The organism is Reyranella sp., assembly GCF_004297265.1.
In the GTDB taxonomy this organism is placed as follows: Bacteria; Pseudomonadota; Alphaproteobacteria; order Reyranellales; family Reyranellaceae; genus Reyranella.
In genome coordinates this window covers 55,990-111,718 of the sequence record NZ_SCUT01000063.1, presented here as the reverse complement: position 1 = coordinate 111,718, position 55,729 = coordinate 55,990, and the positions used below count along the sequence as shown (strand labels likewise).

At 67.0% G+C, this 55,729-nt stretch carries 55 protein-coding genes (1 of these 55 cut by a window edge); 25 read left to right on the top strand and 30 right to left on the bottom strand.

Annotated elements, in window-relative coordinates:
• Positions 1-107: 107 nt before the first annotated feature.
• The 4 genes from EPO41_RS28780 to EPO41_RS28765 all read left to right on the top strand — a co-directional run bounded on the left by EPO41_RS28780 (position 108) and on the right by EPO41_RS28765 (position 4,941).
• Positions 108-1,640 carry a hypothetical protein gene (locus tag EPO41_RS28780; RefSeq protein WP_296332846.1) on the top strand — a complete coding sequence of 511 codons (1,533 nt, stop codon included), beginning with the start codon at positions 108-110 and terminating at the stop codon, positions 1,638-1,640.
• A gap of 3 nt (positions 1,641-1,643) precedes the next feature.
• Entirely contained in the window at positions 1,644-2,039 is a 396-nt protein-coding gene (locus EPO41_RS28775) for a VOC family protein (RefSeq protein ID WP_296332844.1), read from the top strand.
• 191 nt (positions 2,040-2,230) lie between these two features.
• Positions 2,231-3,187, top strand: a complete 957-nt coding sequence (locus tag EPO41_RS28770; RefSeq protein ID WP_296332936.1) for an ABC transporter substrate-binding protein — start codon at positions 2,231-2,233, stop codon at positions 3,185-3,187.
• Entirely contained in the window at positions 3,184-4,941 is a 1,758-nt protein-coding gene (locus EPO41_RS28765; protein WP_296332841.1) for an adenylate/guanylate cyclase domain-containing protein, read from the top strand. The genes EPO41_RS28770 and EPO41_RS28765 overlap by 4 nt, the downstream gene beginning before the upstream one ends.
• 28 nt (positions 4,942-4,969) lie before the next feature.
• Here the strand turns inward: EPO41_RS28765 and EPO41_RS28760 are convergent, their stop codons facing one another.
• The gene (locus tag EPO41_RS28760; protein ID WP_296332839.1) at positions 4,970-5,695 is read right to left on the bottom strand and encodes a hypothetical protein; all 726 of its coding nucleotides are present in this window, start codon (positions 5,693-5,695) and stop codon (positions 4,970-4,972) included.
• A gap of 57 nt (positions 5,696-5,752) precedes the next feature.
• Here EPO41_RS28760 and EPO41_RS28755 point away from each other — a divergent pair, with 57 nt between their 5' ends.
• Entirely contained in the window at positions 5,753-7,027 is a 1,275-nt protein-coding gene (locus tag EPO41_RS28755; RefSeq protein ID WP_296332836.1) for an MFS transporter, read from the top strand.
• A gap of 139 nt (positions 7,028-7,166) precedes the next feature.
• Positions 7,167-7,730, top strand: coding sequence for an HNH endonuclease (locus tag EPO41_RS28750; protein ID WP_296332832.1), 564 nt, complete (start codon positions 7,167-7,169; stop codon positions 7,728-7,730).
• 40 nt (positions 7,731-7,770) lie between these two features.
• Here EPO41_RS28750 and EPO41_RS28745 read toward each other — a convergent pair whose 3' ends face one another.
• The 6 genes from EPO41_RS28745 to arsB all read right to left on the bottom strand — a co-directional run bounded on the left by EPO41_RS28745 (position 7,771) and on the right by arsB (position 13,304).
• Positions 7,771-8,334, bottom strand: coding sequence for a demethoxyubiquinone hydroxylase family protein (locus tag EPO41_RS28745; protein WP_296332829.1), 564 nt, complete (start codon positions 8,332-8,334; stop codon positions 7,771-7,773).
• The gene (locus EPO41_RS28740; protein ID WP_296332826.1) at positions 8,331-8,834 is read right to left on the bottom strand and encodes a disulfide bond formation protein B; all 504 of its coding nucleotides are present in this window, start codon (positions 8,832-8,834) and stop codon (positions 8,331-8,333) included. The genes EPO41_RS28745 and EPO41_RS28740 overlap by 4 nt, the downstream gene beginning before the upstream one ends.
• A gap of 9 nt (positions 8,835-8,843) precedes the next feature.
• Positions 8,844-9,425, bottom strand: a complete 582-nt coding sequence (locus EPO41_RS28735; protein ID WP_296332824.1) for a YqaA family protein — start codon at positions 9,423-9,425, stop codon at positions 8,844-8,846.
• Positions 9,426-10,119: 694 nt separating this feature from the next.
• Positions 10,120-10,362, bottom strand: coding sequence for a hypothetical protein (locus EPO41_RS28730; RefSeq protein ID WP_296332822.1), 243 nt, complete (start codon positions 10,360-10,362; stop codon positions 10,120-10,122).
• A 297-nt stretch (positions 10,363-10,659) separates the two neighbouring features.
• On the bottom strand, positions 10,660-12,186 hold the full coding sequence (locus EPO41_RS28725; RefSeq protein ID WP_296332932.1) for a serine protease: 1,527 nt from the start codon (positions 12,184-12,186) through the stop codon (positions 10,660-10,662).
• Positions 12,187-12,248: 62 nt separating this feature from the next.
• Positions 12,249-13,304, bottom strand: coding sequence for an ACR3 family arsenite efflux transporter (gene arsB / locus EPO41_RS28720; RefSeq protein ID WP_296332820.1), 1,056 nt, complete (start codon positions 13,302-13,304; stop codon positions 12,249-12,251).
• On the opposite strand from arsB, the gene EPO41_RS28715 reads away from it, so the two are divergent.
• The 7 genes from EPO41_RS28715 to EPO41_RS28685 all read left to right on the top strand — a co-directional run bounded on the left by EPO41_RS28715 (position 13,303) and on the right by EPO41_RS28685 (position 20,736).
• Entirely contained in the window at positions 13,303-14,250 is a 948-nt protein-coding gene (locus tag EPO41_RS28715) for a metalloregulator ArsR/SmtB family transcription factor (RefSeq protein ID WP_296332818.1), read from the top strand. The two genes, arsB and EPO41_RS28715, sit on opposite strands and share 2 nt — an antisense overlap.
• A gap of 16 nt (positions 14,251-14,266) precedes the next feature.
• Positions 14,267-15,310, top strand: a complete 1,044-nt coding sequence (locus EPO41_RS28710) for an ArsJ-associated glyceraldehyde-3-phosphate dehydrogenase (protein ID WP_296332815.1) — start codon at positions 14,267-14,269, stop codon at positions 15,308-15,310.
• Positions 15,310-16,542: an organoarsenical effux MFS transporter ArsJ gene (arsJ, locus tag EPO41_RS28705; RefSeq protein WP_296332812.1), complete on the top strand. Its 1,233-nt coding sequence runs from the start codon at positions 15,310-15,312 to the stop codon at positions 16,540-16,542. The genes EPO41_RS28710 and arsJ overlap by 1 nt, the downstream gene beginning before the upstream one ends.
• A gap of 63 nt (positions 16,543-16,605) precedes the next feature.
• Positions 16,606-16,926 carry a metalloregulator ArsR/SmtB family transcription factor gene (locus EPO41_RS28700; protein WP_296332809.1) on the top strand — a complete coding sequence of 107 codons (321 nt, stop codon included), beginning with the start codon at positions 16,606-16,608 and terminating at the stop codon, positions 16,924-16,926.
• A 57-nt stretch (positions 16,927-16,983) separates the two neighbouring features.
• The gene (locus EPO41_RS28695) at positions 16,984-18,342 is read left to right on the top strand and encodes an FAD-dependent oxidoreductase (protein WP_296332805.1); all 1,359 of its coding nucleotides are present in this window, start codon (positions 16,984-16,986) and stop codon (positions 18,340-18,342) included.
• A complete protein-coding gene (locus EPO41_RS28690; protein WP_296332803.1) occupies positions 18,342-19,511 on the top strand; it encodes an MFS transporter in 1,170 nt (389 codons plus the stop codon). The genes EPO41_RS28695 and EPO41_RS28690 overlap by 1 nt, the downstream gene beginning before the upstream one ends.
• Positions 19,501-20,736 (top strand): MFS transporter, encoded by a 1,236-nt coding sequence (locus EPO41_RS28685; protein ID WP_296332800.1) that lies wholly within the window; start codon positions 19,501-19,503, stop codon positions 20,734-20,736. The genes EPO41_RS28690 and EPO41_RS28685 overlap by 11 nt, the downstream gene beginning before the upstream one ends.
• 23 nt (positions 20,737-20,759) lie before the next feature.
• Here the strand turns inward: EPO41_RS28685 and EPO41_RS28680 are convergent, their stop codons facing one another.
• The 4 genes from EPO41_RS28680 to EPO41_RS28665 all read right to left on the bottom strand — a co-directional run bounded on the left by EPO41_RS28680 (position 20,760) and on the right by EPO41_RS28665 (position 24,198).
• A complete protein-coding gene (locus EPO41_RS28680) occupies positions 20,760-21,011 on the bottom strand; it encodes a hypothetical protein (RefSeq protein WP_296332796.1) in 252 nt (83 codons plus the stop codon).
• Positions 21,012-21,025: 14 nt separating this feature from the next.
• A complete protein-coding gene (locus EPO41_RS28675; RefSeq protein WP_296332794.1) occupies positions 21,026-22,027 on the bottom strand; it encodes a nitronate monooxygenase family protein in 1,002 nt (333 codons plus the stop codon).
• 69 nt (positions 22,028-22,096) lie between these two features.
• On the bottom strand, positions 22,097-22,762 hold the full coding sequence (locus tag EPO41_RS28670) for a glutathione S-transferase (RefSeq protein WP_296332792.1): 666 nt from the start codon (positions 22,760-22,762) through the stop codon (positions 22,097-22,099).
• A gap of 2 nt (positions 22,763-22,764) precedes the next feature.
• A complete protein-coding gene (locus EPO41_RS28665) occupies positions 22,765-24,198 on the bottom strand; it encodes a carotenoid oxygenase family protein (protein ID WP_296332789.1) in 1,434 nt (477 codons plus the stop codon).
• Between the two features lie 241 nt (positions 24,199-24,439).
• On the opposite strand from EPO41_RS28665, the gene EPO41_RS28660 reads away from it, so the two are divergent.
• Positions 24,440-25,051 (top strand): GNAT family N-acetyltransferase, encoded by a 612-nt coding sequence (locus EPO41_RS28660; RefSeq protein ID WP_296332786.1) that lies wholly within the window; start codon positions 24,440-24,442, stop codon positions 25,049-25,051.
• On the opposite strand, the gene EPO41_RS28655 is transcribed toward EPO41_RS28660, so the two are convergent.
• The 4 genes from EPO41_RS28655 to EPO41_RS28640 all read right to left on the bottom strand — a co-directional run bounded on the left by EPO41_RS28655 (position 25,025) and on the right by EPO41_RS28640 (position 29,049).
• Positions 25,025-26,329, bottom strand: coding sequence for an MFS transporter (locus EPO41_RS28655; RefSeq protein ID WP_296332783.1), 1,305 nt, complete (start codon positions 26,327-26,329; stop codon positions 25,025-25,027). The genes EPO41_RS28660 and EPO41_RS28655 overlap by 27 nt on opposite strands.
• 145 nt (positions 26,330-26,474) lie before the next feature.
• Complete coding sequence (locus EPO41_RS28650) at positions 26,475-27,695, bottom strand: serine hydrolase domain-containing protein (RefSeq protein WP_296332781.1); 1,221 nt, start codon at positions 27,693-27,695, stop codon at positions 26,475-26,477.
• Positions 27,696-27,703: 8 nt separating this feature from the next.
• Positions 27,704-28,375 carry a dienelactone hydrolase family protein gene (locus EPO41_RS28645; RefSeq protein WP_296332779.1) on the bottom strand — a complete coding sequence of 224 codons (672 nt, stop codon included), beginning with the start codon at positions 28,373-28,375 and terminating at the stop codon, positions 27,704-27,706.
• Complete coding sequence (locus tag EPO41_RS28640) at positions 28,372-29,049, bottom strand: DNA-3-methyladenine glycosylase 2 family protein (RefSeq protein WP_296332778.1); 678 nt, start codon at positions 29,047-29,049, stop codon at positions 28,372-28,374. The genes EPO41_RS28645 and EPO41_RS28640 overlap by 4 nt, the downstream gene beginning before the upstream one ends.
• Before the next feature lie 93 nt (positions 29,050-29,142).
• Here EPO41_RS28640 and EPO41_RS28635 point away from each other — a divergent pair, with 93 nt between their 5' ends.
• The 4 genes from EPO41_RS28635 to EPO41_RS28620 all read left to right on the top strand — a co-directional run bounded on the left by EPO41_RS28635 (position 29,143) and on the right by EPO41_RS28620 (position 32,449).
• On the top strand, positions 29,143-29,895 hold the full coding sequence (locus tag EPO41_RS28635; RefSeq protein WP_296332776.1) for a hypothetical protein: 753 nt from the start codon (positions 29,143-29,145) through the stop codon (positions 29,893-29,895).
• Positions 29,892-30,755: a tRNA glutamyl-Q(34) synthetase GluQRS gene (gene gluQRS / locus EPO41_RS28630; protein WP_296332773.1), complete on the top strand. Its 864-nt coding sequence runs from the start codon at positions 29,892-29,894 to the stop codon at positions 30,753-30,755. The genes EPO41_RS28635 and gluQRS overlap by 4 nt, the downstream gene beginning before the upstream one ends.
• 10 nt (positions 30,756-30,765) lie before the next feature.
• Complete coding sequence (locus EPO41_RS28625; RefSeq protein ID WP_296332770.1) at positions 30,766-31,923, top strand: SRPBCC family protein; 1,158 nt, start codon at positions 30,766-30,768, stop codon at positions 31,921-31,923.
• Positions 31,924-32,041: 118 nt separating this feature from the next.
• The gene (locus EPO41_RS28620; RefSeq protein WP_296332769.1) at positions 32,042-32,449 is read left to right on the top strand and encodes a hypothetical protein; all 408 of its coding nucleotides are present in this window, start codon (positions 32,042-32,044) and stop codon (positions 32,447-32,449) included.
• A 145-nt stretch (positions 32,450-32,594) separates the two neighbouring features.
• On the opposite strand, the gene EPO41_RS28615 is transcribed toward EPO41_RS28620, so the two are convergent.
• From EPO41_RS28615 to EPO41_RS28600, 4 genes are read right to left on the bottom strand one after another with little or no spacing between them, the layout of a single operon-like run.
• Positions 32,595-33,158, bottom strand: a complete 564-nt coding sequence (locus tag EPO41_RS28615) for a hypothetical protein (RefSeq protein ID WP_296332766.1) — start codon at positions 33,156-33,158, stop codon at positions 32,595-32,597.
• A 21-nt stretch (positions 33,159-33,179) separates the two neighbouring features.
• Positions 33,180-34,601 carry an amidase gene (locus tag EPO41_RS28610; RefSeq protein ID WP_296332764.1) on the bottom strand — a complete coding sequence of 474 codons (1,422 nt, stop codon included), beginning with the start codon at positions 34,599-34,601 and terminating at the stop codon, positions 33,180-33,182.
• A complete protein-coding gene (locus EPO41_RS28605) occupies positions 34,602-36,011 on the bottom strand; it encodes an amidase (protein WP_296332762.1) in 1,410 nt (469 codons plus the stop codon). It lies immediately after the preceding gene.
• Entirely contained in the window at positions 36,008-37,414 is a 1,407-nt protein-coding gene (locus EPO41_RS28600) for a tetratricopeptide repeat protein (RefSeq protein ID WP_296332759.1), read from the bottom strand. Before EPO41_RS28600 ends, EPO41_RS28605 begins: the two co-directional genes overlap by 4 nt.
• Before the next feature lie 130 nt (positions 37,415-37,544).
• Between EPO41_RS28600 and EPO41_RS28595 the strand changes: the two genes are divergently transcribed.
• Positions 37,545-38,528 (top strand): tripartite tricarboxylate transporter substrate binding protein, encoded by a 984-nt coding sequence (locus EPO41_RS28595; RefSeq protein ID WP_296332758.1) that lies wholly within the window; start codon positions 37,545-37,547, stop codon positions 38,526-38,528.
• Positions 38,529-38,540: 12 nt separating this feature from the next.
• Here the strand turns inward: EPO41_RS28595 and EPO41_RS28590 are convergent, their stop codons facing one another.
• Positions 38,541-38,918 (bottom strand): hypothetical protein, encoded by a 378-nt coding sequence (locus EPO41_RS28590; RefSeq protein ID WP_296332756.1) that lies wholly within the window; start codon positions 38,916-38,918, stop codon positions 38,541-38,543.
• Between the two features lie 64 nt (positions 38,919-38,982).
• Positions 38,983-39,858 (bottom strand): DUF4743 domain-containing protein, encoded by an 876-nt coding sequence (locus tag EPO41_RS28585; protein ID WP_296332753.1) that lies wholly within the window; start codon positions 39,856-39,858, stop codon positions 38,983-38,985.
• Between the two features lie 30 nt (positions 39,859-39,888).
• On the opposite strand from EPO41_RS28585, the gene EPO41_RS28580 reads away from it, so the two are divergent.
• Positions 39,889-40,260 carry a hypothetical protein gene (locus EPO41_RS28580; protein WP_296332751.1) on the top strand — a complete coding sequence of 124 codons (372 nt, stop codon included), beginning with the start codon at positions 39,889-39,891 and terminating at the stop codon, positions 40,258-40,260.
• Here the strand turns inward: EPO41_RS28580 and EPO41_RS28575 are convergent.
• Positions 40,257-42,236, bottom strand: coding sequence for a protein meaA (locus EPO41_RS28575; RefSeq protein ID WP_296332748.1), 1,980 nt, complete (start codon positions 42,234-42,236; stop codon positions 40,257-40,259). The genes EPO41_RS28580 and EPO41_RS28575 overlap by 4 nt on opposite strands.
• A gap of 104 nt (positions 42,237-42,340) precedes the next feature.
• On the opposite strand from EPO41_RS28575, the gene EPO41_RS28570 reads away from it, so the two are divergent.
• A complete protein-coding gene (locus EPO41_RS28570; protein WP_296332745.1) occupies positions 42,341-43,555 on the top strand; it encodes a DUF898 family protein in 1,215 nt (404 codons plus the stop codon).
• 2 nt (positions 43,556-43,557) lie between these two features.
• A complete protein-coding gene (locus EPO41_RS28565) occupies positions 43,558-44,619 on the top strand; it encodes a M48 family metallopeptidase (protein WP_296332741.1) in 1,062 nt (353 codons plus the stop codon).
• Between the two features lie 13 nt (positions 44,620-44,632).
• On the opposite strand, the gene EPO41_RS28560 is transcribed toward EPO41_RS28565, so the two are convergent.
• Complete coding sequence (locus EPO41_RS28560; RefSeq protein WP_296332739.1) at positions 44,633-45,172, bottom strand: chlorite dismutase family protein; 540 nt, start codon at positions 45,170-45,172, stop codon at positions 44,633-44,635.
• A 48-nt stretch (positions 45,173-45,220) separates the two neighbouring features.
• Between EPO41_RS28560 and EPO41_RS28555 the strand changes: the two genes are divergently transcribed.
• A complete protein-coding gene (locus tag EPO41_RS28555) occupies positions 45,221-46,078 on the top strand; it encodes a hypothetical protein (RefSeq protein WP_296332737.1) in 858 nt (285 codons plus the stop codon).
• Here the strand turns inward: EPO41_RS28555 and EPO41_RS28550 are convergent.
• Together EPO41_RS28550 and EPO41_RS28545 are read right to left on the bottom strand one after the other, a co-directional pair.
• A complete protein-coding gene (locus EPO41_RS28550) occupies positions 46,075-46,761 on the bottom strand; it encodes a hypothetical protein (RefSeq protein ID WP_296332735.1) in 687 nt (228 codons plus the stop codon). The two genes, EPO41_RS28555 and EPO41_RS28550, sit on opposite strands and share 4 nt — an antisense overlap.
• Positions 46,758-47,897, bottom strand: coding sequence for a hypothetical protein (locus EPO41_RS28545; RefSeq protein ID WP_296332732.1), 1,140 nt, complete (start codon positions 47,895-47,897; stop codon positions 46,758-46,760). The genes EPO41_RS28550 and EPO41_RS28545 overlap by 4 nt, the downstream gene beginning before the upstream one ends.
• Before the next feature lie 372 nt (positions 47,898-48,269).
• Between EPO41_RS28545 and EPO41_RS28540 the strand changes: the two genes are divergently transcribed.
• Together EPO41_RS28540 and EPO41_RS28535 are read left to right on the top strand one after the other, a co-directional pair.
• Positions 48,270-49,565, top strand: coding sequence for a peptidoglycan DD-metalloendopeptidase family protein (locus EPO41_RS28540; protein WP_296332731.1), 1,296 nt, complete (start codon positions 48,270-48,272; stop codon positions 49,563-49,565).
• A gap of 9 nt (positions 49,566-49,574) precedes the next feature.
• Positions 49,575-50,069, top strand: coding sequence for a hypothetical protein (locus EPO41_RS28535; RefSeq protein WP_296332729.1), 495 nt, complete (start codon positions 49,575-49,577; stop codon positions 50,067-50,069).
• A gap of 15 nt (positions 50,070-50,084) precedes the next feature.
• On the opposite strand, the gene EPO41_RS28530 is transcribed toward EPO41_RS28535, so the two are convergent.
• The 5 genes from EPO41_RS28530 to EPO41_RS28510 all read right to left on the bottom strand — a co-directional run.
• A complete protein-coding gene (locus EPO41_RS28530; protein WP_296332727.1) occupies positions 50,085-51,392 on the bottom strand; it encodes a TRAP transporter large permease subunit in 1,308 nt (435 codons plus the stop codon).
• On the bottom strand, positions 51,389-51,964 hold the full coding sequence (locus EPO41_RS28525) for a TRAP transporter small permease (protein WP_296332725.1): 576 nt from the start codon (positions 51,962-51,964) through the stop codon (positions 51,389-51,391). Before EPO41_RS28525 ends, EPO41_RS28530 begins: the two co-directional genes overlap by 4 nt.
• A gap of 60 nt (positions 51,965-52,024) precedes the next feature.
• Positions 52,025-53,032, bottom strand: coding sequence for a TRAP transporter substrate-binding protein (locus EPO41_RS28520; protein WP_296332723.1), 1,008 nt, complete (start codon positions 53,030-53,032; stop codon positions 52,025-52,027).
• 76 nt (positions 53,033-53,108) lie between these two features.
• The gene (locus EPO41_RS28515) at positions 53,109-54,701 is read right to left on the bottom strand and encodes an ABC-F family ATP-binding cassette domain-containing protein (RefSeq protein ID WP_296332721.1); all 1,593 of its coding nucleotides are present in this window, start codon (positions 54,699-54,701) and stop codon (positions 53,109-53,111) included.
• Between the two features lie 134 nt (positions 54,702-54,835).
• A protein-coding gene (locus tag EPO41_RS28510) for a mandelate racemase/muconate lactonizing enzyme family protein (RefSeq protein WP_296332718.1) crosses the window boundary here: on the bottom strand, positions 54,836-55,729 show its 3' portion. It continues 225 nt past the right edge of the window; the window shows 894 of its 1,119 coding nt (coding positions 226-1,119); the start codon falls outside the window, past its right edge; the stop codon is at positions 54,836-54,838.

Here is a 55,729-nt window from a genome sequence, read left to right as displayed (position 1 = left end):
GGCCCCGGCGCCCGCGCTCCGTGATCTATTAGTGGTATTTGGGGAAACTGTAATGTATATCAATTGATTAGGGGTGCTTGTTCCCCTGATTTCGGAGCCACCCCCGCATGGCCGTCACTTCCGGCCTCACGGTTTCCCCTGATTTTCCCGAGGACGAGTCGAGAGTCGCGGCTGAGCCGCGTTCGGCCTGGTCGCTGTCCTGGCCCCTGGTGCTGGGTCTGCTCCTCTTCATCTGCCTCGCCAACGGCAGCGGACTGCCGCTGCTGGCCGATCCCGACACACACTGGCACATCGCCGTCGGCAACTGGATGCTGGCCAAGGGCACCGTGCCGACGGTCGATCCGTTCTCCTTCTCCTTCGCGGGCCAGCCCTGGATCGCCAAGGAATGGCTGTCGCAGCTCCTGATGGCGGTCGCGTTCAGGCTCGGCGGCTGGGGCGGCGTCACCGTGCTGGCCGCGGGCGCGCTCACCGCCTCCTTCGCGCTGATGCTGCGGCTCCTGCTGCGCGATCTGCGGCCCTTGCCGGCCGCGGTTTTCGTGCTGGCCGCCATCGCGATGATCCTGCCGCACTTCCTCGCGCGGCCGGCCGTGCTCGCCTTTCCGTTCATGCTGCTCTGGATGGCTGGCCTGGTGCGCGCCGTCGAGGAGAGACGCGCGCCCGCGCCGCTGCTGCTGCTCGTCATGCTGCTGTGGGCCAACCTGCATGGCAGCTTCATCATGGGCTTGCTGCTGGGCGTCGCCTTTGCGGTCGAGGCGGTGGTCGGCGCGCGCGGTGCCGCGGAGCGCAAGGCCTTGTTGTCCGGCTGGGCGAAGTTCGGCGTGGCCTCGTTCCTCGCGGCCTGCATCACGCCCTACGGACCCGAATCGATCTGGGTGACGCTGCGCATCTTCGCCCTCGACGACACGCTGGCCTTCATCGCGGAATGGAAGTCGCCAGACTTCCAGAAGGCGCCGCTGCAGGAGCTGGTGCTCCTGATCGCGCTCTATGCCGCGCTGTCGCGCGGGCTGAAGCTGCCGTTGCTGCGGCTCCTGATCGTGCTCGGCCTGCTGCACCTCTATCTGCGCTATGCCTTCAATGCCGAGCTGCTGGCCATGCTCGCGCCGCTGGCGCTGGCGCCGCTGCTGGCACGTCAGTGGCCGGCGCTGCGGCCCGACTCCGCTGTCGGCCGCGACGGTTCGCTCGCCGGGCAGGCGGCCGCGCTGGCGCTGCCTGCCGGGCGCGCCGCCGTCGTCGTGGGCGTCGCCTGCTGCGCGCTGATCGCGCTGGGCCTCGTGCGCTACGCCGGCATCGTGCCGCCGCTCTCGACCATGCCCTCGACCGCGATGGCCTATGTGAAGCAGGCGGGGATCGGCGGCCGCGTGCTCAACCACTATGTCTTCGGCGGCTATCTCATCCATGCCGGCGTGCCGACCTTCATCGACGGCAGGGGCGAGCTCTACGGCCGCGCCTTCATCCGGCGCTATGCCGACACGATTGGCCTGCGCGGCGGCGAATCGCTGGAGCAGCTGCTCGAGCGCAACCGCATCGACTGGACCTTCATGCCGCCCGACCAGCCGGCCAATCGTTTGCTCGCCCGCCTTCCGGGCTGGCGCCAGGCCTATGCCGATGAGGCGGCCGTGATCTTCGTGCGGGAGCGCTGATCCGTGAAGTTCCCGGCGATGTGTCCCGACGTTCCTGTCGCGGATCTCGCTACCGCGCTCGCCTATTATCGCGATCGCCTGGGCTTCAACATCGACTGGTCGGCGGACGGGATCGGCCTCGCTTGCGTCTCGCGGGGCGCCACGCGCATGTTCTTGTCGAACGAACAGTTTCGGGCGCCGCTCGGCGTGCGTGGTCCGATCTTGCTGTGGCTGAACCTCGATGGCCGGGAGGAGATCGACGAGCTTCATCGCGAATGGCAAGTCGTCGGCGCGAGGCTATCCGGTCCACCGGCGGCGCATCCCGATGCCAAGCTCTACGAATTCTTCGCCGAGGACCTCGACGGCAACTTCATCCGCGTTTTCTACGACTACGCTTGGGAGGAGCGCGAGGGCGCCTGACGTCTACGGGCAGCGTCGGCCGGTAGAACACCGCTTGATTTCTGCGCCTCTTTACGCGATTGGGCTGCTTTCCGAAGTCCGGTCGCGGCGCTATCGTTTCCGGGTGACGGCGCGACGTTGACGGGGAGACGACCGTGCGGGTCAGGCACCTTGGTGGTGAAGGCGGAACGGGATTGAACCGGCGCATCGCGATGGCGCTGCTCGGCGGCGTCGCGGGCTGGACCGTCTCCGCGCGGGCCCAGTCCATGCCCGTCATCGGCTATCTCGGTTCCGAGACGCAGGAACGTTACCGCAGCCGTCTCGAAGCCTTCCGGCAGGGGCTGGCGGAAGCGGGCTACATCGAGGGACGCAACGTCGCCATCGAGTACAAGTGGGCAGAAGGCCAATACAGCCGCCTGCCGGCGCTAGCGAGGGAACTGGCGGCGAGGAACATCAACGTGATCGTGGCGGCCGGCGGCGCCGAGGTCGCGCTGGCGGCCAAGGCCGCGACCTCGACCATTCCCATCGTCTTCGAAATGGGCGGCGATCCTATTGCACTGGGCGTCGTTACGAGTCTGTCGCGACCGGGCGGCAACCTCACCGGCGTGTCGAGCCTCAGCGTCGAGGTCTCGCGCAAGCGGCTGGAGTTCATGCGGGAGCTGCGGCCCGCAACCGGGAAGTTCGCCGTTGCAATGAACCCGACGAGTCCAACCTCGGGTGCGCAGCTCAAGAACCTGCAGGCGGCGGCCGATGCGCTCGGCGTCGAGCTGGTCGTGCTGTACGGCAGCCAGGAGCAGGAGTTTCCCGGCATGTTCACCGCGGTGCGCGACAGCGGGGCGGGCGGGCTGGTCTTCAGTTCCGATCCTTATTTCGCCTATCGCAGCCCGCAGCTAGCCGCGCTCTCGGTGCGTCATGCCGTGCCGTCGATGACCCAGTCGCGCGACTTCCCGCTGGCCGGCGGCCTGATGAGCTACGGCGGCGATTTCAGCCAGTCGCATCGCCAAACCGGCATTTACGCCGGCCGTATCCTCAAGGGCGAGAAGCCCGCCGAGCTGCCGGTGCAGCGGGTCACGCGGGTCGAGTTGTTCATCAATCTGAAGGCCGCCGACAATCTCGGCATCTCCTTCCCGCCCTCGATCCTCGGCAGCGCCGATCGGGTGATCGAATGACCTTCCAGCCGGCCGGGGCGCCTACGAAGCACCGGTCGCTCTTCTGGAAATATTTCCGCGCGCTGTTCGCGGCCGTCGTGGCGCCGCTGATGATCGCGGGTGCCGGCGAGGCCTGGTTCGGCTATCACGACCAGCGCGCCCGGCTGAACGAGCTTCTCGACGCCGAAGCCCGCCTGGCCGCTGTGAAGATCCACGACTTCATCGAGGGCATACAGGATCAGCTGAGTTGGACCGTGCAGCTGCCGTGGACCGACAATGCCGGCGACAGGCGGATGCTCGACGCGATGCGCCTTCTGCGCCAGGCGCCAGCCGTCGAAAGCCTGGCCCTGGTCGACGGCACCGGCCGCGAGCGCCTGTTCGTGTCGCGCATCGGCCTCAACCGGGTCGAGGCCGGCGAGGACCGCTCCGCGACCGCCCCGGTGACGGGTGCGCGCGCCGATCGCGTCTGGTTCGGTCCCGTGACGTTCCAGAACGACTCCGAGCCGTTCATGACCATCGCGGTGGCGGGCAACCGTGCCGCCGTCGGCGTGGCCGTGGCCGAGGTCAACCTCAAGTTCATCTGGGAGGTCGTCTCCGGCATTCGCGTTGGGCGCACGGGTGAGGCGTTCGTCCTCGACGAGCCCGGGCGCCTGGTGGCCCATCCCGACATCAGCCTGGTGCTGCGCGCCGACCAGGCTGCGCAAGCACCGCTCCAGGCTCTGCGCGCTGCGATCCAGGCCCGCGCGCCCGGACAGGCGGCGGCCGGCCGGGACATCACCGGCAAGACGGTCATCGCGGCCATGGCCCAGGTCCCCGGCGTGGACTGGCAGGTGGTCGTCAAGCAGCCGATCGCCGAGGCCTATGCACCGATCTACGCTGCGCTCTGGCGTCTCGGCTTCCTCCTGGTCGCCGGCGGGCTGATCGCGGCCGCGCTCGCCTCGTGGCTGTCGCAGCGCATGGTCGAGCCGATCCGCGTGCTGGAGGACGGCGTCGCCCGTATCGGCGCCGGCCAGTTCGATCACCGGATCAGCCTCCCGACCAGCGACGAGTTCGAGCGGCTGGCGACGCGGTTCAACGAGATGGCGGGAGAGCTGGCAGTCTCGCGCGAGCGCTCCGAGCGCATCGCTAGGCTGAAGCGCTTCCTCGCGCCGCAGATCGCCGAATTGATCGATCGCACCGGCGACGAGCGCGTCCTCGACGGGCGGCGGGTCGAGGTGGCGGTGCTGTTCTGCGATATCCGCGGCTTCACCTCGTTCTCGGCCAACGCCGAGCCCGAGGAAATCATCGACATGCTGCGCGAATACTATGACGCGCTCGAGCGGGTGGTCAGCGCGCACGGGGCGACACTGGTAAACTTCTTCGGCGACGGCGTGATGGTGCTGCTCAACGCGCCGGTGCCGTGCACGGACCCAGAGCTTCGCGCCACCGAGATGGCGATCGACATGCAGGCGAACGTGCAGAAGCTCTTGGTGGAATGGCGGAAACTCCACCCCGAACTGGGCTTCGGCATCGGCCTGGCGATGGGGCCCGCGACGGTCGGGCGGATCGGCTCGGGCGGCCGCCTCAACTACACCGCCATCGGCAACGTCGTGAACCTTGCCTCCCGCCTCTGCTCCAGTGCGGCGGACTCGGAGATCCTCGTCGACCTGGTGGCCGCGGCTGCAATCGGCACTCGGGTCCCTCTGGCCCAGAAGGATTCACGGATGATGAAGGGCTTCGACCGGCCCGTGCCGGTGTTCGTCGTCGACGTGGCGCGCGGTGCGGCGCTGAATTGAGACGCGGCGGCGAGTGAGCCCCGGAGGACTACTCCTTCAACACGATCCAGGTGCAATGTCCGATGGCGCAGAGGCGGCCTGATTCGGTATAGAGCGCCGTACCCGAATAGAGCTTTCGCCCTTCGGCGCCGATGCGCCAGCCGACGACCGCACAGCGTTCGCCTACTCGCGGAGCGTCGAGCACCTTCGCGGTCATGCGGCCGGTCAGGGCGGGGCGCATGTCCCCGGGATCCTGAACGGCCCAGGCGCCCGGGCAGTCGAGCGTGCCCCAGATGAACTCCGGCCGGATGCGGCCGTCACTGTCGGCGTGGTTCGCATGCGGCACGTAGCAGGAGAGGGAAGTGCCGTTTCCTGAGTGGCCGCCGAACACGCGGAGGCCATCGCCGACGCCGCGACTGCGGCCGCAGACGAGGCACCATTGGAAGTCGCTGCCCTCGCCGCAGCCGCCGACCGCGTCCTGCTGCATCACCGCGTTCCAGTCCGATGGCGGTTTCGGCGGATCGAGATGGTCGACTCTGCCGGCGCGCGCTTCGCAGACCAGCGTGTTTCCGTCGCGCATCAGCAGCACCGCGTCCTCGCGCATGAGGCGCATCTTCGTCTCGATGGGAATCGGCGCGCGCAAAGTGATCTCGACGGCGCTGTTGCCGCCGAAGGCCCTGGCATAGCGTTCGGCCAGCAGGCCGGCGACATAGCCGCCATTGCCCGAGAGGCGCGGGCCGTTGAAGCCGACCGGGATGATGAGCGTGTCGTCCACCGTGGGCCCTCGCAGCGTGGAAATTCGGGCGCCGAAGCTGCCGCGCGCATGCGGAGAATGCAAGCCTGCCGGGCCGTCTATCGTCTTGCATCGGATGCCGCGCTCGTCGAGGTTGAGGCGATGGGATCGGCTTTGCCGTGGGCGCTCGTGGCGCTGTGTTTTGCGCTCGGCGTGGCCAGTCGCTCGATCAGCGACACCTTCCTCGTCTTCGTGCCGGCGCTCCAGCATGCCTTCGATGCCAATCGCGGCTCGGTCACGCTGATCTACAGTTTCGCGCTGCTGGTCGGCGGCACCGCCGCGCCGATCACCGGTTGGATCCTCGATCGTTTCGGACTGCGCACCCTGACCGTGGTCGGCGTGATCGCAGCGGCGGCCAGCACCGCCGTCGCCTCGCAGGCGAGCCATCTCTGGCACCTCTATCTGTCGCTCGGGCTGATGATGGGGTTCGGTGCGGCATCGCTCTCCGGGATCCTGTCCTCGTCGCTGATCGCGCGCTGGTTCCCCGCCAATCGCCTCGGCGTACCGCTCGCCGTGTCCTGGTCCGCGTCGGGTGTCGGCGCGATGGCGACGTTTCCGGCGGCGCAGTATCTCATCGAGACCGAGGGCTGGCGCCATGCCTATCTTGTCTTCTCCGGCGTGAGCGCAGTCTTCATTCCGCTCCTGCTGGTGCTGCCGTGGAAGACGATTGAGCGCGGGGCGCCGGGCCTCGCGCGCTTGCGCGAGACGGCGGCGCCGGGGATCACGGTGCGCGAGGCGCTGCGCGACTGGCCGTTCTGGGCGCTCACCTCGTCGTTCGCGCTGACCTCGATCGGTATCTTCGCGCTGATGCCGCAGACCATGGTCTATCTGCTCGAGCGCGGCATGGACGGTCCCTATGCGGCACGAGCCATGGCGGTCGCGGGTTTCCTGACGCCGCTCGGCATGATCGGCTTCTCGTGGCTGGCCGATCGCGGCGGTCGCCGGCTGGCCGCGATCCTGGCCTATGTCTGCTCCATCGCCGGGGTCGGGGCGCTGGCGATGGTGCGCGGGCCGGGCGATGATTTCTGGCTGTGGACCTTCGTGCTGTTGTTCGGCGGCAGCATGGGGTCGCGCGGGCCGATGATCTCGACGCTTGCGACCTTGCGCTATCGCGGCGCGCATTTCGGCCGCATCTACGGGCTGATCGCCATCGGCATGGGGCTGGGTGGCTTTCTGGGCGCCTGGATCGGCGGCGTGCTGCACGACCTCACCGGCGGCTATGCCGCGGTCATGGTGCTCTCGGTGCTGGCGCTGGTGACGGCCGCCGCAACCTTGGGTTCCGAAGCCGGCGCGCGGGAGCGTCTCAGTCGCTAGGAAGCCGCGCCTCATGACATGTCGGTGACGGCGGCTCCCGCATATTGTGTTTCCCCACGAGTCCGGCCACTATGGCCGGCATGTTGGACCGCATCGATTTTCCGAGTAGTCCCACCCTGCGGCGGCGGCGGGCCTAGCCGTGACGCCCGGCCTTGAGTCCTGCCACGCGCTGGTGCTCAACGCCGATTTTCGGCCCCTGTCGTATTTCCCCCTGTCCGTCTGGTCTTGGCAGGATGCCGTAAAGGCGGTCTTCCTCGACCGCGTCAGCGTCGTCTCCCAGTACGAGCGCACGATCCACAGCCCGACCTTCGAGATGCGGCTGCCCAGCGTCATCGCGTTGAAGGAATACGTCCCGGCGGCACGCCGGCCGGCCTTCACCCGGTTCAACGTCTTCCTGCGCGACCGCTTCACCTGTCAGTACTGCAACGGCGATTTCGCGACCAACGAACTCACCTTCGACCACGTGGTCCCGAAGTCACGCGGCGGCCGCACAAGCTGGCAGAACGTCGTCACCGCCTGCAGCCCCTGCAATCTGCAGAAGGGCAACATGCTGCTCAAGGAAAGCGGCCTGATTCTGCGATCTGCGCCCGTCGAACCCTCGACGCAGTTGCTGCAGGAACATGGCCGCGCGTTTCCGCCGGGCTATCTGCACGAGAGCTGGCGCGACTTCCTGTACTGGGATTCCGAGCTCGATCAGGGCTAAGTCGCTGGAGCGCGCAACTCCGGTTGCGCACTCCCTTGATTCAGATCCGCGTCGAAAGCCAGATGGCCAGTCGAGAGCCGGTCTTGATCACGGCCGACAGCGCTTCGTAGCCCACCGCCTGCTCGGCGCCCGCAGCCAGCGCCGTGTCGCGATGCTCGATCTCCTCGGCGCGGAACTTTTCGACCGTCGTGCGCAGCTCCGCCTCGTCGTTGCCGAGCCTGGCGGCCTGGCTCGCGTAATGCTCTTCGATCGTCTCCTCGACGGCGACGGTGCAGGCCATCGCCGCCTTGTCGCCCATCAACGCGGTCGCCGCGCCCAGGGCGAAGCCCGCGACGTGCCAGAGCGGCGAGAGAACCGTCGGCCGAACGCGGCGCTCGACCAGCAGCCGGTCGAACGCCTTGTTGTGTTCGCGCTCCTGGGCCGCCATGTGCTGGATCCGGCGGCCGGTCTCGCTGTTGGAGCGGCCGGTCCAGCGCAGCGCCGCCAGCTGGCCCTCGTAGATGCGCACGGCGCCGAACTCGCCGGCCTGGTCGACGCGGATCGTGCGCTCGATCAGTTCGCGGGCATCGGGATCGCCGGGATTGCGGTTGTCGCCGGTCTTCATCGCTTTGCCATCCGGGAGAGGGACGAGGCGAGGCCGCCCGCAAGGATCGCCGACAGGATCGCATTCCAGCCGGCCATCGAGATCCCGAACAGCGACCACACGACCGCATCGCAACGGACCATCTTGGCGCCGAACAGGTACTTCTTCAGCTCTTCGGGCGAGAGACCCGTCGGCACGGTGCCGGTGCAGGATTGCGGGCCGGCCCACCAGCGATACTCGACGCCGGCATGGAAGATCCCGATGGCCGAGCTGACGGCGATGGCCGCGATGGCGACCACCACGAAGGTTGTGGCGAGACGGGGCCGGCTCGACGAGGCGAACGCTGCAAGGCCCGCGACCATGGCCGCGATGTGCGGCCAACGCTGCCAGTGGCACATCTCGCAGGGCGGGAAGCCCATCGCATACTGGAAGAAGAGGGCGCCGCCGATCATGACGCCGCTGCCGAGCAGGGCGATCAGGCCGAGCTGGCTGGGGAGAGGGAGGCGCTGCGTGGCAGCCATGGAGCGATCCTAGAAGAGATAGCGGACGACGACGAAGCCGCCGATCAGGGCGAACAGGAAGATCCAGGTGAGCAGGGTCAGGCGCTTCTCGATGAAGGCCCGGATCGGCTCGCCGAACTTCCAGAGCAAGGCTGCCACGAGGAAGAAGCGCAGGCCACGCGTCACGATGGACGCCCACACGAATGTGAAGAGGTCGAAATGCGCGGCGCCTGAAGCAATCGTTACCAGCTTATAGGGGATCGGCGTCAGGCCTTTGATCAGGATGATCCAGATCCCGTACTCCTCGAACCCGGCGCGGAAGGCGGCAAGGCCGGCCTGCAGCCCGTAGGTCTTCACCACCCAGGCGCCGAGCGTCTCGAAGAAATAGTAGCCGATGGCGTAGCCGAACAGGCCGCCCAGCACGGAGCAGACGGTGCAGACAAGGGCGATCCTGAACGCCTTGTCTCGGTTGGCCAGCACCATCGGCACCAGCATCACGTCCGGCGGGATGGGGAAGAACGAGCTCTCCATGAAGGAGATCACGCCCATGGCGGGGATGGCATTCTTGTGTTGGGCGAGGCGGATCACCCAATCGTAGAGGCGACGGATCATGTGCGCCGTTCTTAGCGTGTCGCCCAAGTCGAAGCGAGGGACCTTTCCCGGCATGTCAGGCGACAGCTTCGGCGAGACATACGGGCTACACAGGACGCGTTAACCGGGGCCGATGCGACGGGCCTCCTGCAGTTTTGACTTAACTATTGAAGGTCACCGTCGAGCAATGCCGGCCGCCGCGCAGGCGACGGCGGGCACCCGAAATAGATCCGGCACAGCGGTCCAAGAGGCCGCGAGCCGCTTGCAAGATCGACCAACGGAGCACCCGAGGGCGGCGCCATCCGCGGGCGTTCGCCTGGCTTTTCCGGCCGTGCCGCGGGCCTTTCCGCAGGCTCGGCTCCGGCAGGAGCCATCACAATCGGGCTACCACAAAGCAGGACCGTGGCAAGCGCCAAGGCTTTGGACCAGCACGGAACGATCGACATACGTTGGCGCCCTTTGCATTCGCCATGAGGCACCCTCTCGGCGGTCACTGGACACTCGTTCCTAAGCCGGACGGCATATGAATTCGAGACGGTCGGCATCGGTCGCACATAGTCGCGGCATTAAAATCGGTCCGAGGCCTGTCCCACCGTCCTCGCCCGCGGTGAGGAATACATCCTTCATGCCATCCTGACCTCAGAAAGGCGGTCTCGCCTCTCGTCGAGGCTTGCCAGAGACTCGAGGCGTGAGCCTCGAACGCGCGACGCGGCAGTCATCGAGGCTGGGGTTTGATCGAACGCTTCGCAGGCCTTTCCATTTTCCGCCCCGAACGTTTGGTGCGGTGCCTCACGGCAATTCCGGCAATGCCGAACGCGAGGAACCAGGCAAACGCCACAGTCCGCAAGAACGTCGCTTCGTCCGGCAGCAGGCCGCTGGCGACAAGCAGGCCCACGAAGCCGATCACACCCATCGACGTGACGAAGCCGGACCAAATACGTGCCTGCAACAATGTCATGAGGCAATGATTGGCCATTGCCCCATATGATTTCCATGTGCTTCTGTCGTGATCTGCATAAAGGGGATATAGCGGCATCACCGTCTGGCTGGAGGAGCCCCTGGAAGGGGGGTACTTCTGCCGGTCTGCAACGAGGGTCGGCCGCTGTGCGCATTGCGGGGGCCCTGATTTCGCTGTCGCATTCGCTTGGACACTCGACAGAGTGGCCACCGCTCCACTGAGGACACAGCACGGCACAGTCGTCTGACTTCGACTACACGCACGGAGATGAGGCCAAAGGCCTGCTGCAGGCATCGCTTATCTGGCGAATTCCTCGGCCGCGATTGCGAAGTTCAGGTTTTGCGCATCCTTGCGCATCCAGGTCGTAATGCCGATGAGCTGGCCCTGCGCATCGAACAGGCCGCCGCCGGAGGAACCCCTCGAGATGGGGGCGGACGTCTGCAGCAGCCGTTCGCCGTCGATCACTCGCTTGGCCGAGACGATGCCTTCGGCAATGGTCAATTCGAGACCTTGGGGCGCGCCGATGGAGAAGGCTCTCTCCCCGACCTTGATGTCGGCATAGGGACGAACCCGGACCCACTTGGGAAGGGGAGCTTCGCTGGTGAGGATGCAGCGATCCGCCTTCGGGTTCGCCGACGTCAGGGTCGCATTCTGCTTTCGCCCGTCCCGTTCCAGGACCGCGCGCAGGTTCGAGTCCAGCACATGACAGTTCGTCACCACCTCGCGGTCGCTGATGGCCACGGCTGAGCCCTGTTTTTGCCCGGTACGCACGACGTACACCGTCTCGGAAGCGCGCTCGAAGACTTCGCGGGGCTTCAATTCGATCCCGTCGAAGAGCGTCAGTCGGATCGAGGCCGTCTTGCCGGCCTTGTCGACCGCACCGGTCGGCGCGCGCGAAGTTGCCGGCTCGGGCTCGGGAATCTGCGGCGTCAAAGGCGGCGATGGGTATGGCCTGGTCGCCGCCGCGGCGTAGCCGGGAGGAGGCGGCGGGAAGACGATCCGGGGGGATGGCTGTGCCTGGGCATTCAGGGTCGGCTTCAGGGAAAGACTGTTGGCAACGGCCACGAACATGAACCCGAGAGCCTCGGCTTGCGAGGCATGCACACTCATGATGACCCTGACGATCGCCTGATCGCGGCACTGTGCCCGTGTGTAGAAACGGTGCTCGCCGCGTCGCCCGGCGATCACGAACCAGTCGTCCTTGCGCGCCTGGTAGGTGACCTCCCGATCGGGTGCCGAAATGGAAAGCAGGGCATTGAACATCTCGTCCATCGACGCGCATGCCGCCTTGCGGGGGATGACCGTCACGGTGTGGCCGAAGGCGCCCGACGCCTCGTACCACCAATCGCCCTGGGACCTGGTCGGAGGCTGCGGGGTGGAGAACTTCGTCGGTATGCCGACCGAGAAGCCGATGGCGTCGTCAATCATCAAGGCCCAGCCATGGGTATCCCGTGCTTTGAGGCCTTCTCTCACCAGATCCATTTTCTGCGAGGCGGTCAGCGTTCCCGTGGCCTGAAAGCCCTTTGATGTCTGCCATCCCGAGATGGCCCGTCGAAGGTACGGACCAGCATCGCCATCCACCGCGGCACCGAGGTGGCGTGTCCAGACGAGCGCATTCTCGACATCCGTCGTCGTGATGGCGTCCGGAGGAATGGGGCTCGACCATTTGTGTTGGAAGACGCCGCCCTGCGTCTGCGCGTTCTGGGCTTGTGCAGACGGATGACCCAACAGGAACAGGGCGATCGCAACGGTCGCGACGCGGAAGCACCTATGAAACGAAGAAGCCACGAAGCATGCCGGCGACGGCTTCCCCACGATGGTCATCAATCGAAGAATGCTATCACCACCAGGGGACGAGGCAAAGTCGACCGCTCCCCCTGGGCGCGTCAGAGTCGCGAGCCGCCGCGAGGGGAGACGGCGCCGTTACGTTCGTACCACCCCTTGCTCGCATTCACGATCTTCACCACGGACAGCATGACCGGCACCTCGATGAGGACGCCGACCACGGTGGCCAGTGCCGCGCCCGAGGAAAAGCCGAAGATGCTGATGGCGGCCGCGACCGCCAGCTCGAAGAAGTTGCTGGCGCCGATCAGCGCCGAAGGGGCGGCCACGCAATGCTGCTCGCCGGCAGCGCGGTTCAGGAGATAGGCGAGACCCGAGTTGAAGTAGACCTGGATCAGGATGGGCACGGCCAGGAGGGCGATGATCACCGGCTGCGCGATGATCTGCTCGCCCTGGAAGCCGAACAGCAGGACGAGCGTCGCCAGCAAGGCGACCAGCGACGCCGGCTGAAGGCGCGCCAGCAGGCCGCCCAGACCCTGCTGGCCGCCCTGTGCAAGAGCCGCCCGGCGCACGAGTTGCGCCAGCACAACCGGCACGAGGATGTAGAGGGCGACCGAGAGCAGCAGCGTCTGCCACGGCACGACGATCGCCGAGAGGCCGAGCAGCAGCCCGACGATGGGGGCGAAGGCGACGAGCATGATCGTGTCGTTCAACGCCACCTGCGTGAGCGTGAAGTCGGGATCGCCGTCCGACAGGTTGCTCCACACGAACACCATTGCCGTGCAAGGCGCGGCGGCCAGCAGGATCAGGCCCGCTATGTAGCTGTCGATCTGGTCGGCCGGCAGCCACGGCTTGAACAGCCAGCCGACGAACAGCCAGCCGAGGGCAGCCATCGAGAAGGGCTTCACCGCCCAGTTGATGAACAGCGTGACCCCGATGCCGCGCCAGTGCTGGCGCACCTCGGCGATGGCGGCGAAGTCGACCTTGATCAGCATCGGGATGATCATCAGCCAGATCAGCGCCGCCACCGGCAGGTTGACGTGCGCTACCTCCGCCGCCCCGACGGCATGGAAGAGGGCGGGGAAGAAATGCCCCAGAGCGATTCCGACGACAATGCACAGGGCGACCCACAGGGTCAGGTAACGCTCGAAAAGGGACATGTGGGTCGTCTCCGGATCGTTCTGCCGAGGGTCGCCATCGACTCATGACGGCCAACTGGGTAATACGTATGTCACATTTTTGGATTATTCGAGAACTATGGAAGCCTCGGACGCCGCTGCCGGATTTAGTGCCCTTTCCCAGGAAACCCGCCTCAAACTGATGCGGATTCTGGCGACCAAGGGCGCTTCCGGCATGGCGGCCGGCGAAATCGCCAGCGCGCTGGGGCAGCTGCCCTCGACGCTGTCGTTCCATCTGGCCGCTCTCGAACAGTCCGGCCTCGTCCAGTCCACCCGGCAGGGCCGCAACATCATCTACGCGGTCCGTTTCGCCGGTTTGCGCGCGCTCTTCAGCTTCCTGACGGAGACGTGCTGTGGCGGACGACCGGACCTCTGTGGCGACCTGGCGCGACTCCTGCCCGAGGATCAACCCGAGGTTCACATGACCCCCGCCTTCAACGTCTTGTTCCTGTGCACGCATAATTCCGCCCGATCGCTCATGGCCGAGGCGATCCTCGGGCAGGTGGGGAAGGGCAAGTTCAACGCCTACTCCGCGGGCTCCGATCCGTCGCCGCAGCCGATGCCGGAGGTGCTGGCCAAGCTTCGCGCCCTCGGTCACGACGTCGAAGCACTGCGCTGCAAATCGTGGGACGAGTTCACCGGCCCGAATGCGCCCCGCATGGATTTCGTCATCACGCTCTGCGACATCCTGCAGGGCCAGCACTGCCCTGATTTCGGCGAGCGTTCGGTGACGGGCGCGTGGCCATTGCCCGATCCCGCCAAGTTCATCGGCTCGGAGGTGGAGCGGGCGACGATGATCAACGAGCTCTACGGCATGATCCGCCGACGCCTGGAGATCTTCGTCAACCTTCCCTATGCGTCGCTCGACCGGATGGCCCTCAAGAAGCGTCTCGACGAGATCGGCGACTCCGCCAAAGCACTCGCCTGAGCCGGCGGAGCGGACGATGAAGATCGGTATCAACGGCATGGGGCGCATGGGACGCCTCGCCTTGCGGGCCGCGTTCGGCGGCATACAGCGCCCGCTGGACGATCCGCGGCGGGACAACCGCCTCGAGGTCATCCACGTCAATGAGATCAAGGGCGGTGCGGCAGCAACGGCGCATCTTCTCGAGTTCGACAGCATGCACGGGCGCTGGCACACCTCCTTCGAAGTCGACGGCGAGCGCGGCCTGGCGGTCGGCGGCACCTATCTGGGCTTCAGTGCCGCCGCCTCGCCCGGAGACGTCGCTTGGGGCGACCTCGGCTGCGAGATGGTGCTCGAATGCACCGGCAAGTTCCTGAAGCCGGAGCAGCTTCAGGCCTACTTCGATCGCGGCGTGAAGAAGGTGATCGTGGCGGCTCCCGTAAAGGACGAGCGGGCGCTGAACCTCGTGCTGGGGGTCAACGACCATCTCTACGAGCCTGCCCGTCATCACCTGCTGACAGCGGCCTCCTGCACCACCAACTGCCTCGCGCCCGTGGTCAAGGTCGTGCATGAGTCGATTGGCATCCGGCATGGCCAGATCACGACGATCCATGCGCCGACCAACACCAATGTCGTCGTCGATGCGCCGCACAAGGACCTTCGCCGCGCGCGCTCAGCCATGCTGTCGCTACAGCCGACGACGACCGGCAGCGCCACCGCGATCACGGTCATCTATCCCGAGCTCAAGGGCAAACTGAACGGCCATGCTGTCCGCGCGCCGGTCCTCAACGCCAGCCTCACCGACTGCGTGTTCGAACTGAAGCGCTCCACCTCGGAAGCCGAAGTCAACGCGCTCTTTCAGGAAGCGGCGCGGGGGCCGCTCGCCGGTATCCTGGGCTACGAGACCAGGCCCCTGGTGTCGGCGGACTATTGCAACGACACGCGCAGCTCGATCGTCGATGCACCTAGCACCATGGTGACCGACGGCACGCTGCTCAAGGTCTATGCCTGGTACGACAACGAGGTCGGCTATGTCTGCCGCATGGTCGATCTCGCCCGGATGGTGATCGATAAGGCCACGTGATGGCAACGAAGGCGCGCGACTATCTGATCGTCACCGCGTCGTACTGGGGCTTCACCCTGGTCGACGGCGCGCTGCGCATGCTCGTGCTGCTGCATTTCTTCCAGCTCGGCTACTCGCCGTTCACGCTCGCCTTCCTGTTCCTGCTCTACGAGTTCGCCGGCATCGTCGCCAATCTCGCTGGCGGTTGGCTGGCCACGCGCTTCGGCATCCCGCGCATGATGATGACGGGCCAGCTGCTGCAGATCGCCAGCCTGTTCCTGCTCTCGGCGCTCGATCCGGCATGGAGCCCCGTCCTCTCCGTTGCCTGGGTCGTCGTGGCGCAGGGCCTGGCCGGGCTCGCCAAGGACTTCACCAAGACCGCCTCCAAGTCGGCCATCAAGGCGACGGCGGGCGAGGGCGCAGGCCGTCTCTTCAAGTGGGTGGCATGGTTCACCGGCTCGAAGAACGCCATGAAGGGCCTGGGCTTCTTCGTGGGCGGCCTGCTGCTCGAGGCGGCAGGCTTCCGCGCGGCGCTCTGGCTGATGGCTGGGCTGCTGCTCGTCGTGCTGCTGGCTGGGCTGTTGCTGCTGCCGCGCGACCTCGGCAAGGCGAAGGCCTCGAAGACGATGCGCGAGCTGTTCGCCAAGTCGGCGGGCGTCAACCTGTTGGCAGCCGCGCGGGTCTTCATGTTCGGCGCACGCGACGTTTGGTTCGTCGTCGGCCTGCCGGTGTTTCTCTACGCCTCGGGATGGCGGTTCGTGGAGGTGGGCGCGTTCCTCGCCGCCTGGACGATCGCCTATGGCGGGCTGCAGGCCGTCGCGCCCGCCCTGGTGCCGCGCAGCGCCGACGGGCTCAGCCGCGAAGTGCCGGGCGCGCGCCTCTGGGCGGTCCTCCTGCTCGCCGTGCCGCTGGCGATCGCCCTCGTCTTGAACAGCCAGTTCGACCTGCGACCTGATCTCGTCGTCGTGGTGGGACTGGCGCTGTTCGCTTTGCCCTTCGCCGTCAACTCCTCGCTGCATTCGTACCTGATCCTGGCCTATGCAGGATCGGAGAAGGCGGCCGAGGATGTGGGCTTCTATTACGCCGCCAACGCCTGCGGCCGCCTCGCGGGAACACTCCTCTCCGGACTCTTCTACCAGTGGGGCGGTATCGGCTTCTGCCTCGGCGGCTCGGCGGCGATGCTGTTCGCCTGCTGGATCATCACCTTCCTGCTGCCCGGGGCGACCGGGAAGGTTCGCGCCCCGGCGATCTGAAGGTATTTCGAGAATTCTAGAAATATAGTTGACTCTGCGGGCGGGAGTACTATTTTTGTCGTTATGAAACTCGACGATGCCGCCGCCCGCCTCGAAGCGCTGGGCAATCCGACCCGATTGAAGATTTATCGCACCCTGGTGCGCGCCGGTGCCGAGGGGATGCCGGTCGGTCGCCTCCAGGCCAAGCTCGATGTGGCGGCCTCGACCCTGTCGCACCACATCAAGTCGCTGGTGATCGTTGGCCTCGTCACCCAGGTGCGGGAAGGGGCGACTCTGGTCTGTCACGCCAACTATGAGCTGATGCACGATCTCCTCGCCTACCTGGCCGAGGAATGCTGTGCCGATGGCGTGCGCCCGGCCGCGGAGAGGACATGCGTCGCCTAGATGACGATTTTGTTGCGTCTGGTCTTTCCAATATTCTAGAAGGATAGGAGATTTAACATGCCTGCTTCAATCACCCCTCCGAAGAAGAAGGTCGCCGTGATCGGCGCCGGTCCGGTGGGCCTCGCCGCAGCGGCACATCTGCTCGAACGCGGATTGGAACCCGTCGTCATCGAGGCCGGTCCGACCGTCGGCCATGCGGTCCGCCAGTGGAGCCACGTCCGCATGTTCTCGCCCTGGGAATACAATATCGACAAGACTGCCGACCGACTGTTGACCGAAGCTGGCTGGAACCGGCCGCAGCCCGACCACTATCCGACCGGCGCCGAGCTGGTGGAGCAGTATCTCGAGCCGCTGGCGACCCGGACGCGGCTCAAGGACCACATCCGGACCCAGAGCGTGGTGACGGCGATCGGCCGCGTGGGCTTCGACAAGGTGAAGACACGGGGTCGCGACGCCGCGCCCTTCGAGATCCGTTACCAGAACGGCAAGGGACCGGAAGTGCTGCGCGCCGATGCCGTCATCGATGCCACCGGCACCTGGTTCTCGCCCAATCCGGCCGGCGCCAACGGCCTGCCCGCCCTCGGCGAGCGCGAGGCGCGCGACCGCATCGCCTACGGCATGCCCGACGTGCTGGTCCGTGATCGTCCTCGCTATGCCGGCCGCTGCGTGGCCGTCCTGGGCGCCGGCCATTCCGCCGTCGGCACGCTTCTCGACCTCGCGAAGCTGAAGGAGCAGGAGCCCGCCACGCAGATCGTCTGGCTGCTGCGTGGCGACGCGCCGGAGAAGTCGTTCGGCGGCGGCTCGGCCGACCAGCTCGCGGCGCGCGGCGCGCTGGGCACCGCCTTCGCCGCGCTGGTGGCGAGCGGCAGCCTCACGATCGAGAGCGGTTTTAGGGTCAACCGTATCGCGCGCGAGGGCGACCGCATCGTCGTCGCGGAGGCGGGCTGCCCCGGTCGCCACGTCGCGGTCGATGAGCTGGTGGTCTCGACCGGCTTCCGGCCCGACCTCGACTTCCTGCGCGAGATCCGGCTTTCGCTCGATCCGGCGCTGGAGTGCCCGCCGGCGCTGGCGCCGCTGATCGATCCGAATGAGCATAGCTGCGGCTCAGTGCGCCCCCACGGCGCGCGCGAACTGGCGCAGCCCGAGGCGGGCTTCTACTTCGCCGGCATGAAGTCGTACGGTCGCGCCCCGACCTTCCTGATGATGACGGGCTATGAGCAGGTCCGTTCGATCGCGGCCGAACTGGCGGGCGACCATGACGCCGCTCGCCGGGTCGAGCTGGTGCTGCCGGAAACCGGTGTCTGCAACGGCGCGCCCGCGCAGGCCGCGCCTGCGGCGGCCGCCGCTGGATGCTGTGCGCCTGCCAAGACGGCGCCCGCCGCCAGCGGCTGTTGCGCCGGGCCCAAAGCCTCCTGATGAATCGCCGCCGGCTTTCGACGATCCTGGTTCTAGGGACAGCGCAGACGCTGGCCTGGGGCTCGACCTATTATCTGCCGGCGGTGCTGGCGGACGAGATGGCGCGCGACATCGGCATCTCGACCGACCTGTTCTTCGGTACCTTCTCCGCAGCCCTGATCATCTCTGCGGTGATCGGGCCGAAGGTGGGGCGGGTGATCGACCGGGCCGGCGGCAACGGCGTGCTGTCGGCGTCGAGCCTGCTGTTCGCGGCGGCGCTGGTGCTGTTGTCGCAGGCGCATTCGTTTCTGCCCTTCGCCGCCGCTTGGACCCTGCTGGGCATCGGCATGGGGCTTGGCCTGTACGACGCCGCCTTCGGCGCGTTGGGAAGGCTCTACGGCAAGGATGCGCGCGGAGCGATCACCGGCATCACCCTGCTGGCGGGGTTCGCCAGCACCGTCGCCTGGCCGCTCACCGCCTGGGGTGCCGCCGCAATCGGATGGCGCGAGACCTGTCTGATGTGGGCCGCCGCGCATGTCGTGATCGGTCTTCCCTGCAATTTCCTGCTGCTGCCGCGTCCGACTGATCTTGCGGCCACGCTCAAGGCGGTCGACGAGCCGGTGCCGTTCGATCGCACGATGGTGCTGCTGGCCATCGCCTTCTCCGGCGCGTGGATCGTCTCGTCGGGGATGGCGGCGCACTTCCCGCGCATCATGGAGGCGGCGGGCGCCACGCCCACGCAGGCCATTGCGGCTGGCGCCCTGATCGGACCGGCCCAGGTTGCGGCGCGCATGCTCGAGGCCGGGCCGCTGCGACACCTTCACCCCCTGACCTCGGGCCGCCTCGCCACCACAACTCATCCGGTGGGCAGCGCCCTCTTGCTCGGCTTCGGCGGTGGTCTGATGGCCAGCGTCTTCGCAGTGCTGCACGGAATGGGTAACGGCGTGATCACCATCGCGCGCGGGACGGTTCCCCTCGCGCTCTATGGCCCCAAGAGCTACGGCTATCGCCTGGGGCTGCTGGGGGCGCCGTCGCGCTTCCTGTCGGCCGGCGCGCCCTTCGTCTTCGCCCTTCTGATCGACCGGCTCGGCGCCGGGGTCCTGATCATCTCCTCCGCCCTCTGCCTCACGGCGTTCGCGGCGCTCTGGATGATCCCGCTGCCGCAACCCGGCGCCAGCCATGCCGACTGACGGACCGAGCGGCGCGCGCCTGGTGGTCGTCGTCTGTGCGGCCCAGATCTTCGTCCAGATCGGCGCCGGCTTCTGGCCCGCGCTGCTGCCGCAGATGATGCAGCGGTGGAGCCTCACGAACAGTGAAGCGGGATGGATCACGGCCATCTTCTTCGGGGCCTACATGGTCTCCGTGCCGGTGTTGGTCACGCTCACCGATCGGGTCGACGGAAAGAGGGTCTACCTGTTCGGCGTCGCCTGCACCGTCGCGGGCCACCTGATGTTCGGTCTGTTCGCCGACGGCTTCTGGTCGGCCTTCGTCACGCGCGCGCTGGCGGGCCTCGGATGGGCCGGCACCTACATGACCGGCCTCAAGCTGTTGGCCGACCAGGTCAATTCCAAGTTGATGTCGCGAGCCGTCACCGGGCACGCGGCGAGCATCGGGATTTCCGGAGCCGTGTCGTTCCTCCTCGGCGACATCCTCGCGGACTGGCTTGGCTGGCAGTCCGCGTTCGTGTTCTCCGCGCTGACGGCGGCCGTCGCCTGGACCATGGTCGCCTTCGTCGTGCCTTCCCGTCGACCGGCACCGCGCAAGCCCGCCCAGGGCGGCGGCCTGTTCGACTTCCGGCCGGTGATCCGCAACACATCCGCCTTCGCCTATTCGGTCGTCTACTGCGTCCACACACTGGAGATGAGCGCGCTCAGGGGGTGGGGCGTGGCCTTCCTGGCGTTCGTCGCGACGCATACCGGCCTGACCGATGAGACGCTGTCGCCGGCGCTGGTCGTCACCGTGCTGGCCCTGCTTGGCACGATGTCGAGCGTGATCGGCAACGAGGCGTCGATCCGCTTCGGCCGCCGTCGCCTCGTCGCCACGGCGATGGTGCTGTCGATCGGCTTTGCCGCCATCGTGGGCTTCGCCGGCTCGACCAACTACTGGCTCGCCGTGGTGTTGCTGATCGTCTACGGCATGGTCGTCTGGCTCGATTCCTCATCGGTGACGGCAGGTGCGGCCGGCAACGCCGATCCCGCGCGCCGCGGCGCCACGCTCGCGGTGCACTCGACGTTGGGCTATGCGGGCGGCTTCGTGGGCCCGCTGGTCGTCGGCTGGACGCTCGACCTCGCCGGCGGCATGTCGCCGATGGCCTGGGGCCTCGCTTTCCTCATCGTCGGCGTGCTGATGCTTGGAGCGCTGGGAGCCTTCCTCCTGCTGAAGCCGGCCAATCTCGCGGGAGATCGCAGGGACTGACGAGAGCGTGACGGGCCGCGCTCTCAGTGCCTGGACCGGCCCGTCCTGGGCGTAGGCTTGACTGGAGCCTTTTCCAGCCGTTCGATCCGCTGTTCGAAGCCCTTCTGCATCTTTTCCATGCGCTGCTGGAGCTGCTGGTCCTGGACCTTGAGCTGTTCGATCTGCTGCGAGAGGGCCGCGATCGAGCGTTGCAACTCGTTCAGGCGGGCATCGACGCTCTGGGCCGCGGCGGCGCCGGGCACCAGGAGCAGGGCCAGCACGACGAGGCGCGGCATGCTCGCCCTGCTGCCTATTCGGCCGCCTGCTTCAGCTGCGTCGGCACCGTCTCGCCGGCGAACAACGCAGCGCGGGCGGCGTCGTACTCGGCCTTGAGGCGGGTCACGATCTCGGCGGCGGGCGGGGCGTCGTGGATCTGGCCGACGCCCTGGCCGGCGCCCCAGATGTCACGCCAGGCCTTGACCTTCATGTTGCCGCCCGAGCCGAAGTTCATCTTGCTCTTGTCGGCTTCCGGCAGCGCGTCGGGATCGAGGCCGGCCGCGGCGATGCTGCGCTTCATGTAGTTGCCGTGCACGCCGGTGAAGAGGTTGGTGTAGACGATCTCCTCGCCGGTCGAATCGATGATGCACTGCTTGTTGGCGTCGGTGGCGTTGCCTTCCTTGCTCGCGGTGAAGCGCGTGCCGAGATAGGCGAGGTCGGCGCCCATGGCCTGGGCCGCCAGCACCGAGGCGCCATTGGAGATCGAGCCCGAGAGCAGGATCGTGCCGTCGTAGAACTGGCGCACTTCGGGCACCAGCGCGAAGGGCGAGAGGCGGCCGGCATGGCCGCCGGCGCCGGCGCAGACAAGAATGAGACCGTCGACGCCGGCCTTCAGCGCACGCTTGGCGTGGGCCACGTTGGTCACGTCATGGAACACCAGGCAGCCGTAGCGGTGGGCCGAGACGACGACGTCGTCGGGCGCGCGCAGCGACGTGATCTGGATCGGCACCTTGTACTTCTCACACATGTCGACATCGTGCTGCAGACGGTCGTTGGAACTGTGCACGATCTGGTTGACGGCGAAGGGCGCGACCTTCTTCTCGGGGTGCTTGGCCTTGTACTCGCCCAGTTCGCCGGTGATGCGCTTCAGCCATTCCTCAAGCAGCTCCTTCGGCCGCGCGTTCAGCGCCGGGAAGGAGCCGACGACGCCCGCCTTGCACTGCTCGATGACGAGGTCGGGGTTGGACACGATGAACAGCGGCGCGCCGACCACCGGGATCGAGAGGTTGTCGCGCAGCAGGGCGGGAAGGGCCATCGTTTCGCTCCTTGGATTCGTCTTTTCGTCGTGTCGGTTACGGGCCTAGCACGGCCCCGGTCTTTTTCGCTACTTCGCCAGCTCGTAGGCGCCGCCTTTTTCCAGCGCCTTCTTGTATGCGGGACGGGCATGGATGCGGTCGAGGAAGCCCTTCAGCTTCGGCATCTTGTTGACCATCGGCGAGCGCGCCGTGGCGGCCTCCAGCGGAAAGCTCATCTGGATGTCGGCCGCGGTGAACGCGGGGCCGGCGAACCACTCGCGGCGCATCAGCTCGCCTTCGAGGAACATGAAGTGGTTGCCGATCTGCGGCATCAGCAGCGACTTGTCGGCACCGTTCGAGATGGCTCGCGCCACCGGCCGCATGAAGAAGGGCACGCGCGACGGGATGCGGTTGAACACCAGCTTCATGAACAGGAGCGGCATCAGCGAGCCCTCCGCGTAGTGCATGAAATAGGTGTAGTGCAGCCGCTCGGGCGTTCCGGGGGCCGGGGTGAACCGGCCGCCGCCATAGGTTTCCGACAGATATTCGAGGATGGCGCCCGACTCGGCCAGCACCTTGTCGCCGTCAGTGATGACCGGCGACTTGCCCAGCGGATGCACGTTGCGCAGCTCGTCGGGGGCCTGCATCGAGGGTTTGCGCTGGTAGCGCTTCACCTCGTAGGGCAGGCCGAGCTCTTCCAGCATCCAGAGAATGCGCTGCGAGCGGGAATTGTTCAGGTGATGGACGGTGATCATCCTCACAGCGTACCGGGCCGCCAGTTGCCGTGGAAGCCCGCCGGCACCCGGCTGCTGAGATGGGCAAGCGCTACCGGACCCTTGGCGATGTCGGTCGCCTCGAAGACCGCGAGATCGCTGCGGCCCTCGCCGGAGCGATAGATCACCGAGAGCACCCAGCCATCGCCCTCGGCCGCCTTATCGTGGCGCGGCACGAACACCGGCTCGCCGAACCGGTCGTCCTCGCCCGCCTGCCAGGTGGCGTTGGTGCCCTTCTTCAGGTCGTAGTGGGTGATGCCCTCGCCGCGGCGGACGCCGGCATGGGCGATGTTGCCCGACACGATCCAGCCGTGACGATAGTCGCTCATGCAGAAGCGCTCGTCGAAGCGCGGGAACTCGCCGGCGCGGTCGTCGAGCTGCTCCTCACGGAAGGTGTTGCCCTGGCCGCCGAGGTCGAAGGTCCAGCGGAACAGGCGTGCCGCCGGCGGCTCCTTGGTCGAGGGCGAGCCGTCGGGCAGCGGGAACAGCGGCGCCACGTCGTACTTCATGACGTCGATCACGACCTTGCCGTCCGCCGTCTCGAAATGGTTCATCGGATGGAAGACGTAGGACGGCGGCGCCGTCACCCACTTCACGTCGGCCACCGTGCCCTTGCGCGGGATGAAGGCGATGTGCGTGCCCTTGTCCGGCTCCCAGGCGAAGGGCGGCAGCCCGCCCATCGCGCGCTCCATCGACGAGGTGAGCGGGAACACCGGCACGACGATCCAGTTCTTCGTCACCGCGAAGTCGTGGATCATCGACGGGAAGGGCCCCTCGAGAATCTCGGCGCGCGTGACCGTGCCGTCGTCGGTCACGGTCTGGATGCTGACTTCCTTGGTGAAGCGGCCCTTCGCCGAATAGCCGAAGAAGATCATCTCGCCGGTCTCGGGATCGAACTTGGGATGCGCCGTGAACGGCCCACAGAGCATGTCGCCGAACGTCTCGTAGCCGCCGTCCTTGGGGCCGACCGGCATCAGGCTCTTGGGGTCGAGCGAGAAGGGGGCGTGCGCCTCCTCCAGCGCCAGCAGCTTGCCGCCGTGCCAGACGATGTTGGTGTTGGCGATGGTGGAGTTGAGCGCAAACACGCGCGGGTCGGTGTAGCGCGGATTGCCGAACGTGCCGGACAGGCCCTCGCCCTCCTCGTTCTCGATCTTCCACTTCGGTGTCCGCACCCAGCGGTTCTTGTACGAGACGTTGCCGTTCTCGATGTGGAAGGCGTGGATCATGCCGTCGCCGCCGAACCAGTGATAGGGCCCGCGCGGCGCGAACTGCGGGTTCGGCCCGTTGCGGTAGAGCGTGCCCAGAAGCTCTTTCGGCATCTCGCCGCTGATCTGGAGATGCCCGGCATCGGCCTCGGTATTGACGGGCGCGTAGTAGCCGCGAAGGAACGGATTGTCGGTCGGGAATGCCTTGGCCACGGGAAGTCTCCTTCTGGGTAACGCCGTGTATCTATGAGACGTTATCCATACACGGCGTTTCCCGCAAGGAGATATTTGGGGATAAAATGCTCCGTCGTCTCGACCGAAGCCTCGCGTAGCGAAGCGTAGTGGAGAGACCTATATCTTGCGATTGGACGGCTTGAGACAAAAAGGTCTCTCCACTTCGCGCTACTCGCTGCGGTCGAGACGACGGCCATGGAAATCGGTTAGTCACGCTAGGATGAACCCATCCAATCCTGTCCTGCTGCCCGGCTATTCCGCTGTTCCCTCCGGCCACGTCGCTACCATCGTGACGAGTCTCGAAATGTTGAGCCGGCCGCCCGCACGATCTGCGCAGCCGTTTCCGGCGGGCGTCACGCTGGAGCCGCTGGAGCGCACGATCGCGGCCTATCGCAAGCTCTATCGGGCGGTGGGGACGGAGTGGCTGTGGTTCTCGCGGCTGGTGATGGCGGACGAGAAGTTGCAGGCGATCCTCGACAATCCGCAGGTGGAGTTCTTCGCGCTGCGGCAGGAAGGGCGAGATGCCGGGATCCTCGAACTGGATTTCAGCAAGCCGGGAGAATGCGAGCTGTCGTTTTTCGGCGTGGCGCCGGGCCTGGTCGGCACGGGAGTCGGCCGGGCGCTGATGAACGAGGCGATCGTGCGGGCCTGGGCGCGGCCCATCCGGCGTTTCTGGGTGCATACCTGCACGCTCGACCATCCGGCGGCTCTCGACTTCTATCGTCGATCGGGCTTCGTGCCCTTTGCCTTCCAGGTCGAGGTGTTTCCCGACCCGCGCCTTACCGGCGCCTTGCCGCGGGACTGCTCACGGCACGTGCCGTTGCTCGACTGATGCCGCGGCGCCCGCAGCCTCGCGGTCCTCGATCCGCCGGTAGTGGAACCAGCCGGCGATGCCGAGGGCCAGCAGGAGCAGGCCGAGATAAAACTCGGTGTGGGTTGGGCCGATCAGGTCGAAGAGCGGCGTGGCCGCGAGATTGAACAGCAGCATCGAGCCCGCCATCACCGCGAGTCGCAGCCGGAAGACACGGGCGATCTCGGCGCCGCGGAACACGGTCTGCATGCGCGTGATCATCGGGATGAAGAAGAAGGGCCCGCCGAAGCCCGCGACCAGCCCCGCCAGCATCATCGCCGGCAGCTTGTAGGGGTTGTCGATACCCCAGGCTGCCAGCGCGATCAGGGCGAAGCCGCTACCCATCGCCACGTAGCCCAGGAACATGGTCGAGAGCGGACGGCGGAAGCGGACGCTGCCCGCCACCAGGTTGCCGACCACGTCGCCCACGCCGCAGGCGCCGACGATCATGCCCAGCGACGCGAGGCCGTGCAGGCCGAACAGGTGCGGGTCGTGCTCGACCACCATCAGCGCGATGCATAGCTGCAGCGCCACGCTCCAGGGTCCGTTCGCGAAGGCGTTGACCATCAGCAGCGCACCCATCGTACGCTGGCGCAACATCAGTCGCGCGCCGTCGAGCAGGGCGTCCCAGGCGCCGCGCCAGCCGCCGCGGCCGGGCCGCGGCTTGTTCGTCGGGTCGACCAGCCGGTCGCGCACGGCCCACACCGCCACGGCCGAGAGCACGAAGCCCAATGCCGTGATCGACAGGAAATGGATCACCGGCAGCAAGGTGTTGAGGACCGCCGCCATCATCGGTCCGATCAGGCGGGCGAGCCGCCACGTCGCGTCGAACAGGCCGTTGATCGCCTGCATGGCGTCGCGGTCGGTGACCAGCACCGGCACCGCCGACTGCAGCGCCGGCGTGAACACCATGCGCATCGCCGCGAGGCCCATGACCGACAGGATGAGGAGGGGGATCGAGATTCCCCAGATGTAGAAGCCGATCACCGGCAGCAGGGCGAGCATCGCGCTCGCATACTTGGCGCCGATCATGGCGCGGTCGGCTCGCCAGCGGTCGAAGGCCGAGGCACCCAGCAGGCCGACCACCAGCATGGCGCCGTACTGCGTGGCGTTCACATAGCCCGCGGCATTGCCGATCTGCGCGGCCGCGATCCACACGACAGCGACGCGAAACAGGTCCTCGCCGATGGTCGAGGCGGCGAGGCCCGACCAGATCGTGGCGACAGCCGGATCCTTCAGCGGACGGAAGACGGGGATCACCAACCCGCCTCCCCATTCAAATGGGGAGGTGCCCGCGTAACCGCGGGCGGAGGGGGCACGAACTCGGAGCGGGCGAGAAGGGCTGACCCCTCCGTCAGCGCGAGGCGCTGACACCTCCCCATTTGAATGGGGAGGCGAACCTGAGTCACTTCACCCACACGCCGCCGTCCTTGTTGCGGTAGCCGAGGCTGAGATACGCTGCGTCGACCAGCGATTGGCCGCGTTCGTTCATCAACAGGCCGGGGCCCATGCGGTTCATCGTGTAGCCGAACGACATTCCCGCGGCCGGATCGGCGAAACCCAGCGAGCCGCCGGCACCGACATGGCCGAAGGCGGCGCTGCCGAGGATGACGCTGTCGCAATCCTCGCCCCACAGTTTGGCGGCGAGGCTGCGCTTGCGGTTGTCCATCGACTTCATGAAGCCCAATGCGAAACGCGTCGGGATGCGCAGGGTGGCGTCGTCGTGGGTCGCCATCGAGACCTCACCCATGCGCGCCAGCGTCGTGGTGTCCACTAGGTCGCCGCCGCCATTCGCCAGTGGCGCGTACATGCCAGCGAGGCCGCGCGCGTTGGTGATGCCGTTGGCCGCACCGATCTCGGCCGCGTGGCCCGCCCGCGTGTTGGCGCCGCCCGAGCGCCAGGCGCCGTTGTTGAAATAGAAGAGGGCGGCCACAGATTCCTTGTTGGTGGCGAGGTCGCGCATGAAGGGCGTCACCGCGTCGGCCGCCTTGTAGACATGCGCCACGATGGGTGCGACCCGCGGCTCGATCTCCTCGGGCAGGCCGATCCAGAAATCGAGGCCCAGCGGCCCCGCGATCTCCTCGCGAAAGAAGGTGCCCAGCGACTTGCCCGAGGCGCGGCGCACCATCTCGCCCACGGTCCAGCCGAATGTGAAGCCGTGATAGCCGTTGCGCGTGCCGGGCTCCCAGAACGGCACCTCGGCCGCCAGCCGCTCCGTCATGTAGGCCCAGTCGTAGGGTCCGTCGTCCTTCACCTTGGCCCGCACCGCCGGCACCGCCGAGGAATGGTCGAGCATCATGCGCGTCGTCACGCGCTCCTTGCCGTGCTGTGCGAACTCCGGCCACAGCTCGGCGACCGGCGCGTCGATATCGAGCGCGCCGCGGCTCGCCAGCATGTGCGCGCAGAGCGCCGTCGCGCCCTTGGTGCAGGAGAAGACGATGCTGACCGTGTCGCGTGTCCAGGGCGCCTGGGTCTTCGCATCGGCGACGCCGCCCCACAGGTCGACGACCGTCTCGCCGCCAACCGTCAGGCAGACCGACGCGCCGATCTCGCCTTTTTCCTTCAGGTTCTTCTCGAAGGCCTCGGCGACCCGCTCGAAGCCCGGCCGGCAGGTGCCCTGGGTCATCGTTGAACTCATTGCTTCGGCACCGCGATATTGAAAGCGTCGAGCACGAAGCGTGCGCAGTGCGACAGGCCGGTCTGGTCGATCCCATGGCCGACGTCCTTGGCGATGTGCACACCGACCTGCACGCCGTTCTCCTGCAAGGTGTGCGCGGCGCGTTGCGTCAGGACCGCCGGTAGCATGTCGTCGCTGTCGCCATGGACCAGCAGGACCGGCGGCTTCGACCTGATCTCCGTCTCCAGCGCCTCGGGCGCGGCCAGCATGCCGGAGAAGCCGACGATGCCCGCCAGCGGCTTCGCGCGGCGCAGGCCGACATGCAACGCCATCATCGTGCCCTGGCTGAAGCCGATCAGGACGGTCTTCGATTCGTCGAGCCCGTATTTCGCCATCGTGTCATCGAGGAACTGCTCGACGAAGGGGGCGGCCGAGCGCACGCCCGCCGCCGCGACCTCGGGATCGAGGCGCGAGATGCCGAACCACTGGAAGCCCATCGGATTGCCCTCGCAGGGATAGGGCGCGTTGGGTGCATGGAACACCACGTCGGGCATCAGTGGCGCCAGCACGGGCGCGAGGCCGATCAGGTCGTTGCCGTCGGCGCCGTAACCGTGCAGCAGGATCACCAGATGGCCGGGCTTGCCGCCAGCATGGGGGCCGTGGCTCGGGCCGTCGATCTTCCTGGTCATTTGGTCTTTTTCTCCCTTGCGCTCCAGTCCGGCATGTTGCGGCGATAGTGCCAGAGGACGAGCGCGGCTGCGCTGCGCCAGGGCCGCCAGGCCTCGGCGATTTTGAGAAGCCGCTTTGCGTCGGGGCGGTTGCGCAGCTTCTTGAGATGCTGCGCCGCCACGACGAGGCCGAGATCGAGCCCCGGCATGATGTCGGGCCGGCCGTGCGCGAACATCAGGTAGATCTCCGCGGTCCACGGGCCGATCCCCTTGGCCTGGGTGAGCATGGCGATGGCCGCCGCATCGTCGAGCTCATGTAAGGCCTCGAACGAGATCCGGCCTTCGACGATGTCGGTGGCGAGGCTTCTGCCGTATTTCATCTTGGCGCCCGAGAGACCGACGGCGCGCAGCTGCTCGTCGCTCATCGCCAGAAAATCCGCCGGCTCCATCGACGGCACGGCCGCTTCGAGCCGCAACCAGATGCTGCGGGCGGCATGAACCGAGACCTGCTGGCCCACGATCGATCGCATCAGGCCGCCATAGCCCGTCGGCATCTCGCGCAGTTCCGGAGGACCCGCCTCCGCGAGTGCACGCGCGATGTCGGGATCGGCAGCCGCCAGCTCGGTCAGCGCCTTCTTCAGAGTCTTCTTGTCGAGGACGATCCGGGGCGAGGTCTTGAGTGCCGTTTTGGCCATGTTGTTCCCGCCATAGCACGCGGCGAGGCGGAACTGTAAGTTCGGCATGTGGAGACCGAAGTGATTCCTCGACTGCCTGCCTTGCATGCCGCGATGCTCTCGCGTGTCGTGGCTTCGGTGCCGGCCGACCTGCGTTTCGAGGCACTGGTCGGCGCCGGCTCGATGGTCACGGGCGGCTTCGATGACGAGTCCGACCTCGATCTGGTGCTGCTGGTGCGACCGGACGCTTTCGCCACGGCGATGGCCGACCGCCGCGCCTTTGCTGGCGGGCTCGGCGACCTGCTGGCGTGTTTCAGTGGCGAGCATGTCGGGGAGCCGCGACTGCTGATCTGTCTCTACGGGCCGCCGCTGCTGCATGTCGATTTCAAGTTCGTCGCGGCCGACGACCTGTCGGGATTTGTCGAGCGGCCGCTGCTCTTGTGGGCGCGAGACCCGGAGACGATGCAGTGCCGGCTCGATGCACTGCAGATCAAGCCGGCGCTGCGCGACGGCCAATGGTTCGAGGATCGCACCTGGGTCTGGATGCACTACAGCGCGACCAAGATCCGGCGCGGAGAGTATTTCGAGGCGCTGGCCGCGCTCGATTTCTTCCGCGAGGCCGTGCTGGGACCGATGCTGCGACGCCAGGCGGGCGAGCGACCACGCGGCCTGCGCCGCATCGAGACAAGTTCCGGTGCGGTCGACCGTCTGCTGCCCACGGTGGCGACGTGCGATCGCGCCTCCCTCGTCGCGGCGTGGCATGCCTCGATCGCTCTCTATCTCGACCTGCGTGCTGTCGATCCGCCGCCGCATCCGATCGCGCACATGCCGGGCGCGTTGCTCGACTTCCTCGACGGCCCGGCATGACCATCGTCACGCGTTTTGCCCCCAGCCCGACGGGCGAACTTCATCTCGGCAGCGCCTATTCGGCCCGCATCGCCTGGCGGCGTGCGCGCGACGCGGATGGCAGCTTCCTGGTGCGCATCGAGGATATCGACATCCGCCGCTGCCGCCGCGAGTACGAGACGGCGATGCTGGCGGACCTGCAGTGGCTCGGTCTCGCCTGGGACGGCGAGGTGCGCCGCCAGTCGGATCATTTCGCGGATTACGGCCGGGTGATGGACCGGCTCGACGCGCGCGGCCTGGTCTATCCCTGTTTCTGTACGCGAGCCGACATCGCGGCGTCCACGAGCGCCCCGCACCCGACGGAAATGGGGCCCGACGGCCCGCTCTATCCCGGCACCTGCCGCCATCTGTCGAACGAGGAGCGTCGCCGCCGCATCGCCGCGGGCGTCGAGCACTGTATGCGCTTCGATTGCGCCCGCGCGGCGGAGCAGGCGGGACCCTATTCCTTCGTCGACGAGACGCTGGGCCGCATCGAGGGGCAGCCGCTGTTGATGGGCGACTTCGTGATCGCGCGCAAGGACACGCCGACCAGCTACCATCTCTCGGTGACGGTTGACGATCATCTGCAGGGTGTCACGCTCGTCACGCGCGGCATCGACCTGCTGCCCTCCACCCATGTCCACGCCCTGCTGCAGAAGCTGCTGGGCTATGCTGCGCCGCAATATGCGCATCACCCGCTTCTGACCGACGAGAACGGCCGCCGCTTCGCCAAACGCGATCGCGACCTCACCATCCGCAGCTTGCGCGAGAGCGGGAAGAGTGCGGCCGAGGTATTCGAGATGATCGATGGTTGGAGTTGCGCGCCCCCCGTGAAGGGCTGACACTTCGGTCATGGACCGGAAAGAACAACTGGCCGTCGGGAGGCGGCTGCTCGGCCATATCGACGGCCGCACCACCGATCTCGCCGACGCGCTGTTCCGCAACCGTGTCGACGCCTATTCCTGCCGCGAACGTGCCGCCCGCGAACGCGACGCGCTGTTCCGCAGCCAGCCCCTGTTCATGGGCCTGTCCTCGCGGCTCTCCAAACCCGGTGACTACATCACCGAAGACGTGGCCGGGATGCCGGTGCTGCTGGTGCGCGGCCTCGACGGCGAGGTGCGCGCCTTCGCGAACATCTGTCGCCATCGTGGCGCACCGGTCGCGGAGGGCTGCGGCAACGCCCGCGCCTTCGTCTGTCCCTATCACGCCTGGACCTACGACTCCCAGGGCAAGCTGCTGGGCGTCACCGACAAGGTGGGCTTTGCCGGACTCGACCTCGGCGCGCACGGTCTGGTGAGGCTGCCGGCCGGCGAGAAGCACGGCATGATTTTTGTACGCGCGACGCCCGTGCGCGAGGGCGAGCGTGCCGGGATCGACGTCGATGGTGTGCTGGGTTCCTTTGTTTCGGACTTCGCGGCACTGCGACCCGAAACCTACCCGCTCTATTCGGTCGACCGCATCACACCGCGCATCAACTGGAAGTTCGCCGTCGATACGTTCCTCGAGGGCTATCACATCCCGCACCTGCACCGGAAAACAATCGCGCCGTACTTTATCGGCAACTGTGGCACCTTCGACGGCGCGGGGCCTCACGGCCGCATGTGCGTGCCGCGGACCTCGATCGAGGCGCTGCGCGCGCTGCCTGACGACGAACGCAACCTGCACCCGCACATCATCGCGATCTACCAGCTCTTCCCCAACACCATCGTTATCTGGCAGGTCGACCATATCGAGGTCTGGCGCGCCTTCCCCGATCGCAACGACCCCGGAAGCTGCTCCGTCGAGTTCACGCTCTACCGCCCCGCCGACAGTGACCGCCCGGAGAAGCACTGGGCCAAGAACCGCGACATCGCGATCCGCACCGTGCTGGAGGAGGACTTCCCGCTGGGCGAGCGCATGCAGATCGGCTTCGAGTCCGGCGCGACGGACGAGGTCATCTATGGTCGCAACGAGCCCTCGCTCGTCCATTTCCACAGCTCGATCCGAAGTGTGCTGGGTGTGGCGGCGTGAACGACCTTTTCATGTTCCTCTCCCCCGCTAGGGGGAGAGGCTAGGTGAGGGGGCGTCCAAGGCTCGTGCGCAACCCCCTCACCCAACCTCTCCCCCTAGCGGGCGAGAGGAGTTCGAGATGACCACCAACCGCACGACGCGTGTCGCGCTGGTGCTCAGCGTCATCCTGTTTGCCGCGAGCCTCACGCAGGATGCGTTCTGCGTCTCCGGCATCTGCTCGGACTGGCCGGGCTGGAGCATCCTGCTGTTCGGCGCGCTGGGGCACACGAGCTGGTTCGCCAACCCGCTGCTCGCAGCGTCGTGGATCGCCGCGTTGTTCAGCCGCCGCGTGCCGGCGCTGATCCTGGCCTTTGCTGCGCTCGGTCTCGCCGGCTCGTTCATGTTCGAGACGAATGTGATCACCAACGAGGCCGGCATGGCCAATCCGGTGACGGGCCTGCGCGAGGGCTACTGGCTGTGGCTTGCAAGCATGGGCTTCGGTGTCGTCGCAGCGGCCTTCGCGCGCAAGATGCCGGTGAAGCTGTAACACAACCCCGTCGTCTCGACCGGAGCGCCGAAGGCGCGAAGCGGAGAGACCTTCTCTCAGCTAAAAGCCGGCTGAGTGTAGAGAGAAGGTCTCTCCGCTACGCCTCGCTGCGCGAGGCTCCGGTCGAGACGACGGGTATTTCATTTTATCGCCCCTCGAGCTGCTTGTTGATCCACACCTGCACGGTGTTCGACTCCAGGAACTCGTGCGCGGTCTTGCGCTTCGCCGGATCGCGGGCGTCGCCATCGATGATCGCGCTGATCACGTCGCATTTGTAGGAGACGGCCACGGCCTCGCCGTAGCGCAGGGACTTGTTGTTGCGCCGGTGGACGTAAACGCGGGTCCAACCCACGAGATCGGTCACGCGGAGCCGCTCGCCGGGACCGACCGGCTCGAAGCGCGGATCGAGGAGGCGGATGTCGACGGCACGTTCCAGCGCCGCGTCGTTCGCGATGCCTTTCGGGCAGTCGCCGCTGCTGCCGAGACCATTCAGCGTCAGCCAGACATAGACATCGTGATCCTCGCCACTATAGGCGTGACCCGCTGGCGCACGCTCGGTCGAGAGCGGCCAGGTGAAGGGGCGCCAGCCAAGCTTGTCGGTCGGCCCCAGCGCCACCTGCCGTTCGGCGAACCAGGCGAGCACCGCCAGCGCGGCGACCTGCGCCACGCCGAGCACGATGTAGAGGCGCGTCTGGCGGCTGATAGCCATCAGACGCGCTTTCCCATTCCGTCAGATCTGATGCGCCATTGGCGGCGCGGGGATCGGGCGGACGCGTTCGTAGGCAGCGGCGGCGCGCAGGACGAGCGCGTCCCGGGCGTGGCCACCGACGATCTGCAGGCCGATCGGCATGCCCTCGCGGTCGAGGCCGCAGGGGATGGTGGCGGCCGGCTGGCGCGTCAGGTTGAAGGTCAGCGTGAAGGGCGTCCAGCCGATGTCGACACCGTCGCCGCCCCAGGCTGCGTTCTCGTTCACCGCGAAGGCGGTCATCGGCATGGTCGGGGTCAGCAGCAGGTCGTACTTGGCCATGAACTGGTTCATGATCGCCGAGATTGCCTGGCGCTGATGGATCGCGGTGACGACCGCTTCCTGACCGAGATTGACGCCGTATTCGGCGGCCTTCAGCAGGCCGGGATCCATCAGCTCGCGCTTCTCGGGGCTGAAGTTATTGAGCAGCAGGGCGACGTTCGACTGCCAGTGAGCGTTCAGCACCTTGCGCGGGTCCATGCCCATGAAGTCGGGCGAATCCTCGACGATCCTGGCGCCCAGGGTCTTGAACACCTTGACCGCCTGTTCGACCGCCACCGCCACGTCGCGGTCGATCTTCTCGCGCTCGACGAAGCCCAGGTGGGGGGAATAGGCAATGCGCAGGCCCTTCACGCCCTTGTCGAAGCCCTTGAGATAGTCTTCGGCATCGTCAGGGCGGCCATAGGGGTCTCGCGGATCGGGGCGGGCGATGACGTTCATCATCATCGCCGCGTCGCGCACGGTGCGCGTCATCGGGCCGACGTGCGACAGGGTGCCCTGCGCCGAGACGGGCCACAGCGGCACGCGCGCCTGGGTGGGCTTCAGGCCGAAGATGCCGGAGAAGGAGCAGGGGATGCGGACCGAGCCCGCGCCGTCGGTGCCGATGGCGAGGTTGCCCATGCCGACCGCCTCGGCCGCCGTGCCGCCGCCCGAGGAACCGCCGGGCGTGCGGCCGATCTTCCACGGATTGTGCGTGGCGCCGTAAAGCTTGGAATCGGTCACGCCCTTCCAGCCATATTCCGGCGACGTCGTCTTGCCGAGCAGCACGGTCCCGGCCTCGCGCAGGCGCTGCGCCACCGGCGCGTCGACGTTGAAGGGTCCGTCGGGATCGGTGGCCAGGCTGCCCATGCGCGTGGGCATGCCCTTGGTCAGCACCATGTCCTTGATGGTAATCGGCACGCCGTCGATGTCCGAGAACCGCTTGCCGCCCTTCTTCCAGCGCTTCTCGGAAGCGCGCGCCTGGCGCATCGCGGTGTCGGGATCGAGATGCTGGAAGGCGTTGAGCTGGCCGTTGAAGGCATCGATGCGGGCGAGTGCGGCCTTCGCAGCCTCGACCGGCGAGGCCTTGCGGGCCTTGAAGAGTTTCACCAGCTCGTGGGCCGGCATCATCGCAAGGTCGGCAGTCATCTACTTGGTCTCCGGAAGGACAGGGAATTCGAGGGGATGGGCGTCGGCGTAGGCGGCGGCGGCGCGCAGCACCAGCGCGTCGTTGTAATGGGCGGACACGATCTGCAGCCCGACGGGGAGGCCCTGCCGCGACAGGCCGCAGGGCACCGTCGCCGCGGGATGGCGCGTCAGGTTGAACTGCGGCGTGTAGGGCGACCACATGAAGTTCGGCTTGCCGTCGGGGCCGGGCGGCAGGTTGGTGCCGGTCTCGAAGGGCTGCACGGCGACGGTGGGCGTGAGCAGCAGGTCGTACTTCGCGAAGAAAAGGTTCCAGGCGAGGGTGAGGTCGCGCCGCGTCACCTGCGCGTTCACCACGTCCTGCAGGGTGTAGCGCAGGCCCGCCTTCGCGCCGGCCAGCAGGCTGGGATCGAACTCGCCGTGGCGCGCTTCGGGAAAGACCTGCAGCAGGCGCTGCAGCGCCGACAGCCAGTGGATCACGAAGGCGCGGCTCGCCTCGGCGAAGGAGAAGGGCGCCTCGACCTCCTCGACCGTGCAGCCCAGCGCCTCGAAGTCGCGGGCCGCCTTCGTCACCATCGCAGCGACCTCGATGTCGAGTGGATGGTCGCCGAAACGCAGCGCGAAGCCGATCTTCAGCTTCCTCGGCAAGGTCGTGAGCTTCTTCGTGTAGTCCGTGTCGTCCGGAGGCAGAGCGTAGCCATCGCGCGGATCGGGCCGGGCGATGGCGTTCATCATCAGCGCGGCGTCGAGCGCGGTTCGCGTCATCGGGCCGGTGTTCGACAGGTCGCCGGTCATCGACGGCGGCCAGGCCGGCACGCGGCCGAACGTGGCCTTGAGGCCGATCAGCCCGCTGAAGCTCGCGGGGATGCGCACCGAGCCGCCGCCGTCGGTGCCGATGGCGGTCGGACCGAGGCCCGCTGCGACCGCGGCACCGGCGCCGCCCGAGGAGCCGCCCGGCGTCACGCCGGTGTTCCAGGGATTGCGCGTGATCCCGTGCAACGGCGAATCGGTCACGCCCTTGTGCCCGTATTCCGAGCTGGTGCTCTGCGCGAAGACGATCGCGCCGGCCTCGCGCAGCCGGGCTACCGCCGGCGCATCGGCATCGACGGGTGTCTTGTCGGTGAGCTTGCTGCCCATCGAGGCGGGCCAGCCCTTCACCCTCACCAACTCCTTGATCGAGACCGGCACGCCGTCGAGCGGCGAGAGCGGCTCGTCCTTCTTCCAGCGCTTCTCCGAGGCGCGCGCCGCGCTCAGCGCCGCCTTCTTGTCGACATGGCAGAGCGCATTGATCGCCGTCGCGAGGCGGTCGGCGCGCGCCAGTACCGCCTTCATCGTCTCGACCGGGGAGGCCTTGCCCTTGCGGTAGAGCCTACCGAGCTGGGCCGCGCTCGCCTGCGTGAGATCCGTCGTCATGCCGCTTCTCCCGTCCGGGTCGCCGCTTCGCGATACCGGCGGGCGAGCTGTTCGGCCTGGTACTCGGCGGCCAGCGCCTGCTCGGTGCGGCCGACCTTGCGATAGAGATCGGCCAGCGCGCGCTTGATTGCAGCCACGCCAGGCCGTTCGCGTTCGTCGGCCTGCAGGATCGCCAGCGCCGCATCGTTCCAGCCGGCGCGGCTCAGCGCATCGAGATGGATTGCGCCGAACACGGCGCGCTGCGCGATCGAGCCGCCGAGGCTGCGCAGGTGCGGCATCGCCTGACCCATGAGGCGCGCCGCCGCCGGCATGTCGCCCGCGGCGTGGGCGGCCAGGCCATGCGCCAGCGGCACCACGCAATCGGCCCAGAGTTCGCGCTCGAAGGGTTTGGCACGCTCGGCGCGATCCTCGAGGCTTGCCAGCATCTCGGTGACGGCGCTGCGCTCGCCGGCGCGCGCCAGCCCGTAGAGATAGTGGACGTCGTGAAAGGCGGAGAGATGCTCGTGCAGGCGAGGCTTGAGATAGAGGGCGAGGTCGGCCCAGCGTGCGCCGACATCGACACCGCGCAGCTCGAGTCGCGCCAGCAGCGAGACGGCGTTGGCCTGATCCTCGCAGAACTCCTTCCACACGCCCCACACGCGCTCGTCATGGAGTGCCAGCGCCTCGTCGGTGCGGTCGAGGTCGATCAGGAACAGCGCGAGGTGCCACCAGTTGTGCGTCTGCATGAACGAATTGCAGTCGCTCCAGGTGTCGGACACGGAACTGAGGAAGGCGACGCCCTCCAGCATGCGGCCGCGCGCTTCGAGGCAATGGGCGATGGCGTGATGCGCCCACGGGTCGTTGCGGTCGAGCGCCAGCCCCTTGCGCGCCGCGGCCTCGGCCTCGTCGAGTCGATGGCACTCTTCGAGGCCGAACGCATACATACCCCAGACGAAACGATTGTCCTGGTTGGCGGCGAGGAGCTTCTCGCCGACCTCGAGCAGCGTTTCGGCCTCGCCGCGGTTGAAGGCGAGGAGCTGCGCCAGCTTGCCGGCCAGAAGGTCTCGCGGCCACTCGGACACGATTTTACGAAATGAAGCGAGACTCTGGCCGGTGTCGCCATCGATCCAGGCGTCGATGGCGGCGAGCCAGGCCAGCTCGCGCGGGGTGGCGCCCGCCGTCATCGTCTTGGCGCGCGCACGGTAGCGCGTCGCCGCGGCCTGGCCCTCTGGCGAATACATCGAGAGGAAGAGGCTCGCCGCGACCAGCGGCAGCATCGGGCACTTTTCTTCCGCGTCGGCAGCGGCGACGAAGTCGGCGAACCGCTTGCCGAAGCCCAGCCATTCCTGCCTGACGAAATCCAGCGCGGCGACCGCACCCTCGTCAGCATTGCCCAGCTCCAGCCCTTGCCCGTCCCTCGCCACCCGGCCCCCTCGAATTTACGAAACTCAGCTTCGCATGCCGTACCGCGACTGGTCGAGAGGCTAGCTCTTCTTAAGTCTGTCGCCGATACTGGTAATCAAGAACGATCAGAAAACGCCAGGGAGGAAGAAAATGAAGCGTCGCCATCTGCTGGGTTCCGCCGCAGCTCTTACAATCACTTCGGGCCTCGGGCCTTCGATCGCGCGTGCCCAGGCATTCCCCGACAAGCCGATCCGCTTCGTCGTGCCCTACGCGCCGGGCGGCGCAACCGACACGTCGGCGCGCATCGCGGCCGAATATCTGGCGAACAAGTTCGGCCAGCAGGTGCTGGTCGAAAACAAGCCGGGCGGCGGCACGATCATCGCCACCGAGATCGTCGCCAAGGCGAAGCCCGACGGATACACGCTCCTGCTGGCAGCGGCTCCCGTTGCCACCAACACGTCGTTCGGCCTCAAGCTGCCCTACGATCCGGTGAAGGAACTGGCGCCGGTCTGCAGCTATGTCGACATGCCGCTGCTGCTCGCCTGCAATCCCAAGGCGCCCTACAAGACGATGGCCGAGTTCCTCGCCTGGGCCAAGGCGCAGACTTCGCCGATACCCTATGCGTCGGCCGGCAACGCCAGCATGCCGCATCTGTGGGGTGAGCAGCTCAAGATCGCAACCGGCATCAAACTCGACCATGTCGGGTACAAGGGCAGCGCCGACGCCCTCAAGGACGTGCTGGGCGGTCACGTGATGCTGTTCTCCGACACGCTGCTGCCGGGCGGGCTTGCGGTGAAGGACGGAAGGCTGCGCGGCCTGGTCGTCGCGGCCGCCAAGCGCGTTCCCATGCTTCCCGACGTGCCGACGGTGGCCGAAGCCGGTCTGCCGGCGGACCTGACGGGCGCGGTGTTCTTCGGCGTCATGGCGACGGGCGGTACGCCCGAGCCGGTCATCGCGAAGCTGAATGCCGCCTTCAAGGAGCTGCTCGCCGATCCGGCCACTTCGAAGAAGCTGGTCGACCTCGGTTTCGTGCTGGTCGGGGGCAGTGCCGCCGACTACGGCAAGCGCCTCGCCGCGGAGACGGTGAAGTGGCGCAAGGTCATCCAGGAAGCGAAGATCACGCCGCCGGCTTAAGTCATCGGAGCGTCAGCTCTTCGGCGAACCGCCAAGGAAGCAGAAGATGCTGCCGGTCTTGTTGGCGCAGATATGGCTGCGCCCATCCGGGGCGAGTTCCTTCAGGACGACCTTCGGCGGCACCAGGACCCAGCGGCCGTCGAGCAGTGCATACCAGTTGCCGTCGTCCTTCTGGTAGGCCCGCGTCGGGCGGCAATCGCCTTCGACGCCGTTGATCGAACCGTTGCAGCACGAGGCGTTGGAGCCCGGCTGCTTCAGCTTCTCGTACCAGTCGTGGCTTTCGGAATGACCCTGGCCGTGATGGCCGTCCTGCGCCATCGCGGAAGAAAAGGGTAGGGCAGTGACAACGAACGCCGCCACCAATGCGGCGATCAGCAAACGTCGTGGCATGGGGGCCGCCACCTTTCGCTGTGTCGGCCGAGCCGGCAACGTATTCGAGGCGACGTGCCGTCGCTCAGCCTGAACCGTTGCGGGGAGTGTACATCATCCTGAGGCCGGCGACGATGGGGATGAACTCCGGATCGTCGGCCGACAGCAATCCGTGGCGCACGAAGAAGTCGATCAACACAAGATTGCAGTTGTATTTGAACTCGACCGTATCGCGTACCGCCTCGAACACGCGTTGCACCGGCCACAGCTCGAACGAGTGGACCTCGCCGTCGTTCGCGCGTGGTGTGAAATCCGCGGGCAGCTCGAGATCGAAGCATGTCATCACGTCGGGCTTCAACTGCTGGCCCGACTGGTTCCAGTAGCCGACGACGCTCACCGCCTTCGCCTGCCGCGCCAGCTCGGGCGGGATCGAGGCTTCCTCGCCGCATTCCTTCACCAGGTTCTCGTGCAGGCCGAGCCCCGCGGGCTGGCCTCCGGCCACTGTATTGTCGAGCTGGCCGGGAAAGGTCGGCTTCTCGTAGGAGCGGCGCGGCACCCAGATGTGCAGCCCGTCGGCACGGCGCACATAGCCCGTCATGTGCGGGCCGCCGGCGCGCACGCCGAACCACGGCACCGCCGAGCGCTCCATCGCCATCAGGAACGGCGCGCCCTCCTGCGGCGCCACTGCGTATTCCTCCTCGCGCCACAGGCCCTTGAAATAGCCGCGCTCGCGCAAGGAGAGCAGAAACGCGCGAATCTCCGCCGTGCGCTTCTCCGGTGTGTCGAGGCGGGGATCGAGATGCCACGCGCCGTCGCGCCGCTCGAACAGGCCGGAGCCCTGCACCGCATCGGCCGCGAAGTCGCGATGGACGAACCCGGCGCGATGCCGGCCGACGAACCACGGCTCGAACTGGGTGAGGTCGGCGTTGTTGCAACGGCGGATATGGTCGAGGAAGGACATGGGGCGGGGAGATAGCATAGAGTGCGACCGATGACCGAAGACGAACTTCAGGCGCGGCTCGAAGCCGTGCTGCCCACCGCCGATCTCCACGAAGTATTCGTCGAGGAATGCCAGGACCAGGACGTGCGTCTCCGCTTTTCACCGGCGGCCGGGGCTGGGTGGACGACAGCGGCACTGCTGTCGCTGGTCGACACCTCGCTGCGCGCTGCCTCAGGGTTGGAAGCGCGCGTGTCGCATCTCAACGTGACGGTGCTGCGGCCCGCGCAGGCTGCGGACGTGCTTGCGCTCTCGCGCGTGATCCGCCGCGACGGCGACTTGGTCCATGCCGAAACCTGGCTGTTCAGCCACGCCGTCGTCGAGCCGATGCTGCACGCGACGGCGACGCTGGTTCAGCCTCTCTAAGCTGCTTCCTTCCACGCATTGTCGACCACGCCCACCACGTCGCGCATGATCTGTGTGAGGTCGAAATCCTTGGGTGTGTAGACGCGCGATACGCCGGCGGCGATCAGGGCCTCTGCATCGGCAGGCGGGATGATGCCGCCGACCACGACCGGCACGTCGCCGATACCGGCCTCGCGCAGGCCCTTCAGCACGTCGCCGACCAGCGAGACGTGACCGCCGGACAGGATCGACAGGCCGACGACATGGACGCTCTCCTCCAGCGCGGCATTGACGATGCGCTCGGGCGTGAGTCGGATGCCCTCGTAGACGACTTCCATGCCGCAGTCGCGGGCGCGCACGGCGATCTGTTCGGCGCCGTTGGAATGGCCGTCGAGGCCGGGCTTGCCGACCAGGATTTTTATACGACGACCAAGGCGGCGTGAAACCGCGTCGACCTCGCGGCGTGTCGCTTCGAGACGGCCGTCGGTGACGCCGGCGGCGCGTGCCACGCCGGTGGGTGCGCGATATTCGCCGAACACGCCGCGCAGCGCGTCGGTCCATTCGCCGGTCGTGACGCCGGCCTTGGCGCATTCGATCGAGGCCGGCATGACGTTGCGGTCTTCCTTTGTCGCGGCCACGAGTTCGGCCAGGGCGGCCTTCACGGCCGCTTGGTCACGCGTCGCCCGCCACACCTGGAGCCGTTCGATCTGGCCGCGCTCGACCGAATCGTCGACCGTCAGGATCGATTCCTGGCCGCCGCCGAGCGGCGAGGGCGCGCCTTCGGTATAGGCGTTGACGCCGACCACGGTCTGCTCGCCCGATTCGATGGCGGCCAGACGCTTCAGGTTCGATTCGACCAGGCGCTGCTTCATGTAGGCCGCCTCGATGGCGGCCACCGCGCCGCCCATGTCGGCGATGCGGCCCATCTCGGCCAGCGCCTCCTGCTTCAGCGCCTCGACCCGGGCCGCGATCTCCTTGCTGCCGTCGAAGATGTCGCCGTACTCAAGCAGGTCGGTCTCGAAAGCTACGATCTGCTGCAGGCGCAGCGACCATTGCTGGTCCCACGGCCGCGGCAGGCCCAGCGCTTCGTTCCAGGCGGGGAGCTGCACCGAACGCGCGCGGGCGTTCTTGCTCATCACCACCGCCAGCATCTCCAGCAGGATGCGGTAGACGTTGTTCTCGGGCTGCTGCTCGGTGAGGCCGAGCGAGTTCACCTGCACGCCGTAGCGGAACAGGCGCTGCTTGGGATCGGCGACGCCGTAGCGGTTCAGCGTGATGTCTTCCCACATCTCCGCGAACGCCCGCATCTTGCACATCTCGGTGATGAAGCGGATGCCGGCATTCACGAAGAAGGAGATACGGCCCACGACCTTGGGGAAGTCGGCGTCCGGCACCTGGCCGCGCGCCTTCACGGCATCGAGCACGGCGATGGCGTTGACCAGCGCGAACGCGAGTTCCTGGACCGGCGTCGCGCCGGCTTCCTGCAGGTGATAGCTGCAGACGTTCATCGGGTTCCACTTGGGAACCTCGCGATAGGTGAAGCCGATCGTGTCGGCCGTCAGCTTCAGCGACGGCTCGGGGGGGAAGATGTACGTCCCGCGCGAGAGATATTCCTTGATGATGTCGTTCTGCGTCGTGCCCTGCAGCTTCGACCGTTCGACCCCCTGCGCTTCGGCGGTCGCGATGTACAGGGAGAGCAGCCAGGCCGCCGGCGCGTTGATCGTCATCGACGTGTTCATCCGGTCGAGCGGGATGCCGTCGAACAGGGTGCGCATGTCGCCGAGATGCGAAATCGGCACGCCCACCTTGCCGACCTCGCCCTTCGCCAGCACATGGTCGCTGTCGTATCCGGTCTGCGTCGGCAGATCGAAGGCGACGCTGAGGCCGGTCTGGCCACGCGCGAGATTGGTACGGTAGAGCTCGTTCGACTTCTCGGCGGTCGAGTGACCGGCATAGGTGCGAATGAGCCAGGGCTTGTCGCGGTTCGGGATTGTCATTTGTGGCGGTTCGCAGTGCTGTTGACGTAAACTTGGGTACACCAGATCATGCTGCGTCGCAGCATCCAAGATTTTGCATTGCGGCGGAAGGGGAAACAGGGGTTTTGAGCGACGCTTCTTCCCCCTGGGTGCAGGCGGCCAGCCAGGCGCCGGCAGGAACTTCCAGCCCGACAGCCGCTCCCGGCACGCCATGGGGGGCAGATCTGAGCCCGAGCCGGCCGGTCTATGACGGGCGGCTGGGCGAATTGTACGCCATCTATCTGCGCCATCTCGCGATGATGCTGGTCACGCTCGGCTGGTCGCGGTTCTGGGGCCGCACCCGCATCCGGCGCTATGTCTGGAACCATCTCTCGGTTTTGGGTGACCGGTTCGAGTATCGCGGCCACGGCCGCGAGCTGTTGATCGGATTCCTGCTGGCGCTGCTCGTGGTCGCAGCCTGGTCCGGGCTCATGTACCTGGTGTGGCGCTATGTCTTCCACGAGAAGCCGTTCGCCAGCTTCGGCCTGTTCGACCTGTTCTCGCTGTCGGTCGTGCTGATCGGCTTCCCACTGGCCTATGTCGGCCACTATGCCGGCTTGCGCTACAAGCTCTCGCGCACGCGCTGGCGCGGCATCCGCTGCGGCATGGCGGGGTCGGCCTGGGGCTACGGCGCCACCGCCACCTTCCTGCAGTTCGCCAACGCCATGACCGGCTACCTGCTGACGCCGGTCGTGTCGGTGAACCTCGCGAGACCGCGGATCGTCAACGCGCGGGTCGGCACCCTCGGGTTCATCTTCGCCGGCCGTGCCGGCGACATCTACGGCCGTTATCTCGGCTACTACTTCCTGAACATCGCGGCCTGGGTTGCCGCGGCGGTCGTCACCTTCATGGCGATCGGGGGCACGATCGAGACGCTGGGCATCTCCTCCGACGAATTCCTGAAACTGTTCGCCCATCCGAGCCTGCGAACCGTGGCCGCGGTGCTGCTCATCGCCGTCGGCGCCTATCTGCTGTTCGGGCTGCTCATCCTGCCGCTGCGCTGCTGGTGGCAGGCCTATCTGCTGCGCTACCTCGTCACGCACAGCCGCGCCGGCAACGTGTTGTTCGCCACCGCCATCTCGACCTGGCAGATGTGGGGCTTCCTGGTTCTGAACTACCTGATCGTGCTGCTGACGCTCGGCATCGGCTGGCCGTGGGTGATGCACCGCACGATGAAGCTGATCGCCGGCCAGCTCTGGATCTACGGTGAACCCCGGGGCAGCGAGATCCGTCAGCCGGCCGATCGCGGTCCGGGCTATGGCGAGGGCCTGCTCGACATGTTCGACGTGAGCGGGGTCTGACGATGGCCGCCCGCTACTACGACGGCGTGACCGCCGACGTGCAGGACGTGATGCTGAAGATCACGACCCAGGAGCTGCTGATCTGTCGCCCGGCCGATTCCTCGGTCGTGGTGCGCTGGCCGGTCGCCGACATGGTCGTACTGGGTGATTCGCACCACGAGGCCGCACCGCCGCTCGCGCTCCGCGGCAGCGACGCGCGGCTGGTCGTCGAGGATCCGGCGTGGCGAGCGCAGCTCGTCTCGGTGGTGCCGGCGCTGAAGCCGCTGGCGCTCGAGCCGGTGAAGGTCGGGCCGCGGCTCGGCGCTTATTCGCTGGCGATCGTCGCGCTGGTCGGTCTGTTCTGGAACGCGGTGGAATACGGCAGCGAATATGCCGTGCCGCTGCTGCCCTACACGTTGCAGGCCAAACTGGGTGAGACGGTGCTCGACGAACTGCTTGCGGACAAGGAAACGTGCCAGGGCCGGGCGGGCCTGGCGGCGATCAACCGACTGGCCAACGATCTCGCCGGGGAGGCCGGCTACAAGCACGAGGTCACGGTGCACATCGTCGAGGGCGGACCGGTCAATGCCTTCACCCTGCCAGGCTCGATCCTCGTCTTCTACTCGGACCTGATCACCCAGGCCAAAGACAGTTCGCAGGTCGCGGGCGTGCTGGCGCATGAGATCGGCCATGTCGTGCACGATCACCCGATCAAGGGCGTGGCGCGCGCCTATGGCATCGACCTCCTGTTCAAGGTCCTGACCGGCGGCTACTCCGACATTCTGAGCACGTTCGGCACCGGCGGAAGCGCACTGCTTGCGATGCGCAACGGCCGGGCCTTCGAGCGCGAGGCTGACGCCACCGGCGTGCGCCTGCTCGAACAGCGAGGCCTGCGCGCCGACGGCGTTTCGACCTTCTTCGAACAGATGCTCGAGAAGGAACCCGCCGACGCTGCCACCGCCGCCGGCATCTGGTCGAGTCACCCGCCCACGCGGGAACGCATCGAGTCGACGAAGCGCCCGCCCACGGGCCGGCCGGCCTTCAGTGCCGCCGAGTGGCAGGCACTGCGGAACGTCTGCAAATAGCGGTTCGCCGCGTTCAGCGCGTCCGTGTCAGGCGAATTTCGACCTCACGCTCGACGTACTTCCATTCCTCGCTGGCCCGCAGTTCGGCCAGCAGCGCATCGAACGCCGCCTCGTGCTCGGGTGCGAACTCGAACCAGGTGAGGAAGTCGAAGGGCTCGCCGAGGTCGCGGGCGTGGTGGAGGCGGCGCGCCACCGCCGGCAGGTACTTCATCGACAGGGCGATGTGGCGGGACCTCTCCTCGAAGATCGCCCGGCGCTCGTCCTGGGCCATCGACCACCAGGCTTCGGATTTGCGGATGGGGATCAGCGCCGCGCACGTGGCCTCGCTGCGGCCGAGCCCGGCCTGCACGCCCGCCAGCTCCTTCAGTTCGGCCGCCGTCGAGTAGCGTTGGTGGCTGACGACGCCGCTCAGGCGCCACGCGGCGCCGGGATTGTCGGTCAGGGCGAGATGCGTCGCGGCGGCCAGGCTGGGACCGGAGACGGAAGACAGACGCTCGATGCGCCAGGGACCGGCGTCGCTGCCGGAAAAGGTGACGGTGAAGGGCGGCGGCATGGGCCGATCGTAGCAAGACGCGCGCCGGCTCCTTGGCTATGAAGCGGCATGAGCCCGCACATCGTTCTCGCCACCGCTGCCGACGACCCCGCCATCACCGCATCGGACCGGCTCTATGCGGAGGCGCTGGAGCAGCGAGGATGCCGTGTCACGGGCGCGCCATGGGACGGGCCGGGCGAGGCGTTCGCCGGAGCCGACGCCATCGTATTGCGCTCGACCTGGGGCTACTACCGTGCGCTCGATGCCTTCAAGACATGGACCGAGGCGATGGCCGCGTCGACGCGGCTGTTCAATTCCATCGATCTGGTGCGCTGGAACCTGCGCAAGGATTACGTGGAGAAGCTCGCCGCGGCGGGCGTGCGCGTGCCGCGAAGCTTCCTCGTCCCCTGCGAAGTGTCGGCGATCGGCCGGGTCTTCGACCGGACAGGCTGGGCGCAGGCCGTCGTGAAGCCGGCCAGTGGCGCGTCGGGCCATTCGGTCGAGCTGTTGCAGCGCGCGACATGGGTCGAGCAGATCGCAGGCCTTGCCGACGAGGCCCGCCGGGCGGGCGTTGTGGTGCAGGAGTTCCTGCCGGAGATCGCCGAGGGCGAGCTGTCGCTGGTCTATTTCGACGGCGTCTTCAGCCACGCGATCCGCAAGCGGCCGCCCGCCGGTGAGTTCCGCTCCAACTCGCGCTACAGGCCAACGCGCACCGCTGAAACGCCGCCGCTGGACGTGACGCAGCAGGGCGCCGGCTGCCTCATAACCCTGCCCGAAGTGCCTCTCTATGCACGCGTCGACGGCGTCGTGCGCAACGGCGTGCTAATCGTGATCGAAGTGGAGGTGCTGGAGCCGGCGTTGTTCCTGGAGTTTGACTCGCTCTCGGCCGAACGCTTCGCCGAGGCGACGCTGAAGCGCCTCGGCTAGCTGTCCCTGAACAGCGAGGTGACTGCGGCCGCATCGGGCGCCACCCTCCAGCGCGCGCCGGCGGCTTCCACGAGTTGCCGCCATCCGTCCAGCCGCCGAGCGTAGCGCGCGGGTTCGCGATTGTCCTCTGGCAGGCGGGTTACGTTGGTCGCGATCACCTCCATGCCGCGCAGGGTGGCAGGCAGGTTGGGGTCGCGGCGGCAATTGGCGGGCAGGTCCTCTTCAAGGTCCGAGAACAGTACGATGGTGTGCGTGGCCGCCTGTCGCGCCGCGAGATGCTGGGCGGCCTGCAGCAGGGCCCCTCTTATATCGGTGTAGCCCGCCGGCTTGGCGCGGCTGCCATAGTCGGCCAGCTTCTGCCCGTAGGCGGCGACGAGCCGCTGGCGCTCGGTCGGCCGGTCAGGCGCGGTAAAGCTCAGCAGGACCGCCTCGTCGGTGAAGCTGCAGGCGCCGATTTCCGCCACCGCGAAACTGTCGTGGGCCCGCATGAAGCCCATCGTCACGCGAAGGGTGCGCAATGCCTTGTCGACTTCACGGAAGTAGCTCTTCGACACATCGAGCAGGCCATAGACGGCGGAAGCGGTGGCGCTGCGTTCCTCGCACGCGCCGACCGCGAGAGCGGATCCGGTCGCCGCCGTGGCCAGGAGGCCGGTGTTGAAGACGCGGCGGCCGAGTTGGGTCATGAGGAACGCACCGTGCGCGACGAGAGAAGGGCCCGCACCAGACGTTCGATGACCAGCGGCAGGAAGATAACGAGGTCGTAGGCGGCAAGCGCGACCGCGAGCAGCCCCTCGACAAGGAAGCGCAGCAGGCGGACGGCGAAGGACAGAGATTCGAGGATGAATCCCAGAAGAAGCTGCAGCACGACGCGGCCGTTGCGGATCAGCGCTTCGATGGCGAAGCCCAGGAAGGCGAGAGCAAAGGGAATGATCAGGCCGAACGCCGCCTGCGCGTAACGCGCCATCGCGCCGGCGGCCTCGCCGGCTTCGGAGGGCGCCGCGCCAGCCAGGGTCCCCAGCAGCTCGCGTTCGAGCCGGGAGATCTCGTCCCGGGTGAGCGCGAGCGCCGCCTCGATCAGAGCCAGCACCACCAGCGCCGTCGTCATCACGATGATGATGGCGAGCCGCAGGCCCTTCTTCTGCTCCAGCCGCTCGAACTGCGGGAACATGGTCGTGACGCCCAGGGCCTCCAGCAGCACGATGCCGACGGCGACCTCGAGCACGATGATGGCGAGCGCGGCCAGCCGGTAGATCGGCACGCCCATGATGCGATAGGAATCGCCCACCACTTCGGCAATCGGCCGTTCCAGCAGGGCGAAGTTCAGCCAGCCGGCGATGCCCACGGCAAGGATCAGCACGATGGCGAAGGCGAGGCCGATGCCGGTCGAGTGGCCGAGCTTCACGTCGCGCGGCGGGACCGGAGATGCCTGGATGGTCTGCAGCTGGACGCCATAGGACTGGATCACCTCTCGATGTTCGGCGACATGCGCACCCAGACGCTCCAGGCCATTCTGTACCTGCGGATCGTCCGGTCCCTTGCGGTCGAAGAGGCGCTGCACGTCCCGCATCTCGTCGGGAAGCCGCGGCTGCAGTTCGGCTTCCTTCATGCCCGCGCTCAATCTCTCGTATCGAACATTCGCTGCGACGGCGCCGAAGCCGATCCAGCGTTCGACCAGTCGAAGCGTGCGTGCGGCCAGCAGGAAGGCCGCGCGCAACAGTCGGTGGGCCGCATCGCGCGCGAGATAGAGCAGGACGATGGCTCCCGCCAGAAAGGCAAGATGCTTCCAATCGGAAAGCCACGCCTGCAACGCTTCCACCATGCGGCGACTGATGAGGTGCGATATCGCCAAAACGATGGCGCGCCCGCACGTCGAGTCATTCCAGACGGTTGCGTCATCTGTCGAACCTCACCGCGTCGCGACGACGCGGAACCACATTGCTGCCAAGTTTCCGTCCAATTGTTCGCGTGCGCAGACGCCCGCTCACATCGCGCTCCCCCAACCCCTGTCCTCGAGGACTCCCCACGAATGCCCCATCCCCAGGCTTTCATGGCACGGCCCCCCTTTGAACGGATTCGCCCCGCGGTTTCGGCGGGGCGCCACTGGAAGACCGTCGGAATGTGTTTCGGCAGTCTGTTGGTCGTGGCGATGGTCAGCCTGATGGCGCTGACGGCGAAAAGAGAGCCTCGGAGCATGACCAGCGAACGTGACCTCCATCCCGAATCGGGAACGCCGGTGACGCTGATGGCGATGCCGGAGACGTCGGAGATGCTGCCGGAAACCCCGATGACCGACATCGCGATGGTCCTTCCGGATCCCGACCCGGCGGACGTCGAGCCGCCGGACTTCGGACCGCCGCATGTCGAAGCGGCGATCGAATTGCAGAAGGGCGACACCGTCGCCCGAGTGCTCGACCGGCTCGGCATCGAGGCGGCCGACATTGCCGAGATCGTGGAAGTCCTCGCCGAACGGGTGCGCCTGGACCGTCTGCCGATCGGCCAGGCTCTGATCGTCAAACTGCAGCGACTGCACGAGGCAGAGAAGCCGACGGTCCTCGTCGGGCTGTCGATCCGGCCCGAGCCGCAGCGCGCGTTTAACGTGGAGCGCGACGATGATGGCGGCTACAGCCTGGAGGAGGAGGTCTTCGAGGTCGCGCCGAAGGTGATGCGCGCGTCGGGCGAGGTCGACGGCTCGGTGATCGCGAGCGTCGAGGCGGCCGGCGTGCCGCATGGCCCTCTGGCGGAAATGCTGCGCGCCTTTTCCTGGGACGTGAACTTCCAGCACGACATCAAGCCCGGAGACCGCTTTGACGTGCTGGTTGAACGCTCATGGACCATCGATGGCAGGCCGGCCGACGACGGCCGCGTTCTGTGGGCCGAGATCACCACGGGTGGCGGCGCCGAAACCTACAGCATCTACAGGTTCAAGCCGCGCGATGGGGAGGAGTTCTTCTACAATCCGGAGGGCGAAAGCGTGGTCAAGGCACTGCTGCGCACGCCGCTGAACATGAGCCGGATCTCCTCACGCTTCGGCCTGCGTCACCATCCGGTCCTCAAGTTCACGCGACTGCATTCCGGTGTCGACTTCGCCGCGCCGCCGGGCACGCCGATCCTCGCTGCGGGCGCGGGGCATGTGATCGAGGCCGGTCGGTTCGGTGGCTACGGGAACTGGGTGAAGATCGGCCACGACGGAGGGCTCGCCACCGGCTATGCGCACATGTCTCGCATTGCCCCGGGAATGAAGCGCAGCGCGCGCGTGCGCCAGGGCCAGGTGATCGGCTATGTCGGCAGCACCGGCCTCTCGACCGGCCCGCACCTGCATTTCGAATTGCATCGCGGGGGGCGCCCGATCGATCCGCTCACCATGGCCCGCACGGCGCAGCGCACACGGCTGGCGGGCAAGGATCTTGAACGCTTCAAGGCCCAGGTCGCCGAAACCGATCGTGTCCGCGAAACGGCGGCGAGTCTTCGCGGCGAAGAGACCAATTGAAGACGGCGCGTGGCCCGGTCCGCTGTCCTCTGCCTTCTCCTGCTAACCGCCTCGGCGGCGATGCGGGACAGTGGGGAGGTTCGCGCATCGGACTGCGAGACCGGCGTCCTCGACGGCGGCGAGGACGGCATGAACGTGCTGGTCTATCAACTCTGCGTCGACCGGCTGACCGTGGGCTTCCGCGACAGCGAGGTCGTGGAGGAGATTACCTGCGGGCCGGCGGGGAGCGTGCATCTCTGGATGTCCACCGATCACAAAGTCTGCGGCTCGCCGCCGGCTCCCGATGCACCCCGGGTCTACGACCTGCTGGAGCCGCTGCGAGGCGTAGGCGGGACGGTGTCGGCGCCGGTGGCAAAGCGCGTGACCTGCGGCGGCACCTCGGGGCGCGCCACCGCGGTCGTGCCGGACGCTCGTGCTGCCCTGTTGGCGACGAGAACCGGCGACACGCTCTACGAGCAGGTCAGCCGGCGGTTCGTCCGGCAGTGCATCGGCCCTTCGGCATAGGATCCGCCAGCAATTCTAACCGTTCGTCATCTGTCGCGGCAGGATCGTCACGATGTCGGGGAAGAGCGTGATGAGCAGCACGCCGACGCAGAGCAGGGCGAAGAACGGGGCCGTCGACTTGGTGACGGTCCAGATGTCGCGTCCCGTCAGGCTCTGAAGCACATAGAGATTGAAGCCCACGGGCGGCGTGATCTGCGCCATTTCCACCACCAGGACGATGTAGATGCCGAACCACAGCGGATCGATCTGCTGGGCGGTGACCATCGGCAGCACCACGGGCGCCGTCAGAACGATCATGGAAACGCCGTCGAGGAAGCAGCCCAGCACGATGTAGAGCAGAGTGAGCAGCAGGATCAGGCCATAGGGAGTGAGACCAAGGCCGTTGACCCAGTTCGCCATCGTCGCCGGCAGGCCTGTGAAGGCCATCGCCATGGTGACGAAGGCGGCGCCGACCAGGATCAGGCCGATCATGCAACTGGTTCGAACCGCGCCCAGGAGGCTGTCCTTGAACGTCTCCCAGGAGAGCGAGCCGGTGACGGCCGCGAGCACGAGGGCACCGACCACGCCCATCACGGCCGCCTCGGTCGGCGTCGCGACGCCGCCATAGATCGAGCCCAGGACGGTGACAATCAACAAGATCACCGGGATGAGGCGGCGCGCGTTCCAGATCTTCTCACCAAAGGTCATCCGCATGTCCGCCGGCGGCACCTTGGTCGGGTTGAGGAGCGCCCAACCTGCCGTGTAGGCCATGAACAGGCCGATCATCATGAAGCCGGGCAGGAAGCCCGCGATGAACAGCCGGCCGATCGAGACCTGCGCGGTGATGCCGTACACGATCATCATGATCGAGGGCGGAATCAGCAGGCCCAGCGTCCCCGAGCCGGCCAGAGTCCCGATCGCCATGCCCTCGTGGTAACCGCGCTTGCGCAGCTCGGGCATGCTCATGCGGCCGATCGTGGCGCAGGTGACGGACGACGAACCCGAGACCGCCGCCATGACGCCGCAGCCCAGGATGTTCACGTGCAATAGCCGGCCGGGAAGCCAGCCCAGCCAGGGTGCCAGCCCCTTGAACATGTCCTCCGACAGACGCGACCGAAACAGGATCTCGCCCATCCAAATGAAAAGGGGCAGGGCGGTGAGTGCCCATCCCCAGCTCGAGTCCCAGATCGTGGTCGCGAGGAGGGATCCCGTCGGTGCCGGCGTGAAGAAGAACAGCGCGACGAAACCGACGACGACGAGCGTCACGCCGACCCAGACACCGCTTGCGAGCAACAGGAAGAGCGTGCCGAGAACCGTCGTCGCGAGAATCACTTCTGCGCTCATCGTACGGCCGCCTTTCCGCTGCTGACGGTCTCGCCAGCAATGCTCAGGGAAGCCGCTTCGAGTTCTTCGTCGATCGCCTGTGCCTCCGCATCGGCGAAATCGGGGATCCTGCCGGCGATGGTCTGGACGAGCTCGTCGATGAATCCGATCGTCATGATCGAAGCCCCGAGGGCCATGCCGATCTGCGGGATCCAGAACGGTACCGCCATGAGTCCTGGGCTGGTGTCGCCGAAGAGGAAGGAGTCGTACGTCATGAGCCAGGCATTGGCCGACACGTAGGCGAAGGCGGCCGCTCCCAGGCCGCAGCACCAGATCTCGACGCGACGCTTGTTCTCCGCCGAGAGCTTGCCGACCATCAGCGTGACCCGGATGTGCGCATTGGCGCGCAGCGTGTAGGCGAGCCCGAGGAACGTCGACGCCGCCATGCAGAATCCCGAGACCTCCGTGGCATCGAAAGCGAAGTTCAGGAACCGCCCGGCGATCTGCAGGAGGATCGTCACGCCGATCATCACCAGGAAGAACGCGGAGAGCAGGCCGCTCGCGCTGTAGAGAGTATCCAGGGCACGCCGCATCACATCACCATCAGCGAATCGGGCCCCGGGCAGTCGCGGACGGCCCGGTGCCGCTCGACCTCAGTTCGTCTTCTGACCGGCCATGTAGGCGTTGAGGACCGCAACGGCGGCGGGGCTCGCCGTCGCCTTCCATTCGTCGGCCATCTGGACACCGACCTTCTTCATCGCTGCGAGTACGGCCGGCGGGCCACCCGTGACCGTCATGCCGTTCTTCTTCAGGACGGCCGCCTTCTCGTCACCGGCCGCCTTGCTCATCTCCCACGACCGCTTCGTGTAGGCAGCGGCGGCATCCATTACCACCTTCTGGTCGGCGGGCGACAAGGCGGAGAAGGCGCGCTTGCTGAAGATCAGGGCGTTCTTCGACAGGATCGCCCCGACGTCGGTGAAATACTTGGTGTTGTCCCAGGCCTGGATATCGACGCCGGTCTGGGCGCTGGTGAACAGGGCCTCGATCAGCCCGGTGGAGAAGGCCTGCGGGATTTCGGCGAAGGGCAGGATTGTCGCGTTGAAGCCCAGCAGGGTCGCCATCTTCTGGGTCGCCGTCGAATAGATACGGATCTTCTTGCCCTTGAAGTCCTCGACCGAGTTGACCGGGGTCTTGGTGTAGAAGCCCTGACTCGGCCACACTTGATAGCCCGCGATCACCATGCCGGCCTTGTCGAACAGTCCCTTGAAATAAGGGTCCTGCAGTTCCATCAGCTTCCACGCTTCCTCGTAGGTCGAGGCGACGAACGGCACCCCGTCGAGGATGAACATCGGGTCCTCGTTGCCGTAGACGCCGAGGCGGATCTCACCGGCCTGCACCTGTCCGCGCTGGACCGCCGACTTGATGCTGTCGAGCTTGATCAGGCTGTCATTCGTGTGGAGCGTGATCTTGAGCTTGCCCCCGGTGCCCTTCTCCACGTCCTCGACCCACTTGCGCAGGTTCTGGGTCAGGAAGTTGTTCTCGGGATAACCGCTGGCCATCATCCACTGCGTCTGCGCGCCTGCGGTTCCCGCAAACGCGAGGCTCGCGCCCACCGCAGCGGCGGCCAGCTTCAAGACCGAAATCCTCGATATCAAGCTCATCCCTGTCCCCTGTCCCCGGGTGATAACTGTCCCATCGGCAGCAACATCCATGCCATCGGGGTAGGGATTGCGGTCTTCAGGCGGCTCCTCTGCCGGGCAAGTCGAGGCGACGCGTCACGTCGATCGCGGCGAGAAAGGGCTCGTCGTGGCTCACCACCAGCAACGCGCCGTCAAATGCGCGCAGCCCGCTCTCCACCGCCTCGATCGATTCGATGTCGAGATGGTTGGTCGGCTCGTCGAGGATCAGGAGCGGTGGCGGCCTGGTGCCGCCCAGCACGCAGGCGAGCCCTGCGCGCAGCATCTGGCCGCCGCTCAAGGTCGAAACGACCTGCAACGCCGCGTCGGCGCGGAACATGAAGCGGGCAAGCGCGGCGCGGCAGGCATTCTCCTCGGCGTCCGGATTGATCCGCAGGAAGTTGTCACGAATTGACCGCGACGGATCGAGCAGGCTCACCTGTTGGTCGAGCATCGCGACGTCCGTGTGCAGGCGCACGCGGCCCGACCACGGCTCGAGCTTGCCGGCGATGAGCGCGAGCAACGTCGACTTGCCCGATCCGTTCGGTCCGGTGATCGCCACGCGCTCCGGACCCGTGAGGCTGAAAGAGAGCCCGTCGATGATCGTGCGGCTTCTTTCGTAGCCGACCCTTACCATATCGAGGAGCAGCACGGTCTTGCCGGTTGGCAGGCCGGTCGAAGGCAATACCATCGACAGTGGCTGCAGGACCTCGATCCGGTGGCGCGCGGCGGCGGCATCCTCCACCGCCTGCGTCCGTCGCCGCTCTGCGACGCGCGCATTGTCGCCTGAGGTGGCTTCGGCGCGGTTCTGTCGCGCACCGGCGAGGATGCGCGGCATGTCGCCCTTCGCCCGCTTTCGCTGGCCGGCTCCGTCCTTGCGCGCCTTGCGCTCGGCGGTCGCCTGCGCCGCGCGGGCCACCTCGGCCACGCGGCGTTCGGCATCGGCAAGGGCGTGCCGGGCGGCGGCCAGTTCCAGGGCCTTGCGCTCGCGGTAGTGACTCCAGTTGCCGCCATAGCGGGTGACGCCCAGCGACGTCATCTCGACGATGGTGTCGACCGTTTCGAGCAGCTCGCGGTCGTGGCTGACGATGATCGCGCCCGACCGCCACGATGCCAGCAGTTCGATCACAGCGGTGCGTCCCTCGCGGTCGAGATTGTTGGTCGGTTCGTCCAGCAGGATGAAGTCCGGTTCGGTGAGGACCAGGGCACACAAGGCGGCGCGCGTTCGCTGGCCGCCCGAAAGCGTTGACAGTAGCGTCGCTGGCTCGACACGAAGTCCGACACGCTCCATCGTCGAGGCGATGCGGGCTTCCAGGGTCCAGTCGGCGGACGCCAGCTCGTCAGCCGTGGCCTGGCCGTCCTCGGCTCGGCGCAGCACGTCGAGGGCTGTAGTGACGCCCATCAAGTCGGCCAGCGACTCCCCCGGTGCGACCTGCACGGTCTGCCTCAGGACACCGAGCGTGCCGGTCCTCGACACGGTTCCCGCCTGTGGCAGTAGTGCTCCGGAGATGATCTCGAGCAGCGTCGTCTTGCCGACGCCGTTGCGGCCGACCAGGGCGGCGCGGCCGCCGTCGAAGCTCAGGTCCAGATTCTGGAAGAGGGTGTGGCCGTCAGGCGTGGTCGCGGTGAGGCCGGTAAGCGTGATGGACGGCATGGAAATGGAGTCCCCTGATGGCAAGGCGGGCGGGCATTGCGGTCAGGTGGAAATCCATTGCGGTGCGATCCATTTCTGTTGGCGACGGCTGCTAGATAGTCGCGGCCGTCGCTCGAATCAAGGAATACGCGGTGTCAGCCCGTGAGGCGTTGCCCGCCAATGCGGTGGTCCTTCAGGACTTCCGGGCGGAAGACGACGCCGTGACCGGGTCGCTCGGGCGGCGACATGGTGCCGTCCTTTGCCGGCAAGACCGGCTCGATCCAGAGATCGTCGTTCCAGTCCATGTATTCGAGGTAGCTCGCATTGGGGATCGAGGCCAGCACATGGACCATCTGCTCGTGGAACAGGTGCGGCGCCAGGCGGATGCCGTGGGGTTCTGCCATCGACGCGATCTTGCGCAGCTCGGAGTAGCCGCCGCGCATCGGGTCGGGCTGCAGGATCGGCGTGCCGGGATGCTCGAAGAAGGGCCGGAGGTCGTTCCGCATGAAGTGGCTCTCGCCGCCGACCACGCGCGTCTTCAGCGCCGCGGCGATGCGGCGATAGCCCGCGAAATCCTCGGCGACGACCGGCTCTTCGAGCCAGTAGGGATCGAACTCGTCGATGCGGTGGCCGGCCTGGATGGCGGTGTCGGCGTCCCAGCCCATGTTGACGTCGATCATGATCTCGATGCCGTCGCCCATCGCCTCGCGCATCGCCCGTACGTTCTCGACGTCCTCGCGCCACGGCCGGATGTGCGCCACCTGCATCTTGATGGCCTTCAGCCCTTGGGCGGTGAACTCCTTGGCCCGCTTGATCATGCCGTCGCGGCCGAGGCCTCGGAAACAGCCGGACCCGTAGGCCGGGATCTTGGTGCGCGCGGCGCCCCACAGGCGGAACAGCGGCAGGCCGGCACGCTTGCCCACGATGTCCCACAGCGCCATGTCGACGGCGCTCTGGGCGAACAGGGTGACGCCCATGCGGCCCAGCCAGAAGTTGTTCTTGTAGAGGGTCTGCCAGATGCCCTCGATCTCCGTTGCGTCGCGGCCGAT

Coding starts and splice junctions, on each gene's coding strand:
- EPO41_RS28780 (WP_296332846.1), top strand. CDS start 108: ATGGCCGTCACTTCCGGCCTCACGGTTTCCCCTGATTTTCCCGAGGAC.
- EPO41_RS28770 (WP_296332936.1), top strand. CDS start 2,231: ATGGCGCTGCTCGGCGGCGTCGCGGGCTGGACCGTCTCCGCGCGGGCC.
- EPO41_RS28765 (WP_296332841.1), top strand. CDS start 3,184: ATGACCTTCCAGCCGGCCGGGGCGCCTACGAAGCACCGGTCGCTCTTC.
- EPO41_RS28755 (WP_296332836.1), top strand. CDS start 5,753: ATGCAAGCCTGCCGGGCCGTCTATCGTCTTGCATCGGATGCCGCGCTC.
- EPO41_RS28745 (WP_296332829.1), bottom strand. CDS start 8,334: ATGAAGACCGGCGACAACCGCAATCCCGGCGATCCCGATGCCCGCGAA.
- EPO41_RS28740 (WP_296332826.1), bottom strand. CDS start 8,834: ATGGCTGCCACGCAGCGCCTCCCTCTCCCCAGCCAGCTCGGCCTGATC.
- EPO41_RS28735 (WP_296332824.1), bottom strand. CDS start 9,425: ATGATCCGTCGCCTCTACGATTGGGTGATCCGCCTCGCCCAACACAAG.
- EPO41_RS28730 (WP_296332822.1), bottom strand. CDS start 10,362: ATGACATTGTTGCAGGCACGTATTTGGTCCGGCTTCGTCACGTCGATG.
- EPO41_RS28725 (WP_296332932.1), bottom strand. CDS start 12,186: ATGACCATCGTGGGGAAGCCGTCGCCGGCATGCTTCGTGGCTTCTTCG.
- EPO41_RS28715 (WP_296332818.1), top strand. CDS start 13,303: ATGTGGGTCGTCTCCGGATCGTTCTGCCGAGGGTCGCCATCGACTCAT.
- arsB (WP_296332820.1), bottom strand. CDS start 13,304: ATGTCCCTTTTCGAGCGTTACCTGACCCTGTGGGTCGCCCTGTGCATT.
- EPO41_RS28710 (WP_296332815.1), top strand. CDS start 14,267: ATGAAGATCGGTATCAACGGCATGGGGCGCATGGGACGCCTCGCCTTG.
- arsJ (WP_296332812.1), top strand. CDS start 15,310: ATGGCAACGAAGGCGCGCGACTATCTGATCGTCACCGCGTCGTACTGG.
- EPO41_RS28700 (WP_296332809.1), top strand. CDS start 16,606: ATGAAACTCGACGATGCCGCCGCCCGCCTCGAAGCGCTGGGCAATCCG.
- EPO41_RS28695 (WP_296332805.1), top strand. CDS start 16,984: ATGCCTGCTTCAATCACCCCTCCGAAGAAGAAGGTCGCCGTGATCGGC.
- EPO41_RS28690 (WP_296332803.1), top strand. CDS start 18,342: ATGAATCGCCGCCGGCTTTCGACGATCCTGGTTCTAGGGACAGCGCAG.
- EPO41_RS28685 (WP_296332800.1), top strand. CDS start 19,501: ATGCCGACTGACGGACCGAGCGGCGCGCGCCTGGTGGTCGTCGTCTGT.
- EPO41_RS28680 (WP_296332796.1), bottom strand. CDS start 21,011: ATGCCGCGCCTCGTCGTGCTGGCCCTGCTCCTGGTGCCCGGCGCCGCC.
- EPO41_RS28675 (WP_296332794.1), bottom strand. CDS start 22,027: ATGGCCCTTCCCGCCCTGCTGCGCGACAACCTCTCGATCCCGGTGGTC.
- EPO41_RS28670 (WP_296332792.1), bottom strand. CDS start 22,762: ATGATCACCGTCCATCACCTGAACAATTCCCGCTCGCAGCGCATTCTC.
- EPO41_RS28660 (WP_296332786.1), top strand. CDS start 24,440: ATGAACCCATCCAATCCTGTCCTGCTGCCCGGCTATTCCGCTGTTCCC.
- EPO41_RS28650 (WP_296332781.1), bottom strand. CDS start 27,695: ATGACCCAGGGCACCTGCCGGCCGGGCTTCGAGCGGGTCGCCGAGGCC.
- EPO41_RS28645 (WP_296332779.1), bottom strand. CDS start 28,375: ATGACCAGGAAGATCGACGGCCCGAGCCACGGCCCCCATGCTGGCGGC.
- EPO41_RS28640 (WP_296332778.1), bottom strand. CDS start 29,049: ATGGCCAAAACGGCACTCAAGACCTCGCCCCGGATCGTCCTCGACAAG.
- EPO41_RS28635 (WP_296332776.1), top strand. CDS start 29,143: ATGCTCTCGCGTGTCGTGGCTTCGGTGCCGGCCGACCTGCGTTTCGAG.
- gluQRS (WP_296332773.1), top strand. CDS start 29,892: ATGACCATCGTCACGCGTTTTGCCCCCAGCCCGACGGGCGAACTTCAT.
- EPO41_RS28625 (WP_296332770.1), top strand. CDS start 30,766: ATGGACCGGAAAGAACAACTGGCCGTCGGGAGGCGGCTGCTCGGCCAT.
- EPO41_RS28620 (WP_296332769.1), top strand. CDS start 32,042: ATGACCACCAACCGCACGACGCGTGTCGCGCTGGTGCTCAGCGTCATC.
- EPO41_RS28615 (WP_296332766.1), bottom strand. CDS start 33,158: ATGGCTATCAGCCGCCAGACGCGCCTCTACATCGTGCTCGGCGTGGCG.
- EPO41_RS28610 (WP_296332764.1), bottom strand. CDS start 34,601: ATGACTGCCGACCTTGCGATGATGCCGGCCCACGAGCTGGTGAAACTC.
- EPO41_RS28605 (WP_296332762.1), bottom strand. CDS start 36,011: ATGACGACGGATCTCACGCAGGCGAGCGCGGCCCAGCTCGGTAGGCTC.
- EPO41_RS28595 (WP_296332758.1), top strand. CDS start 37,545: ATGAAGCGTCGCCATCTGCTGGGTTCCGCCGCAGCTCTTACAATCACT.
- EPO41_RS28590 (WP_296332756.1), bottom strand. CDS start 38,918: ATGCCACGACGTTTGCTGATCGCCGCATTGGTGGCGGCGTTCGTTGTC.
- EPO41_RS28585 (WP_296332753.1), bottom strand. CDS start 39,858: ATGTCCTTCCTCGACCATATCCGCCGTTGCAACAACGCCGACCTCACC.
- EPO41_RS28580 (WP_296332751.1), top strand. CDS start 39,889: ATGACCGAAGACGAACTTCAGGCGCGGCTCGAAGCCGTGCTGCCCACC.
- EPO41_RS28575 (WP_296332748.1), bottom strand. CDS start 42,236: ATGACAATCCCGAACCGCGACAAGCCCTGGCTCATTCGCACCTATGCC.
- EPO41_RS28565 (WP_296332741.1), top strand. CDS start 43,558: ATGGCCGCCCGCTACTACGACGGCGTGACCGCCGACGTGCAGGACGTG.
- EPO41_RS28560 (WP_296332739.1), bottom strand. CDS start 45,172: ATGCCGCCGCCCTTCACCGTCACCTTTTCCGGCAGCGACGCCGGTCCC.
- EPO41_RS28555 (WP_296332737.1), top strand. CDS start 45,221: ATGAGCCCGCACATCGTTCTCGCCACCGCTGCCGACGACCCCGCCATC.
- EPO41_RS28550 (WP_296332735.1), bottom strand. CDS start 46,761: ATGACCCAACTCGGCCGCCGCGTCTTCAACACCGGCCTCCTGGCCACG.
- EPO41_RS28545 (WP_296332732.1), bottom strand. CDS start 47,897: ATGGTGGAAGCGTTGCAGGCGTGGCTTTCCGATTGGAAGCATCTTGCC.
- EPO41_RS28540 (WP_296332731.1), top strand. CDS start 48,270: ATGACCAGCGAACGTGACCTCCATCCCGAATCGGGAACGCCGGTGACG.
- EPO41_RS28530 (WP_296332727.1), bottom strand. CDS start 51,392: ATGAGCGCAGAAGTGATTCTCGCGACGACGGTTCTCGGCACGCTCTTC.
- EPO41_RS28525 (WP_296332725.1), bottom strand. CDS start 51,964: ATGCGGCGTGCCCTGGATACTCTCTACAGCGCGAGCGGCCTGCTCTCC.
- EPO41_RS28520 (WP_296332723.1), bottom strand. CDS start 53,032: ATGAGCTTGATATCGAGGATTTCGGTCTTGAAGCTGGCCGCCGCTGCG.
- EPO41_RS28515 (WP_296332721.1), bottom strand. CDS start 54,701: ATGCCGTCCATCACGCTTACCGGCCTCACCGCGACCACGCCTGACGGC.